General features: G+C 53.4%; 59 protein-coding genes and 2 pseudogenes (2 of these 61 running past the window's edge). 45 read left to right on the top strand and 16 right to left on the bottom strand.

The genetic code is table 11. From position 1 onward, the window contains the following. The 6 genes and pseudogenes from rfaD to EPYR_RS00475 all read left to right on the top strand — a co-directional run. Positions 1-258, top strand: partial view of an ADP-glyceromanno-heptose 6-epimerase gene (gene rfaD / locus EPYR_RS00500; RefSeq protein ID WP_012666483.1) — the final stretch only. Its footprint begins 675 nt before the window's first position; only the last 258 of its 933 coding nucleotides appear in the window; the start codon falls outside the window, past its left edge; its stop codon occupies positions 256-258. Between the two features lie 14 nt (positions 259-272). Beyond that, complete coding sequence (gene rfaF / locus EPYR_RS00495; protein WP_012666482.1) at positions 273-1,319, top strand: ADP-heptose--LPS heptosyltransferase RfaF; 1,047 nt, start codon at positions 273-275, stop codon at positions 1,317-1,319. After that, a complete protein-coding gene (gene rfaC / locus EPYR_RS00490; protein ID WP_012666481.1) occupies positions 1,320-2,285 on the top strand; it encodes a lipopolysaccharide heptosyltransferase RfaC in 966 nt (321 codons plus the stop codon). After that, on the top strand, positions 2,282-3,448 hold the full coding sequence (locus tag EPYR_RS00485) for a glycosyltransferase (protein WP_012666480.1): 1,167 nt from the start codon (positions 2,282-2,284) through the stop codon (positions 3,446-3,448). The genes rfaC and EPYR_RS00485 overlap by 4 nt, the downstream gene beginning before the upstream one ends. Before the next feature lie 20 nt (positions 3,449-3,468). Continuing rightward, positions 3,469-4,713: an O-antigen ligase family protein gene (locus EPYR_RS00480; RefSeq protein WP_012666479.1), complete on the top strand. Its 1,245-nt coding sequence runs from the start codon at positions 3,469-3,471 to the stop codon at positions 4,711-4,713. Next, positions 4,707-5,688 (top strand): annotated as a pseudogene (locus EPYR_RS00475) (glycosyltransferase family 2 protein). The gene EPYR_RS00480 and the pseudogene EPYR_RS00475 overlap by 7 nt, the downstream one beginning before the upstream one ends. Positions 5,689-5,700: 12 nt before the next feature. Here EPYR_RS00475 and EPYR_RS00470 read toward each other — a convergent pair. Together EPYR_RS00470 and EPYR_RS00465 are read right to left on the bottom strand one after the other, a co-directional pair. Further along, positions 5,701-6,804 carry a glycosyltransferase family 9 protein gene (locus EPYR_RS00470; protein WP_012666477.1) on the bottom strand — a complete coding sequence of 368 codons (1,104 nt, stop codon included), beginning with the start codon at positions 6,802-6,804 and terminating at the stop codon, positions 5,701-5,703. 1 nt (position 6,805) lies between these two features. Further along, a complete protein-coding gene (locus EPYR_RS00465) occupies positions 6,806-7,762 on the bottom strand; it encodes a polysaccharide deacetylase family protein (protein ID WP_012666476.1) in 957 nt (318 codons plus the stop codon). A 160-nt stretch (positions 7,763-7,922) separates the two neighbouring features. Here EPYR_RS00465 and rfaQ point away from each other — a divergent pair, with 160 nt between their 5' ends. The 3 genes from rfaQ to EPYR_RS00450 are packed head-to-tail and all read left to right on the top strand — an operon-like array spanning position 7,923 to position 11,221. Then, the gene (gene rfaQ / locus EPYR_RS00460; protein WP_012666475.1) at positions 7,923-8,996 is read left to right on the top strand and encodes a putative lipopolysaccharide heptosyltransferase III; all 1,074 of its coding nucleotides are present in this window, start codon (positions 7,923-7,925) and stop codon (positions 8,994-8,996) included. Further along, positions 8,993-10,120 (top strand): glycosyltransferase family 4 protein, encoded by a 1,128-nt coding sequence (locus EPYR_RS00455; RefSeq protein WP_012666474.1) that lies wholly within the window; start codon positions 8,993-8,995, stop codon positions 10,118-10,120. The genes rfaQ and EPYR_RS00455 overlap by 4 nt, the downstream gene beginning before the upstream one ends. Positions 10,121-10,123: 3 nt before the next feature. Beyond that, the gene (locus tag EPYR_RS00450) at positions 10,124-11,221 is read left to right on the top strand and encodes a glycosyltransferase (protein WP_012666473.1); all 1,098 of its coding nucleotides are present in this window, start codon (positions 10,124-10,126) and stop codon (positions 11,219-11,221) included. On the opposite strand, the gene EPYR_RS00445 is transcribed toward EPYR_RS00450, so the two are convergent. Further along, on the bottom strand, positions 11,218-12,231 hold the full coding sequence (locus EPYR_RS00445; RefSeq protein ID WP_012666472.1) for a glycosyltransferase family 9 protein: 1,014 nt from the start codon (positions 12,229-12,231) through the stop codon (positions 11,218-11,220). The genes EPYR_RS00450 and EPYR_RS00445 overlap by 4 nt on opposite strands. Positions 12,232-12,600: 369 nt before the next feature. On the opposite strand from EPYR_RS00445, the gene waaA reads away from it, so the two are divergent. The 3 genes from waaA to coaD are packed head-to-tail and all read left to right on the top strand — an operon-like array spanning position 12,601 to position 15,125. After that, positions 12,601-13,875 carry a lipid IV(A) 3-deoxy-D-manno-octulosonic acid transferase gene (gene waaA / locus EPYR_RS00440; RefSeq protein ID WP_012666471.1) on the top strand — a complete coding sequence of 425 codons (1,275 nt, stop codon included), beginning with the start codon at positions 12,601-12,603 and terminating at the stop codon, positions 13,873-13,875. Beyond that, entirely contained in the window at positions 13,876-14,652 is a 777-nt protein-coding gene (locus EPYR_RS00435; RefSeq protein WP_012666470.1) for a glycosyltransferase family 2 protein, read from the top strand. It abuts the gene before it with no gap. Continuing rightward, positions 14,649-15,125 carry a pantetheine-phosphate adenylyltransferase gene (gene coaD / locus EPYR_RS00430; RefSeq protein WP_012666469.1) on the top strand — a complete coding sequence of 159 codons (477 nt, stop codon included), beginning with the start codon at positions 14,649-14,651 and terminating at the stop codon, positions 15,123-15,125. The genes EPYR_RS00435 and coaD overlap by 4 nt, the downstream gene beginning before the upstream one ends. 9 nt (positions 15,126-15,134) lie before the next feature. Here coaD and mutM read toward each other — a convergent pair whose 3' ends face one another. From mutM to radC, 4 genes are all read right to left on the bottom strand, one after another. Beyond that, entirely contained in the window at positions 15,135-15,944 is an 810-nt protein-coding gene (mutM, locus tag EPYR_RS00425) for a bifunctional DNA-formamidopyrimidine glycosylase/DNA-(apurinic or apyrimidinic site) lyase (RefSeq protein WP_012666468.1), read from the bottom strand. Between the two features lie 107 nt (positions 15,945-16,051). Then, positions 16,052-16,219 carry a 50S ribosomal protein L33 gene (rpmG, locus tag EPYR_RS00420; protein ID WP_001051798.1) on the bottom strand — a complete coding sequence of 56 codons (168 nt, stop codon included), beginning with the start codon at positions 16,217-16,219 and terminating at the stop codon, positions 16,052-16,054. A 16-nt stretch (positions 16,220-16,235) separates the two neighbouring features. Beyond that, positions 16,236-16,472 carry a 50S ribosomal protein L28 gene (gene rpmB, locus EPYR_RS00415; protein ID WP_004154798.1) on the bottom strand — a complete coding sequence of 79 codons (237 nt, stop codon included), beginning with the start codon at positions 16,470-16,472 and terminating at the stop codon, positions 16,236-16,238. 294 nt (positions 16,473-16,766) lie between these two features. Continuing rightward, positions 16,767-17,438 carry a RadC family protein gene (radC, locus tag EPYR_RS00410; RefSeq protein ID WP_012666467.1) on the bottom strand — a complete coding sequence of 224 codons (672 nt, stop codon included), beginning with the start codon at positions 17,436-17,438 and terminating at the stop codon, positions 16,767-16,769. 197 nt (positions 17,439-17,635) lie between these two features. Between radC and coaBC the strand changes: the two genes are divergently transcribed. The 3 genes from coaBC (at position 17,636) to slmA (ending at position 19,994) form a co-directional block, all read left to right on the top strand. Continuing rightward, positions 17,636-18,847: a bifunctional phosphopantothenoylcysteine decarboxylase/phosphopantothenate--cysteine ligase CoaBC gene (coaBC, locus tag EPYR_RS00405; RefSeq protein WP_187298277.1), complete on the top strand. Its 1,212-nt coding sequence runs from the start codon at positions 17,636-17,638 to the stop codon at positions 18,845-18,847. Further along, the gene (dut, locus tag EPYR_RS00400; protein WP_041473961.1) at positions 18,825-19,283 is read left to right on the top strand and encodes a dUTP diphosphatase; all 459 of its coding nucleotides are present in this window, start codon (positions 18,825-18,827) and stop codon (positions 19,281-19,283) included. The genes coaBC and dut overlap by 23 nt, the downstream gene beginning before the upstream one ends. Positions 19,284-19,397: 114 nt before the next feature. Beyond that, positions 19,398-19,994, top strand: a complete 597-nt coding sequence (slmA, locus tag EPYR_RS00395) for a nucleoid occlusion factor SlmA (protein ID WP_012666464.1) — start codon at positions 19,398-19,400, stop codon at positions 19,992-19,994. Positions 19,995-20,066: 72 nt separating this feature from the next. Here slmA and pyrE read toward each other — a convergent pair whose 3' ends face one another. Next, complete coding sequence (gene pyrE, locus EPYR_RS00390) at positions 20,067-20,708, bottom strand: orotate phosphoribosyltransferase (protein ID WP_012666463.1); 642 nt, start codon at positions 20,706-20,708, stop codon at positions 20,067-20,069. Between the two features lie 56 nt (positions 20,709-20,764). Then, complete coding sequence (gene rph, locus EPYR_RS00385; protein ID WP_012666462.1) at positions 20,765-21,481, bottom strand: ribonuclease PH; 717 nt, start codon at positions 21,479-21,481, stop codon at positions 20,765-20,767. A 211-nt stretch (positions 21,482-21,692) separates the two neighbouring features. Here rph and EPYR_RS00380 point away from each other — a divergent pair, with 211 nt between their 5' ends. Further along, entirely contained in the window at positions 21,693-22,877 is a 1,185-nt protein-coding gene (locus EPYR_RS00380; RefSeq protein WP_012666461.1) for a NupC/NupG family nucleoside CNT transporter, read from the top strand. A 34-nt stretch (positions 22,878-22,911) separates the two neighbouring features. Here EPYR_RS00380 and EPYR_RS00375 read toward each other — a convergent pair whose 3' ends face one another. After that, the gene (locus EPYR_RS00375) at positions 22,912-23,340 is read right to left on the bottom strand and encodes a DUF3574 domain-containing protein (RefSeq protein ID WP_012666460.1); all 429 of its coding nucleotides are present in this window, start codon (positions 23,338-23,340) and stop codon (positions 22,912-22,914) included. A 150-nt stretch (positions 23,341-23,490) separates the two neighbouring features. Here EPYR_RS00375 and EPYR_RS00370 point away from each other — a divergent pair, with 150 nt between their 5' ends. After that, positions 23,491-24,354, top strand: coding sequence for a YicC/YloC family endoribonuclease (locus tag EPYR_RS00370; RefSeq protein WP_012666459.1), 864 nt, complete (start codon positions 23,491-23,493; stop codon positions 24,352-24,354). Between the two features lie 70 nt (positions 24,355-24,424). After that, positions 24,425-24,778: pseudogene (locus EPYR_RS21465) on the top strand (Arm DNA-binding domain-containing protein); the annotation flags it as partial. Here the strand turns inward: EPYR_RS21465 and EPYR_RS00360 are convergent. Then, the gene (locus EPYR_RS00360; RefSeq protein ID WP_012666458.1) at positions 24,778-25,818 is read right to left on the bottom strand and encodes an IS630 family transposase; all 1,041 of its coding nucleotides are present in this window, start codon (positions 25,816-25,818) and stop codon (positions 24,778-24,780) included. The pseudogene EPYR_RS21465 and the gene EPYR_RS00360 overlap by 1 nt on opposite strands. 85 nt (positions 25,819-25,903) lie before the next feature. On the opposite strand from EPYR_RS00360, the gene EPYR_RS00355 reads away from it, so the two are divergent. From EPYR_RS00355 to EPYR_RS00280, 16 genes are all read left to right on the top strand, one after another. Then, positions 25,904-26,959, top strand: coding sequence for a tyrosine-type recombinase/integrase (locus tag EPYR_RS00355; RefSeq protein ID WP_081442220.1), 1,056 nt, complete (start codon positions 25,904-25,906; stop codon positions 26,957-26,959). 128 nt (positions 26,960-27,087) lie between these two features. Continuing rightward, positions 27,088-27,699, top strand: coding sequence for a hypothetical protein (locus tag EPYR_RS00350; RefSeq protein WP_049782781.1), 612 nt, complete (start codon positions 27,088-27,090; stop codon positions 27,697-27,699). Positions 27,700-28,076: 377 nt separating this feature from the next. Beyond that, positions 28,077-28,301 carry a helix-turn-helix transcriptional regulator gene (locus tag EPYR_RS00345; RefSeq protein WP_012666455.1) on the top strand — a complete coding sequence of 75 codons (225 nt, stop codon included), beginning with the start codon at positions 28,077-28,079 and terminating at the stop codon, positions 28,299-28,301. Further along, positions 28,301-28,717 (top strand): hypothetical protein, encoded by a 417-nt coding sequence (locus EPYR_RS00340; protein WP_012666454.1) that lies wholly within the window; start codon positions 28,301-28,303, stop codon positions 28,715-28,717. Before EPYR_RS00345 ends, EPYR_RS00340 begins: the two co-directional genes overlap by 1 nt. A gap of 15 nt (positions 28,718-28,732) precedes the next feature. Beyond that, positions 28,733-29,320 carry a BRO-N domain-containing protein gene (locus EPYR_RS00335; RefSeq protein WP_012666453.1) on the top strand — a complete coding sequence of 196 codons (588 nt, stop codon included), beginning with the start codon at positions 28,733-28,735 and terminating at the stop codon, positions 29,318-29,320. Beyond that, positions 29,320-29,493 carry a DUF4222 domain-containing protein gene (locus EPYR_RS18710; protein WP_012442141.1) on the top strand — a complete coding sequence of 58 codons (174 nt, stop codon included), beginning with the start codon at positions 29,320-29,322 and terminating at the stop codon, positions 29,491-29,493. Before EPYR_RS00335 ends, EPYR_RS18710 begins: the two co-directional genes overlap by 1 nt. Further along, a complete protein-coding gene (locus EPYR_RS21460) occupies positions 29,484-30,431 on the top strand; it encodes a host cell division inhibitor Icd-like protein (RefSeq protein WP_012666452.1) in 948 nt (315 codons plus the stop codon). The genes EPYR_RS18710 and EPYR_RS21460 overlap by 10 nt, the downstream gene beginning before the upstream one ends. Further along, positions 30,424-30,669 (top strand): hypothetical protein, encoded by a 246-nt coding sequence (locus EPYR_RS00320; protein ID WP_012666451.1) that lies wholly within the window; start codon positions 30,424-30,426, stop codon positions 30,667-30,669. The genes EPYR_RS21460 and EPYR_RS00320 overlap by 8 nt, the downstream gene beginning before the upstream one ends. Beyond that, positions 30,666-30,842 carry a hypothetical protein gene (locus EPYR_RS20565; protein ID WP_014538418.1) on the top strand — a complete coding sequence of 59 codons (177 nt, stop codon included), beginning with the start codon at positions 30,666-30,668 and terminating at the stop codon, positions 30,840-30,842. The genes EPYR_RS00320 and EPYR_RS20565 overlap by 4 nt, the downstream gene beginning before the upstream one ends. Continuing rightward, positions 30,839-31,048, top strand: coding sequence for a hypothetical protein (locus EPYR_RS00315; protein WP_012666450.1), 210 nt, complete (start codon positions 30,839-30,841; stop codon positions 31,046-31,048). The genes EPYR_RS20565 and EPYR_RS00315 overlap by 4 nt, the downstream gene beginning before the upstream one ends. Continuing rightward, positions 31,045-31,656, top strand: coding sequence for a hypothetical protein (locus EPYR_RS00310; RefSeq protein ID WP_012666449.1), 612 nt, complete (start codon positions 31,045-31,047; stop codon positions 31,654-31,656). The genes EPYR_RS00315 and EPYR_RS00310 overlap by 4 nt, the downstream gene beginning before the upstream one ends. 9 nt (positions 31,657-31,665) lie before the next feature. Continuing rightward, positions 31,666-34,494 (top strand): TOPRIM and DUF927 domain-containing protein, encoded by a 2,829-nt coding sequence (locus tag EPYR_RS00305; protein WP_012666448.1) that lies wholly within the window; start codon positions 31,666-31,668, stop codon positions 34,492-34,494. Between the two features lie 679 nt (positions 34,495-35,173). Next, on the top strand, positions 35,174-35,503 hold the full coding sequence (locus tag EPYR_RS00295; RefSeq protein WP_012666445.1) for a hypothetical protein: 330 nt from the start codon (positions 35,174-35,176) through the stop codon (positions 35,501-35,503). Between the two features lie 9 nt (positions 35,504-35,512). After that, complete coding sequence (locus EPYR_RS00290) at positions 35,513-37,837, top strand: phage tail length tape measure family protein (protein ID WP_012666444.1); 2,325 nt, start codon at positions 35,513-35,515, stop codon at positions 37,835-37,837. Between the two features lie 51 nt (positions 37,838-37,888). Continuing rightward, a complete protein-coding gene (locus EPYR_RS00285; RefSeq protein ID WP_012666443.1) occupies positions 37,889-38,479 on the top strand; it encodes a hypothetical protein in 591 nt (196 codons plus the stop codon). Between the two features lie 148 nt (positions 38,480-38,627). After that, positions 38,628-38,816, top strand: a complete 189-nt coding sequence (locus tag EPYR_RS00280) for a hypothetical protein (protein WP_012666442.1) — start codon at positions 38,628-38,630, stop codon at positions 38,814-38,816. A 77-nt stretch (positions 38,817-38,893) separates the two neighbouring features. On the opposite strand, the gene EPYR_RS00275 is transcribed toward EPYR_RS00280, so the two are convergent. Both EPYR_RS00275 and EPYR_RS00270 read right to left on the bottom strand, forming a co-directional pair. Continuing rightward, positions 38,894-39,325, bottom strand: a complete 432-nt coding sequence (locus EPYR_RS00275; RefSeq protein WP_012666441.1) for a hypothetical protein — start codon at positions 39,323-39,325, stop codon at positions 38,894-38,896. Positions 39,326-39,390: 65 nt separating this feature from the next. Next, a complete protein-coding gene (locus EPYR_RS00270; RefSeq protein WP_012666440.1) occupies positions 39,391-39,765 on the bottom strand; it encodes a hypothetical protein in 375 nt (124 codons plus the stop codon). A gap of 443 nt (positions 39,766-40,208) precedes the next feature. On the opposite strand from EPYR_RS00270, the gene EPYR_RS00265 reads away from it, so the two are divergent. After that, positions 40,209-40,547, top strand: coding sequence for a zinc ribbon domain-containing protein YjdM (locus EPYR_RS00265; protein WP_012666439.1), 339 nt, complete (start codon positions 40,209-40,211; stop codon positions 40,545-40,547). Positions 40,548-40,709: 162 nt separating this feature from the next. Next, entirely contained in the window at positions 40,710-42,074 is a 1,365-nt protein-coding gene (locus tag EPYR_RS00260; RefSeq protein ID WP_012666438.1) for an MFS transporter, read from the top strand. Positions 42,075-42,425: 351 nt separating this feature from the next. Here the strand turns inward: EPYR_RS00260 and EPYR_RS00255 are convergent, their stop codons facing one another. Beyond that, positions 42,426-43,070, bottom strand: coding sequence for a response regulator (locus EPYR_RS00255; protein ID WP_012666437.1), 645 nt, complete (start codon positions 43,068-43,070; stop codon positions 42,426-42,428). Positions 43,071-43,536: 466 nt separating this feature from the next. On the opposite strand from EPYR_RS00255, the gene EPYR_RS00250 reads away from it, so the two are divergent. Continuing rightward, a complete protein-coding gene (locus EPYR_RS00250) occupies positions 43,537-44,154 on the top strand; it encodes a trimeric intracellular cation channel family protein (protein ID WP_012666436.1) in 618 nt (205 codons plus the stop codon). Here EPYR_RS00250 and ligB read toward each other — a convergent pair whose 3' ends face one another. Continuing rightward, positions 44,155-45,837 carry an NAD-dependent DNA ligase LigB gene (ligB, locus tag EPYR_RS00245; RefSeq protein WP_012666435.1) on the bottom strand — a complete coding sequence of 561 codons (1,683 nt, stop codon included), beginning with the start codon at positions 45,835-45,837 and terminating at the stop codon, positions 44,155-44,157. It abuts the gene before it with no gap. Positions 45,838-46,096: 259 nt separating this feature from the next. On the opposite strand from ligB, the gene gmk reads away from it, so the two are divergent. The 8 genes from gmk to rluF all read left to right on the top strand — a co-directional run bounded on the left by gmk (position 46,097) and on the right by rluF (position 56,466). Then, positions 46,097-46,720, top strand: coding sequence for a guanylate kinase (gene gmk, locus EPYR_RS00240; RefSeq protein ID WP_012666434.1), 624 nt, complete (start codon positions 46,097-46,099; stop codon positions 46,718-46,720). Positions 46,721-46,776: 56 nt separating this feature from the next. After that, positions 46,777-47,052: a DNA-directed RNA polymerase subunit omega gene (rpoZ, locus tag EPYR_RS00235; RefSeq protein WP_004154766.1), complete on the top strand. Its 276-nt coding sequence runs from the start codon at positions 46,777-46,779 to the stop codon at positions 47,050-47,052. Between the two features lie 19 nt (positions 47,053-47,071). Continuing rightward, entirely contained in the window at positions 47,072-49,195 is a 2,124-nt protein-coding gene (gene spoT / locus EPYR_RS00230; protein WP_012666433.1) for a bifunctional GTP diphosphokinase/guanosine-3',5'-bis pyrophosphate 3'-pyrophosphohydrolase, read from the top strand. A 96-nt stretch (positions 49,196-49,291) separates the two neighbouring features. After that, positions 49,292-49,987, top strand: a complete 696-nt coding sequence (trmH, locus tag EPYR_RS00225) for a tRNA (guanosine(18)-2'-O)-methyltransferase TrmH (RefSeq protein ID WP_012666432.1) — start codon at positions 49,292-49,294, stop codon at positions 49,985-49,987. Beyond that, positions 49,987-52,068, top strand: coding sequence for an ATP-dependent DNA helicase RecG (gene recG / locus EPYR_RS00220; RefSeq protein WP_012666431.1), 2,082 nt, complete (start codon positions 49,987-49,989; stop codon positions 52,066-52,068). The genes trmH and recG overlap by 1 nt, the downstream gene beginning before the upstream one ends. A 242-nt stretch (positions 52,069-52,310) precedes the next feature. Then, positions 52,311-53,699: a nucleobase:cation symporter-2 family protein gene (locus EPYR_RS00215; RefSeq protein WP_012666430.1), complete on the top strand. Its 1,389-nt coding sequence runs from the start codon at positions 52,311-52,313 to the stop codon at positions 53,697-53,699. A gap of 122 nt (positions 53,700-53,821) precedes the next feature. After that, positions 53,822-55,504 (top strand): AsmA family protein, encoded by a 1,683-nt coding sequence (locus EPYR_RS00210; protein ID WP_014538414.1) that lies wholly within the window; start codon positions 53,822-53,824, stop codon positions 55,502-55,504. Between the two features lie 83 nt (positions 55,505-55,587). Next, positions 55,588-56,466 carry a 23S rRNA pseudouridine(2604) synthase RluF gene (gene rluF, locus EPYR_RS00205; protein ID WP_012666428.1) on the top strand — a complete coding sequence of 293 codons (879 nt, stop codon included), beginning with the start codon at positions 55,588-55,590 and terminating at the stop codon, positions 56,464-56,466. Positions 56,467-56,473: 7 nt separating this feature from the next. Here the strand turns inward: rluF and fabY are convergent, their stop codons facing one another. Further along, positions 56,474-56,574, bottom strand: the 3' portion of a protein-coding gene (gene fabY / locus EPYR_RS00200; protein WP_014538413.1) for a fatty acid biosynthesis protein FabY. It continues 838 nt past the right edge of the window; 101 of the gene's 939 nt are visible here — the last part of the coding sequence; its start codon lies off the right edge, out of view — the gene reads right to left on this strand; its stop codon occupies positions 56,474-56,476.

The following is a 56,574-nucleotide window of genomic DNA, read 5'->3' as shown; positions in this document are numbered from 1 at the left end:
GAAAATGCCGTCTCCGGTATCTTTAACTGCGGTACAGGTCGTGCTGAATCCTTCCAGGAAGTCGCCGATGCCGCGTTGAAGTACCATCAGAGCGGTGAAATCGAATACATCCCTTTCCCGGAAAAACTGAAAGGTCGTTATCAGGAATTCACGCTGGCCGATCAGACCAAACTGCGTGCAGCCGGCTACGATAAGCCCTTCAAAACCGTTGCGGAAGGTGTCGCGGACTATATGGCGTGGCTTAACCGTAAAGCGTAAGGGACGGTTCGCAGATGAAAATTCTGGTTATCGGCCCTTCCTGGGTCGGCGATATGATGATGTCGCACAGCCTGTACCGCACCCTGAAAGCCGAAAATCCTGCAGCGACCATCGATGTCATGGCACCCGCGTGGTGCCGTCCATTACTGTCACGCATGCCGGAAGTTAACCAGGCATTGCCGATGCCGCTGGGTCATGGTGCGCTACAAATTGCTGAACGCCGTCGCCTGGGTAAGGCGTTGCGGGCGACAGGCTATGACCGTGCAATCGTGCTGCCTGGCTCGTTTAAATCTGCGCTTGTGCCCTTTTTTGCCGCCATTCCACGCCGTACCGGCTGGCGCGGCGAGATGCGCTACGGGCTGTTGAATGATCTGCGCGTATTGGATAAAAATGCCTTTCCACTGATGGTGCAGCGCTATGTGGCGTTGGGCTATGACAAAGCCAGCATCCGCAGCGCAAACGATCTGCCGCAGCCGCTGCTGCGCCCTGAGCTTAAGGTACAGGACGCAGAAAAACAGGCCACCATCAGGGTCTTTAAACTGGATAGCCAGCGGCCGATAATCGGCTTCTGTCCCGGCGCGGAATTCGGCCCGGCCAAACGCTGGCCGCATTATCACTACGCCACGCTGGCGCAACAGCTTATCGACCAGGGTTATCAGGTTGTGCTGTTTGGTTCTGCCAAAGACCGTGACACCGGGCAGCACATTCTGGCGAGCCTGTCGGAAGACTCACGTCAGCATTGCCGCAATCTTGCCGGAGAAACCCGGCTTGAACAGGCCGTCATTCTGCTGGCCTGCTGTCACGCCGTCGTTAGCAATGACTCCGGGCTGATGCATATTGCTGCCGCGCTGGAACGCCCGCTGATTGCACTGTATGGTCCAAGTAGCCCGGATTTTACCCCGCCGCTGTCTGAGAAAGCGCGGGTCATTCGTTTGATTACCGGCTATCACAAACTGCGCAAAGGGGACGCCGATGAAGGCTATCACCAGAGCCTGGTCGATATTACGCCAGAACGGGTCATGGCCGAACTGGACATGCTTCACCCCACGTCAGGAGTTTGAATGCGGGTTCTGATGATTAAAACCTCCTCGATGGGGGACGTACTGCACTCTCTGCCCGCGCTGACTGACGCAATGCACGCTATTCCTGCTATTCGTTTTGATTGGGTGGTGGAGGAAGGCTTTGCCCAGATCCCCTGCTGGCACCCGGCGGTTGACCGCGTGCTGCCGGTGGCGATACGCCGCTGGCGCAAACACTGGTTTGGCAGCCAGGTGCGCGAAGAGCGCGTAAGGTTTAAACGTGAACTGCAAGCGTGTGAATATGATGCCATCATCGATGCTCAGGGTTTGATCAAGAGCGCTGCACTGGTTACCCGCTTGGCAAGAGGCATAAAACATGGTGCCGATAGTCGTAGCGCCCGGGAACCCTTTGCCAGCTGGTGGTACGACAAACGCTATGAAATCAGCAAACAACAACATGCGGTACAGCGTACCCGCGAGCTGTTCGCCAAAAGTCTGAATTATCCGCTACCTGCAACAACGGGTGACTATGCTATCGCTCAGCACTTTACCCAGGCGTTGCCTGAGGATGCCGGGCAGTATCTGGTTTTCCTGCATGCCACCACCCGCGATAACAAACACTGGCCGGAGAGCCACTGGCGTGAGCTGATCGCTTTGGTACAGCCAGCAGGTCTGCACATTAAATTGCCGTGGGGAGCCGAACATGAATACCAGCGCGCGCTGCGATTAGCAGAGGGTTTTGACTTTGTTGAGGTGCTGCCCAGACTGACGCTGGAGCAGGTCGCACGTACGCTGGCCGGTGCACGCGCCGTGGTGTCAGTCGATACCGGGCTAAGCCACCTTACCGCCGCACTTGACCGCCCCAATATTACCCTGTACGGCCCCACCGACCCGGGGCTAATTGGTGGCTATGGCAAAAATCAACAGGCGTTAATTTCACCTGACAAAAACATGGCAACACTTACCGCTGAGACAGTTCAGACAGCGCTGCAGCAGGTTATCGCATGAAAAAACTCCATATTATCAATTTGGCAAAAATGGGCGGTGTCGAGCGCCTGTTTCTGCAATACATCAATGAAACCACTGATGGCAGCAATGCGGTAATCTGTGTAAGCAATGATATTGGTGAAGAAATTGAGCGCCAAATGCCGCAGCAACAGGTGACCTTCGCTACGCGGTTATTCAATAAGTTATCGCTACGCTGTCCACAATTTTTGCGTAAGTATCTGCTGCAATGGAAAATATTCAGAGCCAATGCCGATGTCATCATTGTCTGGGATCTGATCCCCGGACTGTCTGCCAAACCTAAACGGGGCAAACTGCTCTACTACGATCACGGCTGTTCGTGGCGCTATGCGCGTAACGCAAAAACGCTACGTTTTTTTTCCATGCTGGACGGCGTAATTTCAGCTTCACATGCTTCGAAAAGAGTCATGGAATTGCGTTTCAACCTGCCTTGCCCTAACCCGGTAGTACTTAACCGTATTAAAACCCCGGTCGGCATAAGTCATCAACCAAGAGCACTCCATACACCGCTGCGACTCGGTACGGCATCGCGTTTAGTCAGCCTGAAGGGGATCAGCGTGTCATTGCTGACGCTGCATGAATTAATCCGCCGTGGTCATGACGTTATGATGGAAATCGCCGGAAAGGGTCCTGACAAAGAGGCCTTTGAAACTCTGGTGCAAAAACTGCAGTTGAGCGATCGCGTCACGTTCAGTGGTTTTCAGCATAATGTATCTGATTTCTTTAACCGCATTGATATTTACATGAGCACTCCAATCACTGAGCCTTTCGGCTTGTCTTGTATGGAGGCGCTCTATTACGGCGTCCCGGTGATTTTCCCGCTTGTCGATGGTCAGCCAGAAGCAGTAAGCGATGGCGTATGCGGATTGGGGATCTCACCAAAGGTGTCGGTCATGGAACATCACAAACTTTCAGGGTTACACGTTGATTTTCCCTATGACGTTTACGATCCGGTGCATGACAAGATGGCTCCACCGAAGCTGCTGTCTCATATTGAGTGCGCTGATGCAGTAGAAAAGTTGATGGTGGAAGAGACATATCGCCATTTAAGCCTTAACGCGCAGAATGACTCCATACAATCATTAAGCTTTGATGTGTTTAAGAAAGAGTTTGACAACACACTCAATCTTTTTACCGGACAGTAATTTTTAGGATTGCCGTTATTATGTTGACAGAGAAAAGTCCGCACCCCGCATTGAGTTACCTGATTTATACATGTTGTGCGATTGCTTTTGCTACCGTTCCTTTCGGTCTGAAATTCGGCAAGGATATCTTTTATGTTGCCAGTTATATTTCATTTATCGCAATTGTTTTAAACATAAGATATTACACACTGGATAAACTTAAGCTTGTTGTCTCGTTGTTATTTCTTGCTTTCGGTTTGGGAACGATATTTTGGCTTGTAGCATTTAAGCAACCGGGGCCATATATCGATATATATCGATCTTATATGTCGACTGCACGCTTAGTTATCGCCATGTCGGTGATTAGTCTGGTCGCGCTGAACGAGCGTATTGCCATGCAGAAAATAACGCTTGGGGTGAGTATAGCCGTTGGGCTGTTGGTTAACACATACGCGCTCTATCAAAGATTTTGGCTGCTTCAGTCCAGAATCGAGCTAAACTTTGACCGCACAACCATAGTCGCCTATCTGCTTACAGCCATTAGCCTGGTGATGATGCAGTCGATCCTGATGCATAAAATCCGCTACCGCCTGGGGTTTTATATCGCCGCGTTTATGCTTAGTTATTCCGCCATTATTCTCACCGGCACCCGGGCGGCAATGATAGCTTACCCGATCCTTATTCTGCTTACGGTAATGGTGACAAAAAACATTATTACCGTACGTCATAAGATCACTATAATCCTGTTGATCCCTGTACTCCTTACCTCAACCAGTTTAATTTTTAAAGACCTGGTGATGAGCAGAATACATGATTTTGAAAAAAATATTGTAGCCATCAATGATATTAATTCAGAGAATTCGGTGTTCTCTCGCGTATGGATGCAGGTGGTCGCCATCCGCACGGGTAGCGAGGCGCCACTTGGTCAATCTGCAGAACACCGTGCCAGTGAGGCCGTGAAAATCATTCAGGCAGATCCACAACTCTTTAATGCCAAACGCTACCTGACCGTGCATATGCATAATGAAATCCTTGAAACCTGGTCACTGAAAGGGATCTGGGGAGTCGTTCTGTTATTAGCATTTTATGGCAGCCTGATAGTACTCGCTTTCAGGCTACCGCGTAATGCGATGCTGTTTGGATTGGCTGTGGCGATGGTCATCTATGGACTGAGTGATGTTATTTTCTTCAGTACCGAGGCGACTGCAATCTTCTTATTAGCGATTATCGCCAGTATCCTGTCGACGAAAAAAAATCAAACTGTGACGGAGCAGGCCGTATGTTAACCTCCCCCCCGTTACTCAGCGTCATTGTGCCATTTTTTAATAATGAAGCGTTTCTTATCCCCTGCCTTGAATCTTTATTCAGCCAAATCGGCAATGATATAGAAGTCATTTTAATCAATGACGGCTCGTCAGATAATTCTGCGCACCTGGCGTCACAATGTCTTGCACGCTACCCTGAAGCCAGGGTTCGCTATATTGCGCAACAGAATTCCGGCATTGCCAGTACACGCAATGTCGGCATGCAACACGCCAGCGGGCGCTATATGACTTTTCTTGACGGGGACGATGTGTTAAGCCCGCACTATGTCGACATACTGAAACCCGTTTTACTTTCTGGTCAGTATGATCTTATCGATTTTGATTATCAGCGATTTATTCATAATCCGCCTGAAATCCATAAACAAGAGGGCGTTCGCATCCATGAATATGACTTTGAAAAAAAGGGCATAAGCTGTCTTGAACCCCTTTTTACCCAATCGATGTGGCATCTTTGGAACAGGGTTTATAAACGTGAACTGTTAGATAAGGAACGTTTTGAATCAGGGCGTCGCTACGAGGATGTTATTTTTACACCGTTCATTTACTTTAAAAGTGAAAGGATGGCTCATCTCGATCATACGCTTTACTTCTATCGCGACAACTCTCAGGGAATTACCCGGAATGTGAAACCTGCAGATATTGAAGATATGCTTTTTGCGATAAAGAAAATGGAGCACTACGCCGCAAAAAAGACGGAAAATAGCGCACTAAAAAACCTGGCGGCAAGGATGATCGTTAACTGTTTTGGTGAAGTAAAGAGTCTCACCAAAGCAGCCTATGGTTATTACCACTATAATAAACAGACCATTGCCACATTGCAGCAGGCAGCGCGCCTTTGCGCTGGCTCCTCGGTGCCGGCAAAAAANGATCTGGCAAATGCGCTACCCTCAGGTGGATATGTTATTGTCCAGAATCCGCCTGTTTTGCAAAAAATAGTGCGGTAAGCCGTCAGGATGCCCTTGGAAGCAGTCCTAAAAGCCTCACGGCCTCGTCGTATACGCGTTGAGGCTGAATCACGCCAACGGGGCTTTCTGCTTCCAATGGCAGGGTAAACCCGCTGCGGGAAGCGTGAATAATACAATGAAGGTCATTATCCTGGATCGGCCCAGTGGTACGTGGATCGGCGGTCACAAACAGGCTAATGGTTTTGGCTTTCAATGCCACTGCAAGATGTAACGGCCCTGTATCACCGGTAACCAGGACATCAAAACCGTCAATAAGCGTAATCAGTTGCTGTAATCCTGTTTTACCAACGCGGTCGTCTATAAAGCTGCGGGTTTGCTCATTCACCTGAGCCATAAATTGCCGGGCTTTATTTTCATCGCCACCACCGCCAATCAGCACTATCTGCACATTATCATGCTGTGCAACCAGCTGCTGCGCGAGTTTGACGTAGTGTGAAACGGGCCAGCAGCGAGATTCAGTAGAAGCACCCAGCTGGAAGCCAATCGTTGTTTTATGAGGATCTCTGATGGCCGCCTGATAAGGAGCGGGAATGAACATGGTGGGATCGTCGCTACGGCATCCCAGAACGGAAATTAACTCAAGTTTACGACGGATGAAATGACCGTAGTAGTGGAAAATATAGTTAGTCAGCCATTGCTCAAGCCCGCTGATCCCCGAACTGTAGTTATCTCTTATCACATATTTGGCGCCGGCCATTATGGCGCTGATAACATCATACGGCAGGTGTGAGTGCAGAATAATCGCCAGGTCGGGCTGATGCTCACGTAAAGACTTCAGCAATGGCATAAGAGTTTTTATTTTACTGTTCCAGTAAACGACACGGTTATAGTCTTTACCTCCCTCCACCAGCTCACGATTTTTTTCATGAACCACCAAAGTGATATGTGCATCTGGATATCTTTCACGTACGGCACGGATCGCTGGCGTATTAAACATGAAGTCGCCAAGTGCGGTGGTGGAATAGATAACAATATTATCGAACGAGAGGGCAGCGTCGAAGTTCTCCTTGTTTTCCAGGCGTCCGTGTTTAACGGTATAATTACTCAGAAACCAATTTGTGAGATTAATCTTCCATTTCTTCGACATGTTAGCTCACTTTTTCCTGATAATATTCTGACAATGTCATACCCACTGTTCTTATATGCAGCCAGTCGAATAGCTGCTCCAGATCGTTATACAGCACTTCAATGTCGGCTCCGGTCTTAAATGTCGGGCTGCCGCCGGGCATAAATTCGGAGGAGTGCAGCATAAATTCAACATAATCGCTGCCGTTTGCCAGCGTTTTCTCCGCAACCTGGATCATCTGCGCCAGGTTCCTCCGCATCGGGCGTAACCAGTGCACTGAAGGGCTACGCTGCTTACCACGCAGGCGATCGTAGACCGTTTTCACCTGATTCATTAACGGTGGATGCTTGTATTGAATGCTCATCGGCACTTCAAGCAGCGCAGAGTTCCCCGCCTTAGCAATATCCTGTTCATTAATAAAATAGGCGCGATCGGGGAAATGCTGATAATTCGTGCCGCCGTTACCTTCCGGGTTTCCGGGGGAAAACTGCCAGTTCACGCGCGGGGTAACAGAACAATCCACCTGGTAACCTTGCTCAATCAGTAACCGGGCATAAAAGGCATTAAATGCCCAGCGCCCCGCCCGATGGCTGCGCATTTTTACCTGTAAAGTATCTTCCAGCAGGCGAGTCATATAAATGACCTTTTCCCTGATGTTATCTTCCGGGTATTCAATCAGATAGGGTTTATGCCGCCAGTCATCTCCAGTGAGGTCATACAGCGGTGGACTGTTCCAGGCATGCAGATGCATACCTATCTCACCGCTGTTACGGGCGATAACATCGCGAGCGAACTCAACATACGCCGGGTCAACGGCCATCTCGTAGTTGGTCAGCCAGGTGGGTTTGAACGTATATTTCTCGCAGAGTTGCTGAAAACGCGGCAAAAAATGGGTGTTTTCCGTCATGATCCGATCATGATTTTGCCAAAGGTTATCGCCTTCGGTATCGATGGTGATGATAAACGCGGGCTTACCCATTTTCCTTCCTGCACGGTGGCTTAGATGCGGGTTATGTTACGTAGCGAACGCCGATTGCGCAAAATTATTCTGCCAGCCATTAAGGCTACTGATGCGGTGCTGGCCACGCTAAGACGACTGCTTTAGAATCAGTGACTGGCTTACTGAACAGCGATATAGCATGAAACATTCGGACCTGCCGCTTTCTCCCCACCAGCCTGAACGCATCCTGGTGATTAAATTCCGCCACCACGGCGATATGCTACTCACCACCCCGGTGATCCGCTCGTTGAAAGCGGCCTGGCCTGAAGCTAAAATCGACGTACTGCTGTATGAAGAAACCCGTGCCATGCTCGCCTGTCATCCGGATATTCACCAGATTTATGCGATCGACCGTACATGGAAGAAAAAGGGGTTACGTTTTCAGCTCGGCCAGGAGTGGCGGCTGCTAAAAACCCTGAAACATCAACGGTATGACGTGGTGGTTAACCTGGCGGATCAGTGGCGAAGTGCCATCATTACGCGTTTTACTGCCGCTCCGGTTCGGCTGGGCTTCAATTTCCCCAAACGCCAGGGCCTGCTCTGGCAGCGGTGCCATACGCATCTGGTTGCCACCGACCAACATCAGAATATGCATACCGTCGAACAAAATCTCTCGCTGCTTCTCCCTCTGAATCTCGCCACTCTCGACAACACGGTAGGAATGCATTATTCGCAGGCGGATGACCAGGCCGTTCGCCAGCGGCTAAACGGCACAGAGAAATACATTGTGGTGCAGCCGACCTCGCGCTGGTTTTTTAAATGCTGGAGCGAAGAGAAATTCGCCACCGTGTTACAGTCACTGTGTGATGACGGACATACCATCGTGCTGACCTCTGGTCCCGATACGAAAGAGCTTGGCATGGTTAAAAACATCATCAGCCGCTTATCGTCAGACGACAAGGTGATTTCACTGGCAGGCCAGCTGACGCTGAATCAGCTGGCGGCGCTGATTGACGAAGCCCGGCTGTTTATCGGCGTTGATTCGGTTCCGATGCATATGGCTGCGGCATTAAGAACGCCCTGCATAGCGCTGTTTGGCCCGTCCAAACTGGTGTTCTGGCGGCCGTGGCAGGTAAACGGCGAGGTTATCTGGGCGGGAGATTTCGCACCGCTGCCGGACCCGGACAGCGTCGATACCCAAACCTCAGAGCGTTATCTTGATGCGATCCCGACAGAAACCGTACTGGACGCGGCCAGGAGATTATTAGCATGAAACCCATTCGGCTGGCGATAGTCCGGCAGAAATACCGTCCAGACGGCGGCGCTGAGCGCTTTATCGCCCGCGCGCTGGAAGCCCTGGATCAGCAGGCGCTCGACCTGAACGTGATTACCCGTCAATGGCAAGGCGAACGTCAAGATAACTGGCATTTGCACCTGTGCAACCCGATAAAATGGGGGCGCATAAGCCGCGAGCGCGGCTTTGCCAGCGCTGCGCGCGCAGTCTGGCAGCGAGAAAAATTCGACATTGTCCAGAGCCACGAGCGTATTGTCGGTTGCGATATCTATCGAGCCGGAGACGGTGTTCACCAGCGCTGGCTGGAACAGCGCTGCCGCCTGCTCCCTGCCTGGCGCCAGAAGCTGCTGCTGGCTAACCGTTACCATAGCTATGTGATGGAGGCCGAGCGGGCTATGTATCAGGCTCCTGAACTGAAAGCGGTGATCTGCAACGCGCACATGGTCAGGCAGGAGATCATCGAGCGGTTCGGCGTTGCCAGCGACAAAATTCACGTCATCTACAACGCGATTAATACCACTCAGTTTGTTCCGGTGGATAAGCAGCAGCGTATACAGATAAGAAAGCAGCTCTCCCTGCCGCCTGCCGCCAGCCTGCTTATCTATGTCGGTTCCGGTTTTGAACGTAAAGGACTGGCAGCGGCGATCCGCGCGCTGGCAGGCACCAACCGCTATCTGGTGGTGGTAGGTAAAGACAAAGCGGAACAGCAATATCGGGCGTTGGCCAGCGAACTCGGCTGCGCCGAGCGGGTCATTTTTGCCGGCATGCAGGCCGATACGCGTCCCTGGTATCAGGCAGCAGACGGCCTGCTGCTGCCGACGCTGTACGATCCCTTCCCTAATGTTGTCCTGGAGGCGATGGCCTGCGGTTTACCGGTGATTACCTCCACCACCTGTGGCGGCAGCGAGTTTATTCGTCCCGGCGAAAATGGCTATATCTGCGATGCGCTGGATATCGCTGCACTGCGTGACGCCATTATGGCGCTCCCCGAACAGGCCAGCGGCAGTCAGATGGCCTTACATGCCCGCGAGCAGGTAATGGGGTCAACCCCTCAACGCCTGTCGCAACAGCTGATTTCCCTTTATCAACAGATTCTGGATTAACCCATGCGCATCTTGATGATTATCGACGGATTACCCGGCGGTGGAGCCGAGAAAGTGGTGCTGACACTGTGTGAAGGCATGCAGCGAATGGGGCATCAGGTCAGCCTGTTTTCACTGCGTGATGTCTGCAATTATGCGCTACCTGAAGGTGTGGACTATCAGGTAGTGGAAAGCCATAGCCGCTTACCCTGGCGCAAACTCACCGAGCTGTCGCGTCGCGCTGCCGCGCTGGATCGTGCCGTTGAGTTAAGCGAAAAACAGGGCGGTGATTACGATCTTATTTTCTCCCATCTGCACAAAACCGACCGCATCGTTGCCCGTGCTAAACACCTGCCTGCGCAGAAGGTCTGGTTCTGCATCCACGGTATTCTGTCCACCTCCTATCTTGGACACCGCCACGGTCTGGATCGCTGGCTGAAGCAGCGCAAAATCGCCCGCGTCTATCAGGGAAAAAATATGGTGGCGGTTTCTCAAGCCGTTGCGGAAGATTTGACAGTAAACCTGCCCGTCTTACCGGGTCGGCTGGCGGTGATTAATAATCCGTTTGATATTGAGAACATCCTTGCTCAGGCGGCGCAACCTTTCGAACTGCCGGGTGAACCTTACCTGATCCACGTTGGTCGCTTTCACCCGCACAAACGTCACGACCGCCTGCTGCAGGCCTACGCGGAATCAGGCATCGCGGCCAAATTAGTGCTGGCGGGAACCGGAGATAAGCAGCAGATCGATGCAGTCAAACAGCAGGCAGAACAGCTGGGAATTGCTGAAAGGGTCATCTTCGCCGGCTTCCAGAGCAACCCTTATCCCCTGATTAAACATGCGGCGATATTAGTGCTCAGCTCGGATAGCGAAGGTTTCGGTAACGTGCTGGTTGAAGCCTTACTCTGCGGAACGCCGGTAGTCAGTACGCGCTGTCCTGGTGGGCCAGAAGAAATACTGCAACGAGCCGGGATGGGCAATGCGCTGGCGGAGTTAAATAGCCATTCGCTGGCGGAGAAGATGGCCGAAATCTACCATTCTCCGCCTGAAATCGATCGACAGCAGCTAATGAGCTATGACCTGCAGCCCATCTGCCAGCAGTATTTAACCCTTAACGGCTAAAGACGGCTCAGACACTGCCAGACTTCGTCCGCGCTGACGTCAACACAGTCACCGGATGGGGTCTGCAAGATATCATACTGACCGGACCACGGATGCCAGACTTTTCGGTCAGTATCACCAAACAGCACCACCTGCTTCTTATTTACCGCAGCGGCCAGGTGCATTTGCCCGCCGTCACTGCACAATACCCGATCGCAACATTCAAAGGCGGCGACCAGTTCGCGTACCGACGAGGTGGGATAGAGCGATACGCGCGCGCTATGACACGCAGCGAGCACCTGCTCAGCCCGATGCTGGTCGCCAATATCATCCGGAGCCAGCGTACCCTGCGGTGACCAGAATATCAGCACGCTGCCGTGGCTATTTTGCTGCAGATAGCGGTGGATAATATCGACATAGCGCTCCAGCGGCCAACGACGTTTTGCACTACGGCTACTGATATGAACCCCAAGCCCCGGACGCTCGCCGGGATGCAGTTTATCGATACGGCAGAGAGCCTGCTGCCGTTCCTGCTCAGTCAGCCAGATCCGCACCCCGGGGATCGGGATCTGTTTGTCAGAGAGAGCGGAAAGGTAGCTGAAAGTCAGTTCCACCTGATGCTTCCCGCGAAAATCAGTACGGCTAAACGGCACGGTAATCGCCCGGTCCCCGCTATCCGCGCCGATGATATGCTTCGCTCCCGCCATTTTTGCCAGGCGCACGCTATACTTACAGGGTTGTGGATTAGCCAGAATCGCCGCATCAAAACGGATACGTCGTAACTGCAGAAACATCCGGAGGCGTTCCAGGTGGACGCACAGCTTCGCCCGTTTTCCGGCGGCGTGCTTGGCCTTGCGGTAAATAAAGGTATGCTCAATGTACGGGTTGTTTTTCACCACATCCTGGGACACGCTATTGATCAACAGATAGATTTTTGCATCAGGAAAAGTGGTTTTAACGCCCTCGATCAACGGCGTGGTACAAACCAGATCGCCAATGTTGTCACGACGTATAATCAAAATATTTTTCATTACTGTACGGGTCTCAATGCTTTCTCGCCTGCTATGAACGGCTCAACAAAACGGGCTAACGGTCAGTTTGAAAGCGCATGTCGCGCGTCTTCCACAGGGGAGAGTGTATTTTTGCTCTACCCTGTGACAGCACAAATAACCAAATTGCACAGCGAAAGCAAAAAAACTTTTTAGGCCTGTGTTGCGCCCGCCTGTTCAGATTGCAACGGCGGTGATGGTACTGCTCGCTGCGGTTGCTGGCGCGGTAATAAGGTGAGTCAGACTCTGTAAGATGAAGTAGGGTGAGCCGGACACACTTATCTGCTAACATGCCGTCATATTTTTCGGCTATCTCCGGACGCAAGTCTCTGCTCACCTGAAATCACTGTGATGACGACCATTTATACCGTTTTGCTGTACCTCTTTCAGCCTTTTATCTGGCTTCGCCTCTGGCTACGCGGCCGCAAAGCGCCTGCCTACCGCAGACGCTGGGCTGAACGTTATGGCTTCTGCGCGGGTAAGGTCAAACCGGATGGTATTCTGCTGCATTCCGTTTCGGTGGGTGAGACGCTGGCTGCCATCCCTCTGGTGCGGGCTTTGCGCCATCGCTATCCCGATCTGCCGATTGTGGTCACAACGATGACGCCAACCGGTTCAGAGCGCGCCAGTTCCGCATTTGGTAAAGATGTTCACCACGTTTATCTGCCATACGACTTGCCCGGCGCCATGAGCCGTTTCTTTAATACGGTACGCCCACGGCTGGTGATCATTATGGAAACCGAGCTTTGGCCCAATATGATTACCCTGTTAAATGCGCGCAAAATCCCGCTGGTGATTGCCAATGCCCGCCTGTCTGAGCGTTCCGCCAGGGGTTATCAAAAAATCGGTAAGTTTATGAAGCGTCTGCTGCAGCGCATCACGCTGATCGCCGCGCAGAATGAAGAAGACGGGGAACGGTTTATTGGCCTGGGCGTGAAACGCTCCCAGCTGGCAGTTACCGGCAGCCTTAAATTTGATATTTCGGTGACGCCAGAGCTGGCAGCCCGCGCCGTGACGCTGCGCCGCCAGTGGGCGCCGCACCGCCCGGTATGGATTGCCACCAGTACGCATGAGGGGGAAGAGAGCATTATTCTGGGCGCGCACCGTAAGCTGCTTGAGCGCTTCCCTAATCTGCTACTGATCCTGGTGCCGCGCCACCCTGAACGTTTCGAAACCGCACGCCTGTTAACTCAAAAGAATGGTTTAAGCTACACGCTGCGCAGTAGCGGCGAGATCCCCTCCGGCAGCACCCGGGTGGTGATTGGCGATACCATGGGTGAGCTGATGTTGCTCTACGGCATTGCCGACCTGGCCTTTGTCGGCGGGAGCCTGGTCGAACGGGGCGGCCATAACCCATTAGAACCTGCCGCCCACGCTATCCCGGTATTAATGGGACCGCACACCTTCAATTTCAAAGATATATGCGCCCGGCTGCAACAGGCTGATGGACTGATCACCGTCACTGATGCCGATTCGCTGAATAAAGAAATTGATACGCTGCTAACCGATGAAGACTATCGCCTTTATTATGGCCGCCATGCGGTGGACGTGCTGCATCAGAACCAGGGCGCGCTGGGGCGACTGCTCAAGTTACTCGAACCTCACCTGCCACAGCGGAATCATTAAATGCGTACACGACAAAAACTGTCGGTGGTGACGATTGCCAAAGATGCGGCAGAGTTACTGCCAGAATGCCTGGAGTCGGTCAGTTGGGCAGATGAGATTATTGTACTTGATTCCGGCAGCAGCGACGCCACCCCGCAAATAGCTGCGCGTCATGGGGCAAAAGTTTACCATTCCAGCGAATGGCGCGGCTACGGCAAGCAGCGCCAGCTGGCGCAGAGCTATGCCAGCCACCCAATGATTTTGATGATCGACAGCGATGAGCGCGTAACCCCAGAATTGAAGCAGTCAATCGAGAAGGTACTGCAACAGCCGCCGACAGAAGTCGTATACAGCCTTGCGCGCTGCAATCTGTTTCTCGGCCGATTTATGCGCCACAGCGGCTGGTATCCGGACCGCGTTATCCGTCTTTACCCACGGCAATTCCGCTACAACGATAACCTGGTCCACGAGTCGCTGGAAACGGCACAGGCAAAAACAGAACGGCTGCGCGGCGACCTGCTGCATCTCACCTGCAGAGATTTCTCCGCCTTCCAGTGGAAACAGTTTGCCTATGCCGAAGCCTGGGCAAAACAGCGCCATCAGCAGGGTAAGCGTTGCGGTATTGCGGCCATATTCGGCCACACTGCCGGGGCATTTATCAAGACGCTGCTCCTGCGCGCCGGCTTTCTGGATGGCAAACAGGGCTGGCTGTTGGCGGTGGTTAACGCCCAATATACCTTCAACAAATACACCGCCCTGTGGGCTCTCAATCATGCATCGAGGAACGGCAGACTATGAGCACAAAAGCCATCTATCCCGGCACCTTTGATCCGATGACCAACGGACATCTTGACATCGTGACACGCGCTGCACGGATGTTCGATCGCATAGTACTGGCGATCGCCGCAAGCCCGAGCAAAAAACCGATGTTCTCCCTTGAGGAGCGAGTCGCGCTGGCAAGCGAAGTGGTTGCGCATTTACCGAATGTTGACGTTGTGGGATTCAGTGATTTGCTGGCCAACTTCGCCAAAGCACAGCAGGCTAATGTGCTGGTGCGCGGCCTGCGGGCGGTGTCTGATTTTGAGTATGAAATGCAGCTGGCACAGATGAACCGCCACCTGTTGCCGACGCTGGAAAGCGTGTTTCTGATGCCTTCAGAGCAATATGCCTTTATTTCTTCTTCCCTGATGAAAGAAGTGGCGCGCCACGGCGGTGATGTAGAGAGTTTCCTGCCGACGGCGGTTTACCAGGCGCTTAAAGCGAGGTTCTGACCTCGCGACCTATTTCTGGCAGCGGCGGCAGAAAAAAGTGCTACGCTGCGCATGCTTACTGCTCTCTACCGGCATAGCGCAGACGCGGCAAGGCTCCCCTGTCCGGCCATATACCTGCAGCTCCTGAGCGAAATAACCCGGCTTGCCGTCACTTTGTAAAAAGTCGCGCAATGTGGTCCCGCCCTGCTCAATCGAACGTAACAATACGGCTTTAATGGTGCTGACCAATAGTCCGGCTTCCTGCTCGCTAAGCGCCATCGCCGGACGATCGGGCAGGATCCCAGCCACAAATAGCGATTCGCTGGCATAGATATTACCCACGCCCACCACGACTTTATTATCCATTAGCCAGGGTTTAATAGCCGTGCGTTTACCCCTGGATTTTTCAAACAGATACCGTGCGGAAAAACTATCGCTCAGCGGCTCAGGCCCCAGATGAGATAACACCGAACTGCCATTCAGGTCGGCGCACCACAGCCAGGCACCAAAACGGCGCGGATCGGTGTAGCGCAGCACTTTGCCGTTACTCATTACCAGGTCGACATGATCATGTTTTGCCGCCGGCAAATCTTCTGGCAGAACACGCAGGCTGCCCGACATCCCCAGATGAATGATAATCCATCCGGTGGGAAGCTCCAGCAACAGGTACTTTGCCCGGCGCTGGACGCTGAGCACGGGCTGATCGCTTAGCGCATGGATTTCCTGAGAAACCGGCCAGCGCAGACGAGCGTTACGCACCACCGCGTGCAGAATGGTCGCTCCCACAAGATGCGGTTCAATTCCGCGTCGGCTGGTTTCTACCTCTGGTAACTCTGGCATATCCTCGCCTCCGTTGCTGTCTCGTTACACCTGGATCGGTGCTGTATCACTATACCGCAAACAAAAAAACCCGGCCGAAGCCGGGTTTTTCCATCCACCGAGATTAATTACTTAATCTTAGCTTCTTTATAGATCACATGCTGGCGGACAACGGGATCAAATTTCTTCAGTTCCAGTTTTTCCGGCTTAGTACGCTTGTTCTTCGTGGTGGTATAGAAGTGACCTGTACCAGCAGAAGAAACCAGCTTGATCTTCTCACGAATACCTTTAGCCATGTTTCAGTTCCTTACCTTAGTACTTCTCACCGCGGGTACGCAGATCGGCCAGGACCGTCTCAATACCCTTCTTATCGATTACACGCATGCCTTTGGCAGATACGCGTAGTGTAACGAAGCGCTTTTCGCTCTCAACCCAAAAACGGTGAGAGTGCAGGTTCGGCAGGAAACGGCGTTTCGTCGCGTTCATTGCGTGGGAACGGTTGTTACCCGTTACCGGACGCTTGCCAGTTACTTGGCAGACTCGTGACATGTCTATTCTCCAAAAATCAAATCAGCTCGAGCTTTAAAAATAAGGTTCTGGCCGCCTCGTCAGGCTTATAGCCCATCCAGGCGAGTTCTATGTGAACCCGCTGAGCAGGCCCAAATGCCAAACCCGAGATTCTCAAAGGTGGCGTAGTATACGCCCTGAAGAGCGAGTGCTCAAGTCCCGAACAGATAAAGATCCCTATGGATCGCGTACAATCGTTCTTTTGCGCGGAAAATGCGCGGATTCGAACCTGTTAAATGAGATTGAAAGGCTAAATGACTTTAGCCGCGCCTTATTTTACATCCAGCCCCGTTCGGCAAAAGAGACATATTCGCCGCGTCCGATCACCATATGGTCAAGCACCCGGATATTCATTAAGGAGCAGGCGTGCACAATTTGTTGTGTTATATCACGATCGGCCCGGCTTGGCTCAGCCAACCCCGAAGGGTGATTGTGCGCCAGTATCAGCGCCGCTGCATTACGTTTTAACGCTTCACGCACGATTTCTCGTGGATGAACCTCCACGCTGTTAAGCGTGCCGCTGAACATCTCGCTGGTGTGAATTACCCGATGCTGGTTATCAAAGAAGATCACCTGGAAAATTTCTCGTTCCCGATGTGCCAGCGAACCGTTTAAAAAATCCAGCATCTGCTCAACACTGCTGACCACCTGATTCTCCAGCGCTTCCTGACAGCTAAAACAACGTCGGGCCAGTTCCGCCACCGCATTCAGCTGGGCATATTTCGCCATGCCGACTCCGTGAATAGCCTCAAACCGATCGTGCGGGGCGTTCATCAGGCGGTGTAACGAGCCAAACTCCCTCAGTAATTGCTGTGCCAGCGTCATTACATGTACGCCGCGCACGCCGGTACGCAGGAAAATAGCTAATAACTCTGTATCGCTCAGCGATGATGCACCGCACTTCAACAGTTTTTCACGCGGGGGCAGCCCCAGCCAGTTTTCTTCCATTTGCGCTTCTCCTTCCTGAACGAGGGAAAGCATGGCATTATATACAGTGCTTTTCTATGATGATCCGTTGAATTTACGAGACGACTCGCAAAGCTGGCATGGTACAAAATAAACCCCCTGACCGGCTGTGATAAAATGGGCAGATTGCGGCATAAGAAGATATCAGCAGGTTTAACCAGAAGGCGTACAGCAAAATGATGGAACTGACCGGAAAACGAATAGTCCTGGGCGTTAGCGGCGGTATTGCGGCATACAAAACGCCAGAGCTGGTACGTCGGCTGCGCGATCGCGGCGCCGACGTACGGGTAGTGATGACGGACGCCGCAAAAGCGTTTATCACCCCGTTAAGCCTGCAGGCGGTTTCAGGTTATCCGGTGTCTGATAGCCTGCTCGATCCGGCTGCCGAAGCGGCGATGGGCCACATCGAACTGGGAAAATGGGCCGATCTGGTCATTCTTGCTCCCGCTACGGCTGACCTGATTGCCCGCGTGGCGGCCGGAATGGCGAATGACCTGCTGACCACCATTTGCCTGGCAACGGCGGCCCCGCTTGCCATCGTGCCCGCGATGAATCAGCAGATGTACCGCGCCCTACCCACGCAACACAACTTGCAGCTGCTGGCCCAGCGCGGCGTGATGATTTGGGGGCCGGGCAGCGGCAGCCAGGCCTGTGGCGATATCGGGCCAGGCCGCATGCTCGACCCGCTGGTCATTGTTGACCACACAGCAGCATGGGCGGCACCCGCCAACGATCTGCAACATCTCAATATTATGATTACCGCTGGCCCAACCCGGGAAGCACTGGATCCGGTCCGTTTCATCAGCAACCATAGCTCTGGGAAAATGGGCTTTGCCATTGCCGCCGCCGCTGCAAAACGCGGTGCGACCGTGACGCTGGTTGCCGGCCCGGTCGCGTTACCCACTCCGCAAGGGGTCAATCGACTTGACGTCACTACGGCGCTGGAAATGCAGCAAGCGGTGATGGGCCTGGCGGCCTGCCAGCAGATATTTATCGGCTGCGCTGCCGTGGCGGATTACCGTGCAGCCTCGGTTGCAGAGGAAAAAATTAAAAAAAAGGGGGATGAAATCACCCTGAAGATGATAAAAAACCCGGATATTGTCGCCGGGGTTGCGGCCATGCAGCAAAACCGCCCTTATGTTGTAGGATTTGCCGCAGAAACCCGGAATGTGGAAGAATACGCACAACAAAAACGGGCGCGCAAGAATCTGGACTTGATCTGCGCCAACGACGTTGCCAAAAGCGGGCAGGGTTTCAACAGTGATACCAATGCCCTTCACCTTTTTTGGCATGAAGGAGAAAAAATCTTACCGCTCAGCGATAAGCCACTCCTTGGCCAACTTTTATTGGAAGAGATTGTCACCCGATATGATGAAAAAAATCGACGTTAAGGTGCTGGATGCCCGGGTAGGGACCGATTTCCCTTTACCGACTTACGCCACTTCCGGCTCTGCCGGGTTGGATCTGCGTGCATGCCTGGATGAAGCAATGGTACTACCGCCCGGCGACACGACTTTAATCCCAACGGGCCTGGCCATTCATATTGCTGACCCACAGCTGGCAGCCGTCATCCTGCCGCGCTCCGGGCTTGGCCACAAACATGGCGTGGTGCTCGGTAATCTGGTGGGGTTAATCGACTCTGATTATCAGGGACAGCTGATGGTATCCGTATGGAACCGTGGACGGGACTCCTTTACTATCGAGCCAGGCGAGCGTATCGCGCAAATGGTCTTCGTACCGGTAGTACAGGCAGAGTTCAATCTGGTGAATGACTTTGATGCCAGCGCAAGAGGTGAAGGTGGTTTCGGCCACTCCGGTCGCCAGTAACGCTACGGCTCCCGCCACGACAATAACCTGTTTTTTTCTCCCGTGAGCGATAACTCACAGGCGTTGCGTGGGCTTTTGCCCGTTTATGGTGATGTTTCAGGGGTCTTTTGAAAGATGGTTGAAAAAAAGAGTGCGAAAAGGAATCGTCGCGAAGAAATCTTGCAGGCACTGGCGCAAATGCTGGAGTCCAGTGATGGCAGCCAACGTATTACCACTGCCAAGCTGGCGGCGAATGTTGGGGTCTCTGAGGCGGCACTTTATCGGCATTTTCCCAGCAAAACCAAAATGTTTGACAGCCTGATCGAGTTTATTGAAGACAGCCTGATTACGCGCATCAATCTGATTTTGAAAGACGAAAAAGAAACGATGCCGCGCCTGCGCCTGATGACTCAGTTGATTTTGGGCTTTGGTGAACGGAATCCCGGTCTGACACGTATTCTGACCGGCCATGCGCTGATGTTCGAACAGGATCGCCTGCAGGGGCGAATTAACCAGCTGTTTGAACGCATTGAGATGCAGTTGCGTCAGGTGATGCGCGAGAAAAAAATGCGTGAGGGTGAAGGCTTTATTACCGACGAGGCGCTGCTGGCAACTCAGCTCCTGGCATTCTGTGAAGGGTTACTGTCGCGGTTTGTGCGTTCCGAATTCCGCTATCGCCCTACCGTTGACTTTGATGCGCGCTGGCCGTTAATGGCCGCTCAATTAATCTGACGTTGATCCTGCGGCCCCGTCGCATGACGGGGGCTGACTCTTTTTTTGTCAGCCCACCAACGCTTTATCGCATCAAATACCGAACTCGCTGCGATAGGCGCGCACGGCCGCCAGGCGATCGGCCAATTCAGGTTTTTCTTCCAGATAGGCAATTAATTCGTTCAGCGTGATGATCGAAATCACCTTGCAGCCATAATCACGTTCAACTTCCTGAATGGCTGAAATCTCACCGCGTCCGCGTTCCTGACGGTCGAGGGATATCAGTACGCCGGCCAGTGTCGCCTGATGCGCGGCAATAATTTCCATCGATTCGCGAATGGCGGTTCCGGCAGTGATCACGTCATCCACCAGCATGATTTTACCTTGCAGCGCGCTGCCAACCAGCGTGCCGCCCTCGCCATGATCCTTGGCTTCTTTACGGTTAAAACAGTAAGGCACATCGCGATCGTGATGATCTGCCAGCGCCACCACGGTGGTTGTGGCAATGGGGATGCCTTTGTAAGCAGGCCCAAAGACCAAATCAAAATCAATGCCCGAATCCACCAGCGCCTGGGCGTAGAAACGACCCAGTAAAGCGAGGTCGCGTCCGGTATTGAACAGGCCCGCGTTGAAGAAATAAGGGCTTTTACGCCCCGATTTCAGCGTGAACTCACCAAACTTCAGCACCTGCTTGTTGATGGCGAATTCGATAAATTGGCGCTGCCAGGCTTTCATGTCGTGTTCCTCAATATTCAGGCAAAAAAAAGGCAACCCGGGGGTCGCCTGAAGAATCAGTTGGTTAACGCGGCTTTTTGCGCAGCAACCAGCGTATCAATACCACCTCGCGCCAGTTCCAGCAGCTTCAGCAACTCTTCGTGGCTGAACGGTTCGCCCTCTGCGGTACCCTGCACCTCAATCATGCGGCCATCTTCCGTCATTACCACGTTCATATCTGTTTCGGCGGCAGAATCTTCGACATACTCCAGATCGCACAGCGCTTCACCGTTGACGATGCCCACAGAAATCGCCGCCACCATGCCTTTCATCGGGTTGGCCTTCAGTTTGCCGATAGAAACCAGATGGTTTAGCGCATCAGCCAGCGCCACACAGGCACCGGTGATAGAAGCTGTGCGGGTACCGCCGTCGGCCTGCAACACATCACAGTCAAGCGTAATGGTGAATTCACCCAGCGCTTTCAGGTCAATGGCCGCACGTAATGAACGGGCGATCAGGCGCTGGATCTCCAGCGTGCGCCCACCCTGCTTGCCTTTCGCCGCCTCGCGCGCGTTACGGCTGTGGGTGGCGCGTGGCAGCATGCCATATTCGGCGGTGACCCAACCCTGCCCCTGACCTTTCAGAAAACGCGGCACGCCCTCTTCGATCGTGGCGGTGCACAGTACTTTGGTATCACCGAATTCAACCAGCACCGAGCCCTCTGCATGTTTGGTGTAATGGCGGGTCAATGTGACAGGGCGCACCTGCTGTGCGCTACGGCCTGATGGACGCATAGTTAATCTCCGGCTAGCAAAACATAATTGGCTGCGTATTATAAGGATTTCGCAGATGATTGCCTATCGCAGACTAAGCTGAAAGCAATTCGTTATGCGCCTGAAGACTATTTAAAGGATAAAACAGTCAGAGTCTGACTGGCGGGATGTAAACCGTGGCGAAATATGGCTAAATGCCTCTCTTTATCGATTCCTGATGCTGGATCTGCGTATGATTTCTGTTTTCCATTTTATTCTGGCTTTGACCGTTATCGGCTTGCTGGCGTTACTGGCCAGTTCTGACCGCAAGAAAATCCGCCCGCGCGTATTGCTGCAACTGGTGGTTATTGAAGCGGCGCTCGCCTGGTTCTTCCTGCATGCCTCCGCCGGACTGAAAGCGGTGACTGCATTCTCCGGCTTCTTTGAAGTGCTGCTGAAGTATGCCGCACAGGGCACTGATTTCGTATTTGGCGGCATGAGCTCGCAGGGGCTGGCGTTTATCTTCCTCGGCGTACTCTGTCCTATCGTGTTTATTTCTGCCCTTATCGGCATCTTACAGCACGTAAAAATTCTGCCGGTGCTGATCAAAGTGATTGGCACCTTACTGTCAAAAGTAAACGGAATGGGCAAACTGGAGTCGTTTAACGCCGTCAGTACCCTGATCCTCGGACAGTCGGAAAACTTCATCGCTTACAAAGGCATCCTGGCCGATATTTCTCCGCGCCGCCTCTACTCAATGGCCGCAGCGGCAATGTCTACCGTGTCGCTGTCAATCGTCGGGGCTTATATGTCGATGATTGAACCGCGCTACGTGGTGGCCGCGCTGATCCTCAATATGTTCAGCACGTTTATTGTTCTGTCGATCATCAACCCGACGCCTGCCGGTGACGAGCCTGAAATTCGCCTTGAAAAGCTGCATGAAGATCAAAGCTTCTTTGAGATGCTCGGCGAGTACATTCTGGCCGGTTTTAAAGTGGCAATGATTATTCTGGCAATGCTGATCGGGTTTATTGCGCTGATTGCGGCGGTGAATGCCGTGTTCTCAACCCTTTTCGGCATCAGTTTCCAGCAGATCCTCGGCTACGTCTTCTGGCCGTTTGCCTGGCTGATTGGCATCCCGGTGGCCGATGTCTTGCCTGCTGCCAGTATTATGGCCACCAAGCTGGTAACAAACGAGTTTGTCGCGATGATTGAACTGAAGAAAATCGCCACAGAACTGTCGCCACGCGGCCTGGGCATTCTGTCAGTCTTCCTGGTTTCTTTCGCTAACTTTGCCTCAATCGGCATTGTTGCCGGGGCAATTAAAGGGTTGAACGAGCAGCAGGGCAATGTGGTATCACGTTTCGGCCTGAAGCTGATTTATGGTTCCACGCTGGTTAGCCTGCTGTCAGCCGCTTTCGCCGGACTGGTTCTTTAACGATGCCACCCGGCGCGTACGCGCCGGGCCATCTTCAGAAAGCGACACAGACCGGGTTATCCACCCGCATCACCGCATCTTGAGCAAAACGCTGTTTATATAACGCACGTAGCGCTTCAATCCCCTGTTCACTGGTTTGATTCGCCGCATGGATCAGCAGTAATGCTTTGCTGTTTTCCCGCGCCAGCTGGCCATCATTGCCCATCCACTGGCCCTTCGCGGCAAGCACCGTAAGCCCATTTTTAAAGCGCGGCGTCACCTGCTCGTCAACAAAAGATTGCCACTCAGTTTCGTTAATCGCCGTACCCTGCGGGCGATTAAGGCCAAAATAGAGTGTGGTTTGCGTCATGGCATCCCCCGTGCCACAGGCTACCCACGGGGATGAGATAAGCGGGTTTGTCGGGGACCGACAGCCCGACAGAGCCAGTAGCAGAATGGTAGAAAGCATTATGCGCGAGGTCATCGATACTCCTGGTTTTAAGGTATTACGGCCAGTATCTTAAGCCCTGAGTGATTAAACGTCAGCCAAAACGCCGTCATTTAAGCGAATGCCTGTTAAGCCAGCGCCTGCATCGCTATAATCTGCCTATCTTTCCCTGAAACGGTACGCAATATGATCCGCAGTATGACCGCCTACGCCCGGCGCGAAACCAAAGGCGAATGGGGCAGCGCAGCCTGGGAGCTGCGTTCCGTCAACCAGCGCTATCTTGAAACCTATATCCGCCTGCCGGAACAGTTCCGTGGCCTGGAGCCGGTGGTACGCGAACGTATTCGCAACCGTCTGACGCGCGGTAAAATCGAAGTTAACCTGCGTTTCGACGCCGACCCGCGCGCGCAGAGCGCGCTGGTGCTGAACGAAAAGCTGGCGGTTCAGCTGGTGCAGGCGGCCAACTGGGTGAAGATGCAAAGCGACGAGGGGGAAATTAACCCGGTCGATATTTTACGCTGGCCTGGCGTGATGTCCGCAGAGGAACAGGATCTGGACGCCATTTCCGCCCAGCTGCTGACCGCGCTGGATACCGCCATCGATGAGTTTATTATCGCTCGCGAAAGTGAAGGTGCAGCGCTTAAAACTCTGATCGAGCAGCGCCTGCAAGGCGTTAGCGCCGAAGTAATCAAAGTGCGTGCGCATATGCCGGACGTGCTGAAATGGCAGCGTGAACGCCTGGTCAGCCGCCTGGAAGAGGCTCAGGTACAGCTGGAAAACAACCGTCTGGAACAGGAACTGGTGATGCTGGCCCAGCGCGTTGACGTGGCGGAGGAGCTGGACCGCCTGGAAGCGCACGTAAAAGAGACCTACAACATCCTGAAGAAGAAGGAAGCCGTCGGCCGCCGCCTCGACTTTATGATGCAGGAGTTCAACCGGGAGTCGAACACCTTAGGTTCTAAATCGATCAATGCCGAAATTACCGCATCAGCCATCGAACTGAAGGTGCTGATTGAGCAGATGAGAGAACAGATTCAGAATATCGAGTAACGATTTATTGGCTATCAGCACACAGCAGAAAACCAGACAGCCCGCCGCACAGCGGGCTTTTTTTGTTGTCATGGGCTATCATAAAGCCGCAACAAAGCGCATAGTTAAGGTGTACCCAAAGGTGTACCCAATCAGTTTTCTGTACATTGCTTTGGGTACACCCCTTATTCAAAGTTTGGATATTCGCAAAATGCCAAAACTCACAGACATGCAGATCCGCGCCTGGATAAAAGCCGGAGAACGCTTTGAAGGACGCGCAGACGGTGGCGGGCTATATCTCCGATACAGGCAGGTAGACCAATCTCCAAGCTGGCGATTCCGCTATAAATTTTCTGGCAAGCAGCGCGCTATGGTTATTGGTTCCTATGCAGAGTTATCACTATCAAAGGCCAGAGAGACAGCCAAAGAACTAAATAGCTGCGTCTAATAGCGCTCCACTTTTGCCAGTCCGTGTTTACCGCCCGGGAACGGGCTGACCGTTTTCATAAAGTGGCGTACTTTTTTCAACAGTTGCCACATTGACCGGCACTGATGATTGCGTGTAATGGTATCGTGCAGCGCCTGCCACAGGCGCTCAACATGATTGACCCACGGCGAGTAAACCGGCTGGTAAATCACCCTGAACTTTGGATTCTGTTTCAGCCAGCTCAGCGTTTCACGGCTTTTGTGGATGATATAGTTATCGACAATCAGCGTGATCGTTTTTGCCCGGCGGTAACTCGCTTTCAGGTGCTTAAGCAGGCTGATAAACAGCACCGAACTTTTGCTGTTACCGCCAACGTAACTGACTTTGCCCGTTCCGCTGTGCAGCGCACCCGCCAGGTAATATTTTTCATTTTGACCCGGTGTTACCACGCGTCTTTGCTGCCCGCGCAGTTGCCAGTCAGCACCGATTTTTGGATTGAGGTGGATATCCACTTCATCTTCATAAAATACCGGATGCTCTGCGCTGCATTTGTCCAACGCCTGGCGGATCACCGCCATCTTTTCATCTTTGTGCGGGTCACGGATCCGCAGGGTTGGCGCAGCTCTGCGCCACACCAGCCCGGCAGCGGGCAACCAGCGACGGACGGTTCCTGCATGCAACCGGCAGCCGGTTATGTCTTTAATTTTTATAGCCAACAATTCCGTACTCCAGCGTGAACGCTGATAACCAAAATCGCCGGGAGAGTGCTTTATCAGTTCACGTAACAGAGTGCAGATATGCTCAAATGGCCATCGGCGGGAGCGCCCTGCGGGCAACGATTTCAGACCTTCAACACCGGACAACGTAAACCAGTTAATCCAGCGCCCGACGGATGAACGGGCGCAACAGAGCGTTCTGGCGACGTGGCTGACACGGTTTCCCCGGTGCAACATCAGTATGGCCGTCAGCCTGCGGGCATGATTTTTATCGCGCGTTTTATGGATAGCTTTTCGCATCAGGCGTCGTTCTTCACGGGAAATGGGTGCTATGATCGGCATTGCTCAGTCCGGTTGGTGATTTGTTTTGATTTGGCGATTGATCAGATCGCACAATCCGGGCTGAGTTCCCTCAAAGTGATCTACTATTCCGCGCAGCTATTTAGNCGCCCGCGTTGCGCTCGGTTATGACGTTGCAGGAGAGAAACAGCAGCGTAAAGCCGAAGCGCTGGCGAAGATGGAAGCAGATAAAAATGCCATGCGCGTGTCTGACCTCGCCGCCGAATACTTTACCCGGCAAATACTGCCACGCTGGAAACACCCGGATATACTGCGCCGCCGCATTGATAAGGACATAAACCCCCGCATAGGAAGCATGAAGGTGGAGGACGTAAAGCCACGCCATATTGACGATATGCTAAAAGCCATCGTAGACCGTGGAGCGCCTACCATAGCAACGGATGTTTTACGATGGACGCGCCGCATATTCGACTACGGCATAAAACGCCACGCTTTAGAGATTAACCCTTGTTCAGCCTTTGAAGTGGCAGACGCAGGCGGTAAGGAAGTGAGCCGCGAACGCTGGTTAACCCGCGATGAGTTAATCCGGCTGTTTTCAGCCATGCGCACAGCCAAAGGGTTTAGCCGCCAGAATGAAATTACTTTTAAGCTGCTACTGACGCTATGCGTTAGAAAGATGGAGCTATGTGCGGCGCGGTGGGAAGAATTCGACCTGAACGGCGCTGTATGGCACTTGCCAGAAGAACGCAGCAAAAACGGCGATGCTATCAACATCCCCCTACCCCCGCCCGCTGTTAAATGGCTGGAAGAATTACACACCTTTTCCTGTAACAGTAAATGGGTTCTGCCAGCACGAAAGATGCAAAACAGGATGATCCCCCATATTCAGGAAAGTACCCTACCCGTGGCGCTGTCAAAAGTAAGGGCAGAACTGCCTGATGTACCTAATTTCACCATACATGACTTTAGGCGCACCGCTCGCACTCACCTTGCAGCGCTGGGCATAGATCCGGTAGTGGCAGAGCGTTGTTTAAACCACCGTATCAAGGGCGTCGAGGGTATCTATAACAGGCATCAATATTTTGACGAACGCAAAGCAGCGTTAACGCAGTGGGCTGATTTACTGGTAGCGCTGGAACGTGGCGAGGAATACAACGTAACGCCGTTGAGAAAGGCAAAGTAACCAGCCAGTAACCGCGATTAGTAACCAGAATTAACGAACTGACCGGATCTAGCCTGACGGGGCGAAAAGCGGCAAACCTTACCGCCTGATCTGGTCATCTTTTTAAGGTGACGTTTATAGGTGACGTTATGAGCAACTTATTCAAACTAAAAAAATGGCTAGCAGTCGAAGATACTGCAAAGAGGTTGTCTAAATCAATGGGTGAGTCCGTATCTCCATCTGACTGCTTGCAACTCGCCCTAGATGGCCATTTGACCATCTCTGTTTTACTCGATGGTGACCGCTATGGAGTTTTAGCAAAAGAGGTCATCACGACGAAAAGGGAATTTCTTAAGGCAGGAATAATACAAACTACCCCAGACGGGGCTTACATTAATGTTTTGGGTAGTGAAAATTTTTTTTCTAACAGTGAGTTAGATGCTGATTTTTACCGTGTTGAAAGAGAGGGTAGTATTCGCAGGCTTAAATCTGGGGATTTGTATGATCTCCCTATGATTGGAGCCGAGTTACTTGATGTACTTCATGAGTTCGAATCTGAAAGGGGAAAGGTACCTAGAGAATTTCATAACATAGAAGGGGCGTTTTTAAGCACATCAATCGGAACTTTTAACATTATGGAGAGTTTTAACGAGTTTGTTTTTAACGCTAACAATGATGGTGAGATTGTTTATTTCGATAAGGAAAAAGGCATTCCAGTTGACTTCGATAACTACCATGATTTTTTTTACCCTTGCCGATAGCCTGGGGAAGGTCGAGTTTGTTTTTAGAACAAAGAATATTGAAAAATTTGAGAACGGCTTATTAAATGACAGCGATAATAACTTAAGCCTAAATGAAAGCTTGCAAATCATAGGCACACTACTAGATACACTCAAAAATGCTGACATAAAATCCAAGAGATGGACACAAGACTCACTGAAGTCTGAGATGGTTGAAAGGAATAGTTCATTGAAACAAAGAAAGATTGATGATTACTTTTCAGAAGCAAATAAGATTTTAAAATCAAACAAATAAGTTCGTAACGAAAACTTGATTTTCGGTGCGATGACAGTGCTATTAATTTAAAGAATCATACCCCTAACGCCGCACAGCGCGGTATAAGAAAGTTAGGGGACATATGACCACACATAGCACAACCACCGCCCACAAAGCAGCATTGCCACAAACAGGCTACATCCGCCGTTATCTTTTAGCGGATGCGCTGGGCGTTCACGTTGCCACCGTTGACCGCTGGGTAAAAGCTAAAGCCATGCCCGCACCTGTGAAGCTGGGAGAAAAGATCACCGCCTTTGATGCGGTGGAGATTAACAACTGGCTGGCAGCACGGCGGGAGGCGGCATAATGAAAAAAACCCGCAGCGTGGCGGGCATCATCGAACAGGTTAGCGCCAACGATAATACCCCTACTGCCACCATCAAGCCAGCACCGAAAAAGCACCGCGCCCGCATATATATGATGCGCACCGGGGTTAACGGATTTACCGAAAATGAAATACTCCGCTATTGCCGCTTATCGTCTGGCAGAAATTATGCCAGCGAATTAGAACGCAGCCTTGATATTCACCTTGAGCGTATCGACGAGAAAAACCCTGACGGCATCGGATCACATTTCCGTTATCGCTTCACATGCCGCGCTGACGTCATGCGCGTTATTCAACTGGTAAACCACAATGCCGCCGCTGGTGGCTATCGTAGGCTATCACAGCAGGAAATTAACGACATTCTGACCTTATACCCGGACGCATTCACCGCCGCTTAATCGGAGCTAAAAAACATGACATTTCAAAATATGGCTAATTGCCGTGACGGGCATCCCCACGCCAAAAATCAGGGCATGGATATATTCAGGGCTACCGCGCAGGATATTACCGTTATCCGTTTTGACGGCGTACAGGTGCGGATAGTGAATATCAACGGCGAACCGTGGTTTATGGTTAAAGATATTTGCGCTGCGCTGGAAATGGCGGATCACTTAGTCGCATTACGCCGCCTTGATGGTGACGAAAAGGGGGAGTGTTTAACACCTACCCCCGGAGGTAATCAGGTAATGCGTACGGTACGCGAATCTGGTTTTTATAAACTGATAACCCGCAGCCGGAAGGCCAGCACCCCCGGCACATTTGCACACCGTTTCAGTAATTGGATATTCCGCGAGGTGATCCCGTCTATCCGTAAAACGGGCGCATACGGCGTACCGTTCGCTTTTCTTAACGATCACAGCAAGCGCAAAGCAACCTACACAACAAAGGCCAGTAAGCGCGGTAAAGCCCTGCAATCCTGCAAGACAGAGAAAGCGAACTTAGCCGCAGAAGAAAAGGCGCTATGGCTTAAATACCAGCCTGATTTACTGGGGGTTCACTAATGACCACCCGCACCCAACAGCGCCAGTTTAAGGACTCACACGGGCGCACCGTCACACTGCGCGGCATGAGCGGCGGGAACGTGGTTTTTATGCGCCCCGGCTACCCGCACCCGTGCCAGCAGCCGCTAGAGAAATTTAAAGCGGAGTTTATCGAGGTGACGCCATGCGAGTGACTCAAGCCGCCGTCCAGAAAGAAGCCTTCCCACTGGCTGGCCTGTTAGTAAATGTTATGGTTCAGAGCCTGAAAGAACCCGTAATTTCACGCCCGATCACCGGAAGTGAAAACCTGACAAAACCTAATGCCGTGGAATATTTTTCTACCATCAATCGCACAGGGGGAAATCTCTGCCTGAATGATGCGCGGGAAGAATTTTCGGGCACGTCAGGGAGTTTCGTGACCAGTACGCGAGGCGAATTTAAGGACACGTTAGGACATTTTGCGACCACTGCGCACAAGGGAAGCCTTGAGTTTTGCGAGTCCATAAAAAAGGGCAGCACTGCGAATGCCACCCTTTGCCACGATGCCGGAAATAATCAGGCTTTAGGCTCTATGCCTTCTTTCCGCAGTCTTTCGCGGCAGGAGTCTTTAACCCATGAGCTGAAATTACCTTGCCCGGCAACAACGTTTATTTGCTCTAAAAGCGAATCCTCAAAGCGTATGTGCTTCATGGTGCTTCCTTTGCGATCAAACGCTTTTTTCTCTTTTTCGTCTTGCATTGGTAGTTACCAGTATTATAATGGCAATACAGATGGTAACTACCACAACAGGGTAAAGCAATATCAATCTGTAAAAACAACGATGCCCCGAAGTGCGCCAACACTAACAGGGCATCTCACAACCGCCGATAGACTGATTATCGAGGAAGCTGTAATGGATATTACCACACACCCGCAAGGGTGGGAGTCGTTCGGCCTGAATTCAGGCCACCAGCACCGCCATTTTGTCTGGATTATCGCCGCCGTTCGCCGTGATAACCCGGCATTGTCACCCGTCATCCACCATATCGCCGCCGAAAACGAGCGCGAAGCCCGCCGCACTCTGGCAAAAGATAACGTCTGCTTTTTTGCCGGGCGGCTGAACATCGCCACTACAGGGGTGAGCCATGCGTAACGCACCCGCCATTACTGCGCCATCCCCGGCTGAAAGGCTGGAGAATGTGCGCCACGATGCCGCCATGACCGCCCGCTATGCCGCAGAGCTAAAGGCGCTGTTTGATTGCCATCTTGACGCACGGTTACGCGAGGCCAACCCCAAAGCCGGGGCGCGGTTCTGGACGCTTATCCACGAACTTTACAGCGCCGCAGGGCGTACACAGATGCGGCTTGACCGAATGGAGATACCCCAATGATCCGCGCTGATACCCATGCCAAAAATGATGCGCTGGACGCACTGGAAAAAATCAAAATCCTGACAGAGGCCGCGCTTTTTCTGACACACAACGACACCGAAAGGGACGCCCAAAGCGAACTTATCGGCGTTATTAATGATCTGGCAATTCGCGTACTGGAGGCCAGCCGATGAAAACTATGCCGTTGTGTGACGCTATTTGCCGGGTAGAACAGGCGCAGGGAGTGTTATCCGTCTGGATGGAGATGGGGATATTTAATCGCACACTATCACCGCGCATGGTTGGCGCACTGATTACCCTGCTGGAAGGCGTGCCGGAGGCAATGAACGCTGCCAATAGCGAGTTGGTCGATTACATGAAGCGGGAGGGCAAAGCATGAGCAAGGCCGTAACACTGACCGCAACGGGCGTTTACCGCACTGAAGCCACCCGGCACGGGGTCAGTATCACCCGTCGCAACGAGGCCGGACAGTATGAGCATATGGCGCTAATCGACTACCCCGATATGCTGCGCAAGCTGGAGGCCGGAGACTTTGACGGCGTGCGCGATATACCGGACATACTCCGCGCAATGGCTGACGGCGCGGCGCTGGGCTACCACACGCCCACGGCAGAGCAGGAGCTTATTGTCTGGCGGCACTGTGTGGCGCTGACCTTCATCAGCGAGCAGCTGCGTAAAAATGGCGCGGTGGAGGTGGAAAACGAACGGGGAGGCACGGACAGCGGCGTTATCTACTGCGGGCAATACGGCTGTATGGCGGTCTACCCCGCCCCTGAGCGTTTCGCTATGGCAAACAACATTGAGAGCGCATTAATAGAGCGCTACGGCAGGGAACAGGGCGAGCGAAATGCCGTGCTGATGTATCAGGCCATGCTTGAGGGCGGCGGGCTGTCCGATATGGGCCGGGAGCTGCTGGCTGATTTGCATGATGGCTTTATCCGCATGTTGCAGGATGAAGGCTTACCGCCCGCACCCGTGGCGCACTGAGGGGGAATGATGCGAAATATTGACTTAATCCGCGAAGTGACCGCCGCCGCCGCAGGGCGCTGGCCCGGCGTGCTGGCTATGACGGGTATCACCGTTCCCCACTCACCCCGGCAGCATTCCGAATGCCCGGCGTGCGGCGGTACGGATCGCTTTCGCTTTGACGATGGCGGGCGCGGTTCCCATATCTGCAATCAGTGCGGGGCGGGTGACGGGCTTGACCTTGTGGCAAAGGTGAACGACTGCGACACCACCGAAGCGGCGCGGCTGGTGGCTGATGCGCTGGGTATTGATTACCGGGCGGCAGAAACCGACAGCGAGGCAGCCAGCCAGAGGCGGGCGCAGGCGGCAACAGAACGCCAGCAGCGGGAGCAGGAGCGCCAGCGGCAGGCCGCAGCAGACGAGGCGGCACGGCGGGCAAACTTTTCCCGTCACTATCAGACGCTGGCAGAGCAGGCGCAGCCGGGCGAAAGCGAATATCTGATAACAAAAGGACTGAATGGCTTCACCTTCCCGATGCTTTCTGACGGGCGGCTGTTACTGGCGCTGGCAAACCTGTCCGGCACGGTCACCGCCGCGCAGACCATTACCGCCGCTGGTGTCAAAAAGCTGGTGGCGGGTTCGGCAAAGCGTGGCGCATATCACGCCGTCAACGCACCAGAAGCACCGCAGAGCATAGTGATTGCCGAAGGGCTGGCAACCGCACTAACGGCGCACCTGATACGCCCTGACGCGCTGGCGGTGGCGGCGGTGGATGCGGGCAACCTGCTGCCCGTAGCGGAGGCAATGCGCCAGCAGCACCCGCAGGCGAAAATCATTATTGCCGCCGATAACGACCACCAGCAAGGAGGCTCCGAAAATGGAGCCTCCAACACCGGGAAAGAGGCAGCGGAGAAAGCCGCCCTGTCCGTGGCGGGATGGGTATCAATCCCCCCTACAGACCATAAGGCAGACTGGAATGACCACCACCAGCAAAACGGACTGGAGGCCGCTACAGCCGCTTTTAACGATTCGCTGTACCAGCCGCAGGGGGAAAGCATGACGGACGAGCAGAGCGGCGCAGAGGACGGCAATAACACGGCACGGGATTCAGCCAGCCACACTAAGGTTAAGCTAAGGAAACCGGGAGGGTTGGATAGCGATAAAGACCCGCTCAAGCCGCGCACTGAAAGCCGCAGTGACGGCGTTTTCTGGATAACCCCGAAGGTGGACAATGAGAGCGGCGAGATTATCAACAATGAATCGTGGCTGTGTTCCCCGCTGGAGGTTATCGGCATCGGACGCGACGACAAAGACCAGTTTTTAATCATCAAATGGTTCCCGGCGGGAGCCAGCGCCAGCACCACGCAGGCCATCCCCCTTGCCGATATCGGAGAGCGCGAAGGCTGGCGCGTCCTGAAGGCCGGAGGGGTGAACATCACCACCAAGCCCGCAATGCGGGCCACCCTTGCCGACTGGCTACAGCGCAGCGGTTCCCGTGAGCTATGGCGCGTGGCGCAGGCTACGGGCTGGCAGTGTGGCGCGTACATTATGCCGGACGGTGAGATTATCGGTTCCCCCGATATGCCCGTACTGTTTAACGGCAGGAGTTCAGCCGCAGCGGGCTACACCTGCAAGGGAACGGCGGCAGAATGGCGGGACAGCGTGGCAAGGCTGGCGGGCGGCAACTGGTCAATGATGACGGGGATCGGCGCGGCGCTGGCGGCCCCGCTAATCGGACTGGCGGGCGCTGACGGGTTCGGCCTTCACTTTTACGAGCAGTCGAGCGCGGGCAAGACCACCACGGCAAACGCCGCCGCCAGCCTGTACGGTAATCCTGACCTGCTGCGCCTGACGTGGTACGGCACGGCGCTGGGGCTGGCAAACGAGGCCGCCGCCCACAATGACGCGCTGATGCCGCTGGATGAAGTCGGACAGGGAGCCGATCCGCGCAGCGTGGCGCAGTCCGCTTATGCGTTGTTTAACGGCGTGGGGAAATTGCAGGGCGCGAAGGAAGGCGGCAACCGGGATTTAAAGCGCTGGCGCACCGTGGCAATCAGCACCGGGGAAATGGACCTGGAAACCTTTATCGCCAGCACCGGACAGAAGATAAAGGCCGGGCAGCTGGTGCGCCTGCTGAATATCCCGCTAAGCAAGGCGGCAGAGTTCCACGAGCACCAGAGCGGCAAACAGCACGCTGACGCGCTGAAAGATGCCTTTATGCGCCACCACGGCGCGGCAGGCCGGGCGTGGGTTAAATGGCTGGCAGACCACCAGCAGCAGGCCGTTAACGCCGTGAGGGAGGCTGAAAGCCGCTGGCGCTCACTTATCCCGGCTGACTACGGGGAGCAGGTACACCGGGTAGCCGCACGGTTCGCCATTCTGGAAGCCGCGCTGATACTGGGCGGCGTGGTCACCGGATGGGATGCGCAAACGTGCCGGGATGCGGTACAGCACAGCTATAACGCATGGGTAAGGGAGTTCGGCACCGGGAACAAGGAGCACCAGCAGATAATCGCCCAGGCTGAAGCATTTCTTAACGCCCACGGCCTGAGCCGTTACGCCCCGTTCCCGTATGACCCGGCAGCGCTGCCAATCCGCGACCTTGCAGGCTACCGGACAAAAGGCGGGCATGAGCACGACCCGATAACCTTCTATACCTTCCCCGCCGCCTTTGAGGGGGAGATAGCGAGAGGCTTTAACGCGAAACAGTTTGCGGAGGTGCTGAAAAGCGCCGGGATGCTCACCCCGCCCAGCAGTGACAGAGGTTATCAGAGGAAGTCACCGCGCATCGACGGACGGCAGTACCGGGTTTACGTGCTCAACTATTTACCGGACGAGGAGAGCCAGCCAGAGGAATAATTTTTTCTCACATACGTAGTTAAGGTGTTGGTTCAGTTGGTTCAATTTGTAAAGATTGTTGTTTTATAAGGTTTTTATTTCTGAATCTGAACCAACACTGAACCAACAAAAGCCTGTTTTGAACCAACAACGGACAAAGAGGAACTTTCTCATGGCTGGCAGTGAACCAACAAAACGCCCCGCTGAACCAACAAAAAAAGCGCCGTGTTGGTTCAGTAATCGGGTTAAAAGCCCTTTAAAAACAGGCGTCTTTACAAACTGAACCAACTGAACCAACTGAACCAACTGAACCAACACCCTTTTACTTATATAGAGAGAAAAAACACCCCTCATACATTAAGAAAACGACATTAGCAAAACTGATAATCGTTTAAGTTTGAAGGTCAGAGCGTACGCCCGGCGTTAAAGCCTACATTATTGCAATAAATGAAATGATACTGGTGATTGTTGCGATAAATGGAATTACAATAACTGTACACATAAACAACACTGGGTTTATAGACATGAAAAAAGCCAGCACGTTGCGCCCCGTACTGCTGACGGCCTCACAGATGGAGGCCATCCGCAGCATTCAGGAATCAGAGCGCAAAAACTCACGGTTCGGCACTGCGCCAACGGTTCACGACATAGCGCGCGGACTAATTTCAAGGGCTTTAGAAAATGCAGGGGTTCCCGTGTAATGGAACAGTTACAACGGTTAGCGGAAGTAATAGCCGGGACGTACCTTGAAGGGTTAATCAGGGACAGCGGTTCTGACAGGGTTGAACACAATGGCGTATCCGGCAAGGTGTCGTCACCCCTGCTTGCCTCTGGCCTGATTGATAATGTTATTTCAGCGGCGCGGGATTTATGTATCGCAGAAGACTATCAGCGGGAAGCCTACAAAATGCTGATGGAAATGATTTCTTTTGATGGCCCTCAATATCAACTAACGCAGCATGGCAGGGCAGTAATAGACACAATGAACAGCCTTGCACTTGCCAAAAAATGCAAATTACCAACCCATTAAGGTAGATACATGTCAGATGTAAAGGCAGGAGGTATTTATTACGAGGTAGGAGCAGACCTTGAGCCATTATTAAAAGGTGTGGATAAGGCCGGACAAGCTCTTAATGGCATGGGGAAAGAGGCTGGCAATTCAGCGGCAGGATTTTCCCGACTTGAGACTCAGGCAAAAAAAAGCGCCATTGCGGTTAATGAAGCTGCGTCCAGTGCCAACAGATTACGCACAATTTCCGGGCAAATGGGATATCAGTTGCAGGACGTGGCTGTACAGCTTCAAATGGGGCAAAGCGCACTTATGGTCTTTGCTCAACAAGGATCACAAATGGCGGGCGCGTTCGGCCCGTCCGGCGCGGTCGTGGGGGCTGTTATTGCCGTGGCCGGGGCGATTGGTTCGGCCCTTATCCCGGCGCTGTTTAGTGGAAAGACTACCGCAGAAGATTTGCAGAAAACCCTTTCCGAGCTGGACAAGGTGATTACGTTTTCCCAAAGTGGCGTTGCGGCGCTGTCCGATAAATATGCCCTGCTGGCGAAAACTAACGGAGCCTTAGCAGAAGCCGTCAGAGAAAATGCGCTATCGAAACTGGAGCAGGACGCAGCCAAAGCCGGAGAAGCAATAAAGGGCGTTATTGCCGCTCAGCAGTCCTTTATGCCCTCACTCAACGGCGGGGCATCCAGCGTTATTTTGATGGGTAATGCGATGGCAGCGCTGAATATCACCACGGCTGATTATCAGCAGGCCAGCAGTGCAGGAATGGCGTTTCAGTCTCAGGCCATGACTATTGGTAACACCGTGGGAATGTTGGCATCAAATTTTGGCATAACTAACCAACAGGCATACACGCTTGCACAGCGAATGATTGAAGTGGCCAACACCCCGACCCCGCAGGCCGTGAGCCAGCTAAACGGTTACCTTAAAGACTTGCACGGAACGACTGATAAAGGTTCGGCTGCGCTCCTCGATTTTAAGACCAGCATCACAGATGCGGGCGCAGCGGTCTCTGATATCAGGGCGAGACTTGAAGAATTCCGGGCATCAATGAGCGGCGCTATCGCCACGGCGCAACAGCAGCAGACCTTTGAGGGGCTGATAGCTAACTTAAAGCAGCAGGAGATTGGTTATAAGCAGGGCGCAGCAGCCGCTAAAGCGTATGCGATAGAACATGCCAACCTGACAGAGACTCAGAAAAAAGAGGTTCTGGCGCAGAATGCCGCTACAGAATCAGCAAGGCAGGCGGCAGAAGATCGAAGAAAGGCGGATAACGGTAGCAAGGCAGGTGATTCTGCGGTTACCGGTCTTGCCCGCCTGTCACAGCAGTATGACGTTGCGAGACTGAAAGCACAGGGAATGAACAAAGAGGCCGCACAGCTTGCCGCCGTCCAGTCATTAGGTGCGGAAGCTACGGACAGGGAAGCACGGGCAGCATCTAATCTGGCAGGTAAAATCTTTGACCTGACAAACGCCGAGGAAAAGCGCCGACAAGCGCGGCAGGGCCAAAAATTTGCCGGGCAGGAGATAGCCGCAGCCCAGACCCAGAAAGACCCGCTAACCGGGCAGTCGAAAGACCCACTGGCGCAAATCAACCTTCAGGAGCAGCAGAAACTTGACGCACTTGCTCAGTATCAGGCAATCGATAAGCAGAATATACAGATTTATGAGGATGCAAAAACAGCCATACAGCAGCAGGCCGCGAACGCCCGTAAGCAAATAGCTATTGATGAGGCTAATACTCAATCTCAGGCCATATCATCAATTATAGGGTCGGTGTCACAAGGATTTGATGGGCTGGCTAATCTCGCAGCAGGCGCAGCAGGTAAAAGCAGCGGCGCATATCAAGCCATGTTTGCCCTAAGCAAGGGGTTTGCTGTGGCTCAGTCTGCGCTAAACCTCCAGCTCGCGCTATCTCAGGTATTGGCAAACCCAGCAGATCTAACCCCCGCACAGAAGTTTGCAAGCTATGCTGCTGTAGCCAGTGCTGGCGCATCGTTGCTTTCAACTATCGGCAGCATTTCTTACGGTGGTGGGCGCAAGAACGGCGGGCCAGTGTCTGAAGGAACTATGTATCAGGTGGGCGAAGGTGGCAAGCCGGAGATATATCAAGCCAGCACCGGGAAGCAGTACATGATACCGGGCGACAACGGCAAGGTTATCAGCAATAAGGATATGCAGGGCGGCGGGGGCGGCGGCGTTGTTATGAATGTTGCTTTTAACATCCAGACCACGAACGGAATTGACGAAGCAACGCAGAAGCAGATAGTAAAGCAGATGGAGAATGTAGCAATGTTTGTAGCCAAAAGAGAAAGCACGCGCCCCCGTGGAATATTGCAGCGGAGAAAATAAAGCGGCGATAAACGCATATTATTTCGCATTCAAAATGCCGGAGTGGAAACCATGCGCGAACAAACCCGAAGCTATACCACGGCACAACCCCGCCTGACGCTGGCACACCTGAAGGCTATCCGGCAGAGGTTCAGTAAGGGGGCGAAGGCGCTACAGCTGGCAACCCGTGCCGGAGAAATGCGCTTTCACCTGGACGGCAGTAGCTACACGGCAACCATCGGCGGGAGGGTATTACCGATGAGAACCACCAGCACACGGGCGGGCTATGGCGTGCGGCACTGGTACTTATGCCCTTACTGCCATAACCGTGCGGCAGTGCTGTTTATCGGTAAGCGTGATTTAGCCTGTAGAAAGTGCTGGGGGCTTCACTACGCCAGCCAGAGCGAAGACCGGTTAGCCAGAATGCGGCGCAGCCTGTTTAAGCAGCGGGCGGCGATATGGGGCAACTATGCGCCCGCGCAAAGCCTGTTTAACGACTGCGCCCTTTTTCCCAAGCCTGCTGGCATGAGGTGGGAAACGTTCAGCCGGAAGGTTCTACACCTGCAACGGAGCGAACAGGCGTACTACAGGGCATTCAGTCCGGTAGTCGAGAAGATGACCGGGATGATTGAGCGCAGGACAGGCGCGGCGGGGGCAGGTTAAACGTTCAGGGCTTCCCGCNGTCAGTACCGCCGCCTTACCTTTTTTCGCACCGCCGCAGGTTAGAAACCTTTTTTTGGGCGTGGAAGGTTATATCGCGCACTACATATCAACAGATTACTGTAAATAACCTACAGCGAAGGGTAACCCCATGACAGACCGCCAGACGCTTGAGTTAGCCGTATTACAGATGGCCCGTCAGAGCGGGGAGCCGCTGGACAGGCACACCCTGTACACCGTGAGAAACGGTATCAGAAACGCACTGGCAGCGAGTGAGCGCCACCGCCAGAGAATGAGCGCCCCGGCCTACCAGTGGAAGAAGCCAGCGCCGCGCAGGTGATACGGGAAAATCCCGCATGTTAATACCGGGAACCCCGGCTTTATAGTTTTGCGACAAGTACGGGGCGCGGTCAGTATTCAGGCACTTAGCGCCGCTGCTATCCGGGATGAATTACCGCCCTGACGCTTCCACGCGCTGTAAATGTCCTTATCCCACGCCTTACCCGCCTTAGTCTGATATCCGGCCTCGTTAAGCCGTTCAGCAATGATACGCCCGTTGTCGAAGCCTTCCCGGATAGTGGCGGCAACAATCTGAATCGCCGCAGCCTCATTGTACGGGCACGGCGGGATGCCCTGCTTACCCACTGCCAGCGCAGCCGCTGCTATTTCCATGCGTTCCACCAGCGCCAGCAAACGACTATCGGCGTTATTGTCCGGCTGGTTCAGCTTGTGGCGCACGGCATCAATCAGCCAGGCGGTTTTATCAGAACCGGACTCACTGACCGCAGAGATAAAGGCATTAGCCAGTTCAGCAGGCACACGAAAGGTAACGGACAGGGATTTATTCACTACAACCACCAGCGGTAAGGGTTAAACGGCTATTTTACCATCGTAAGACAACGTAAGACAGACGGTTAGTTATCAACCCTCACCGCTTCCCCGTCTATAGCCTCACCCTTGCCGCCTTCATCGCGTACCACCAGACAGGAGCCGGGCAGGCCATACCGGGAGCAGTTACACCAGATACCTTTACCGTCACCGCTTTGTGTCGTGTCCTGTCTGCGCTCAAAGCTGGTNACCTTCTCTAACAGGCCATCTTTCACCATCGCTTCAAGCGTGCGCCGGGTAGATTCCAGATGATGCCGGGTATCGAAGGAGTCCAGCCCGCAAACCAGATAGGCCAGCCCGGACACGTCAAACGGCGGCGATCCAATCTCACCCGTCACCCATTCGAGGTTATCCGGCTGGTAGTAGCTCAATATCTCTTTTTTACGCGCTGTCATTCTCATGGCTGGCGGCATTCCTTAATGTATGAGGCATCTATCATANAATAAGAAACAGGCGGGTAGAATTACGGTAAGGATAAAAAACGAGCAGAAAGGCTGGCACCTTAAAAAACGATGTACACAAGGGTGTACACAATGAAATTACACATTACATAAAAACCAGCAGCCACAAGGCATAGACACACCTACTCAACAAACAGATTCAATCAAATAACGATTTACTGGCTATCACCAAATAGCAAAAAACCCAGACAGCCCGCCGCACGGTGGGCTTTTTTACGTGGATGTCTGCCCGCGACAAGGGAAAACGGTTTCGTGGCATCATCAGATCACCAACGAAAACTGGAAAAATTTACCCGTCACGGTTTTCTTAAATAATAGGCACCAGAACCTTCACAGGGTAAACTATCCCCTTACTTTATTAAGGCTTTAGTTAAGGATCTCCAATGCAAACTTTACCTCCCTGCCCGAAATGTCACTCCGAGTACAGCTGGCAGGATGGCCATATGCTCAACTGCCCGGAATGTGGCCATGTCTGGGCTGAAGGTGCCGATGCCGCTGCTGAAGATAGCCTGGTCGTGAAAGACGCCAATGGTAACCTGCTGGCGGATGGTGACAGCGTGACGGTGATTAAAGATCTGAAAGTCAAAGGCAGCTCTACACCACTGAAGATCGGTACCAAAGTCAAAAGCATTCGTCTGGTAGAAGGCGATCACAATATCGATTGCAAAATTGACGGATTCGGCCCAATGAAGTTGAAATCCGAATTTGTGAAAAAAAACTGATCGCCTCCAGTAGCCACAGCGCTACTGGTTTTCCGCATTGCACCCAAGCTGCGCTGTGCAGGGCGTTTGCCACGCCAGCTGTAGCTGCTAGTATCACAGAACATGGCATCATGCTTAAGGGCGTGCGGCGCTCAATGAACCGGCTCAATAACTGGAGGCTAAGTGAATAAGACGTTAGGTGTGTTCTTCCCGCTTTATACTACTACGCTGTTAATGCTTCTCGGCTCCGGGTTGCTCACTACCTACGTTTCCCTGCGTCTGACCTCAGCCCATGTTTCGGGCGCCCTGATCGGGGCAATCATCGCCGCAAATTACATTGGTCTGGTGATTGGCGGCAAAGTCGGTCACTTTCTGATTGCCCGCGTTGGTCATATCCGTGCCTATGTTTCCTGCGCCGGGATTATTACTGCCGCCGTACTGGGTCACGGCCTGACCGGATATATCCCTGCGTGGATCGGTCTGCGGCTTATCATCGGCCTGTGTATGATGTGCCAGTATATGGTGCTGGAAAGCTGGCTGAACGACCAGTCCGAGTCCGGCCAGCGTGGAAAAGTGTTTGGCTGCTATATGGTTGCAACCTATCTCGGGATGTCGCTTGGCCAGGTTGTGTTGATGCTGCAAACCGATCTCGGCCTCAGCACGCTGCTATTAATTGCGCTCTGTTTTGCTCTGTGCTTGGTGCCCATTGCACTCACCACTCGCACCCACGCACGCCAGCTCTCACCAGCACCTATGGAGTTACGCCACTTTATAGGATCGATTCCGAAAGTGCTGGCAACCACGCTGGCAATTGGTATGGCTGTAGGCTCTTTCTATGGTCTGGCACCGGTCTACACCAGCCAGCAACAGCTGACCACCGGGCAAACCGGCCTGTTTATGGCTATTGCTATTTTCGCCGGGCTGGTTGCACAGTTTCCACTCAGCTGGCTGTCTGACCGTTACAATCGTACCCGCCTGTTGCGCCTGAACGCGATAATGCTTGCCGTTGCCGCACTTCCGTTGGCGCTACTGCCACAGCTCGGTTTTCCACTGTTGTTGGCCCTCGGATTTATCGTCAGTATGTTGCTGTTCTCGCTCTACCCGCTGGCCGTTGCGCTGGCCAACGATCTGGTCGAGCCAGAACGACGCGTCTCGCTGGCTGCCTGCCTGCTGATGGCGTTCGGCGTAGGTGCCAGTATTGGCCCATTAATGGTCGGGCTGCTGCTTGAGCCACTTGGTGGTAACACGCTGTATGCGTTTTTTGCCCTGTGCGGCCTGCTGATTGTTGCTATGAGCCGGACGGTGAAAAAAGATGAGGCCCAGTTTGTTGAAGATGCGCCGGTTCCTCATATCGCGATGCCGGACAGTCTGATGAGTTCGCCCCTTTCACCAGCCCTTAATCCGGCGTTTGATGAGCAGATGATTGAGGAAACCATGCCATCACTCGATATCGAGCCGGAGGCAGAGCAAGAAGTGGAAGTCACGACTCTGCAAGGGGCAGACCCCGATGAAGAAACCGGTCTTAAAAAAGCGTGGGAAAAATTGTAGCCCCATCAGTGTTTTGTCATCCTTGCTGACGTTGGACGATAAGGCTTTCTGCCTCTGGCGCATGAGCCGGATGTTAGCCGCGTGAAAGACACGACGCTTTTTCTTGCAAGGGAGCAGGCTGAAATGCCTGCAGCCAGGCTTTATCGTATTTAGCCCGGTGCCATAGCGACAGGACCGCATCAACTCCCTCTAAGAATACAGGTTGCCGAAATGAACAGAGAAAATAACAGAAATATGAGTTTGAAATCCGCCTGCTTGATCGCCTGAAGATGACATTAACCCCAACGACTCCTTTTTAATGGCGTACACATTCAAATTAATCGGGAGATTTCTTCTGACTGAAGGGAACATTCATATCAAGCCTTGCGCATAGGCATAGCGTATTAATTCAACGTTAGAAGAGACGCCAAGGCGCCGCATAGCATTATACTTTTGCGTGGAGACCGTGCTGATTGTTCTGTTCTGTCGCCGTGCTATCTCTGAAAGAGTGTACCCTGATGAAAACAGCCTAATCACTTCTAGCTCTTTAGGAGTAAGTCCATTTCCTTTTTCACCACTTTTCGACAAATAACTTTTGATGTTACTCAGGGAAGATGAGAAATAATAACCACTTTGGTTCATGACATGATGACATGCAATTACCGTATCCTCTACCGGGTCCGATTTACTCACGATGGCCTTAACCCCGTAATCGCATGTTTTTCTGAGTATGGCTATGTTCTTTTGTGATGTCAGTAAAACGATTTTCACCAGCGGAAAACGGCCACTTAAGGCGCGTATTTTGGCAAAACCATCTATTGCTGAGCGTTTCGAACTCAACGAGAAATCAGTGATGACAATATCTGTCTGTGCCGATGCCAGAACAGCCAATAAGTCCTTACCACATCCTGTTTCTGTAGCGATGGTAAACTTATCATTATTTGAAAAAAGCATTTTCAGTGAATGGATGATATGTGGATGGTCATCAGAAACCGCCACCGTGAATCTGCTATACATACAGCCTCCAGATGCTTCATCATGACTAGCCTGAAGAAATACACAACGAGTTAAATATAATAATTCCGTCCAGCATCAAATGGCAAGCAGTTTGCAATAAATATAAAATCAACCAAAATGAAGTGCAGAAAAAAGGAATTAATGGAATAAACAATAAAACTAACAAAATCAAATCCTGATAACTCCAGTTAAATTAATAAAATTGATAATATTTACGGCGGTATTCAACCTGCTCATTAAGCAATTCCCCTCAATAATATTAATAACTGTCCTATTTCATATCGCTATCGAACCGGGTAATGCCCATCATTGCTAAAATGATAAGTCACCATTTATTCAGGCCCGGCGAATACATTTTTCTGGTAACCCGCGCTTGTATACAACAATTGTACCGATACCACAAAATTTCAGTCGCCGTTCTTAGCGGAACCCCTTAGGATGCAGACTGATTTTTATGGAGTTAGCTATGTTACTCACTGTCCTTTACATCATCGGTATCACGGCGGAAGCCATGACCGGAGCACTGGCCGCAGGACGTCGTAAGATGGACATGTTTGGCGTAATCATCATTGCTTCCGTTACAGCAATAGGCGGTGGCTCAGTGCGCGACATACTGCTGGGGCATTACCCGCTCGGTTGGGTGAAACACCCCGAATACATCATGATTGTTGCCGCCGCCGCCGTCATCACGACTTTCACAGCACCAGTGATGCCGCACCTCCGCAAGGTTTTTCTGATACTGGATGCACTAGGGCTCGCCGTATTTTCTATTATTGGTGCTCAGGTGGCGCTGGATATGGGGTATGCAGGGATTATTGCTGCGATCGGCGCGGTAGTTACCGGAGTGTTTGGTGGCGTACTGCGCGATATGTTTTGTAATCAAATCCCTCTGGTTTTCCAGAAAGAGATATATGCAGGTATCGCATTCGCTTCTGGCTGGGTTTACATCCTGCTGCTGAAAACCGCCCTGCCGCAGGAAACGGTTATCATCATCACCCTACTGACTGGGTTTATAGCCCGGCTACTGGCATTGCGCTTCAAACTGGGATTACCCGTGTTTAACTATCCGCACAACGACCATTAATTATCTTCCCTGCAAAGACAGAGCCACGGATGCTTCTAATACATCTATAAGTTGGCGTACTTCCTGCTGCCGGAGGTATGAGAAGATTTTCCGGGCCAGGGTTTGGCCTACTCCGGGCAACTGTTGCCAATCCTGTAGGCTATGTGACAGCAACTGTTGCCAGTTATCGTCCGTCAGCGTATTCATGGCCCGTTCCGGTATCGGCACGCCTAATGCTTTAACCCAGCGTTTAAAAGGGAGTTGGCGACTCAACCTGAACTGTTGCCAGAAAAAATGCGCCCTTTGTTCTCCGATGCCCGGCACGGCTTTTAACTGTTCCTCCGACAGAGCCAGCCAAGAGAATATATGCGTCATGCTGCCCGCTTGAATCAACTGCTGCCAGGTTTGCCGACCCGCGCCGCTAAGGTTAAGCACCGGCTTACTGCTAAGCCACTCCAGCCTTGCCAGAAACTGTTGACGGCATTGCGGAGTCAGGCGAAAACAGCTCAGGCTGTTAAAATGTGTGGCATCGGGAAGAGGGGGAAGGACGCGTTCTTTTACCCGCCATATAACCTTATCCATACGTGGAACGCCCAGCCCAGCCAGGCTGATACTCACCAGGTCTCCTGCTATCACATCGGTTTGTTTCCAATGTTCAATCGAACCTATGTTGACCCGGCTAACCCGTTTATCATCAAGCTGCACCGGCAGCAGATTCAAGACGGCATTAATACGGCCGGTACGACCGATGGCAAACTCAACTGACCGTACTTCGCTTGTCACTTCCGGTGGAGGATATTTCCAGGCAATAGCCCAGTCGCCCAGCTCAGGCAGCCAGTCAGTGCCTTGCCTTGTCGGAATGCTGTGAACAACAATGCCATCAGTGGCAAACGGTAAGGCCTGGTGAAACCAGCGTTCACGCCAGCCCTCAACCTCATCCACATTTTCTACCCGGTGGGTCCAGTTACTGATGTCAGGGAATCCCAGGGCGCGGATCCCCGTCAGGCGCTGGGCAATTGAGTTTGGTCCATCCGGCCATGCCCAAACAAATATTCCAACACGTTGCAGCATTGTCGAGGGAGCTTTCGCCATCAGCGCCCCCGCAACGATAGATCGCGCACTTTTCCCCCCATCGGTGGCCTGCTGATGATCGGTCATCTTGAGATACAGCTCCCCCTGAAAAACCTGCACTGCCGGGAAGCGTGGAATGGATTTTGGAATCGCGGGGATCTGACGGGCTTTTGCCGTCCAGTCCTCCCCCTTAACGCCATCTCCCCGGCTGATCATCTGCACCAGCCGGCCATCACGGTAGAGTAACGTCACTGCCACGCCATCCACCTTCGGTTGAATCCACAACCCGTCACGCTTTTCCATCCAGCGCGCCACGGCTGCTTTATCTGAAAGCTTTTTAACGCCCGTATGGGAGACAGGATGCAAAACTTTACCGTCAGTTTTGAGCAATGGCTGACGCAAATCGCTGGCAGGAGAAAAACAGCGCTGCCACTGTTGCAGTTTGCCGTGCAGGGTATCGTAGCGCTCATCAGGGATCTGGGATTCTCCACGCCGATAATAGGCGTCATCCCACTTTTTTAGCTGCGCCTCAAGTGCACTAATTTCTGCGTCAGCGCGTGAGGCAGACCAAACCGGGCACTGTGCCTGTACCAGGGTACTGAACATCCACACGACCAGAATGGCACATTTCATTTCTGCTTCTCCTGCACGTCATAACAATGGCAGGCAGTAAAGCGCAGCATATAAGGGTTAGCGAGAGGCAAAAGAGCATTTCTGAAGGCGGCTTCAGCACTTTTTATGCAAACCATGCCCGGCAGGCAAATATTTGTGTGGCGTTATCCAATTTCTGATAAATAAACCTGTCACAAGCCCTAAACGCTGCATGACGCGCTGCACCTGTGTATACTGTGCAGGAAGTAGACTCCGCTTTATTGGCATATCAAGAATAATCATGGCTCAAGGCACACTTTTTATTGTTTCCGCCCCCAGCGGTGCGGGTAAATCCAGCCTGATTCAGGCGCTGTTAAAAACGCAGCCGCTGTACGATACTCAGGTTTCCATCTCACACACCACGCGTGGGATAAGACCGGGTGAAAAACACGCTGAACACTATTATTTTGTCAACCACGACGAGTTCCGGGGCATGATTCGCGAAGAGGCTTTTCTTGAACATGCCGAAGTGTACGGAAACTATTACGGCACGTCACGTAAAGCCATTGAACAAGTTCTGGCAACCGGTGTTGATGTGTTCCTGGATATCGACTGGCAGGGTGCTAAACAGATACGGCAGAAAATGCCGGCAGCACGCAGTATCTTCGTACTTCCGCCGTCGAAGGACGAACTGGACCGTCGCCTGCGTGGCCGAGGTCAGGACAGCGAAGAAGTTATCACCAAACGTATGGCTCAGGCCGTTGCCGAAATGAGCCATTACGCAGAGTACGACTATCTGATCGTGAACGATGATTTCGACCTGGCACTGTCAGATCTGAAAACCATTATTCGCGCTGAGCGTCTGCGGATGGGCCGTCAAAAGGCCCGTCATGATGCTTTAATCAGCAAACTATTGGCAGACTGAGGACAACTCAGTATGATGCCCAGTCATTTCGTCACCACCCGTGGAGTATCACACTTATGGCACGCGTAACCGTACAGGACGCAGTAGAAAAAATTGGTAACCGTTTTGACCTGGTTCTGGTGGCAGCTCGTCGCGCACGTCAGATGCAGGTTGGTGGTAAAGATCCACTGGTTCCTGAAGAAAACGATAAATCTACCGTTATTGCACTGCGTGAAATCGAAGAAGGTCTGATCACCAATCAGATCCTCGACGTGCGCGATCGTCAGGAACAGCATGAGCAGGAAGCCGCAGAATTGCAGGCTGTTACCGCCATCGCTGAAGGCCGTCGTTAATTCTTTGTGAAGGCCAGCCTTGTATCTGTTTGAAAGCCTCAATCAGCTGATTGAAAAATACTTGCCTGAGGAGCAAATAAAGCGCCTCAAGCAAGCTTATCTTGTCGCCCGTGATGCTCACGAGGGACAGACACGCTCCAGCGGTGAGCCTTATATCACCCATCCGGTTGCGGTGGCGTGCATCCTCGCCGAGATGAAACTCGACCATGAAACGCTTATGGCGGCTCTGCTGCACGACGTTATCGAAGACACTCCCGCCACCTATCAGGATATGGAACAGCTGTTTGGTCAGACTGTTGCTGAACTGGTAGAAGGGGTTTCTAAACTTGATAAGCTGAAGTTCCGTGACAAAAAAGAAGCCCAGGCTGAAAACTTCCGCAAGATGATCATGGCAATGGTGCAGGACATTCGCGTCATTCTGATCAAGCTGGCTGACCGCACGCACAATATGCGTACTCTGGGCGCCCTGCGTCCGGATAAAAAACGCCGTATCGCCCTGGAAACGCTGGAGATTTACAGCCCACTGGCACACCGCCTGGGTATTCACCACCTGAAAACCGAGCTGGAAGAGCTGGGCTTTGAAGCCCTTTATCCGAACCGCTATCGTGTGATTAAGGAAGTGGTGAAAGCCGCGCGTGGCAACCGCAAAGAGATGATCCAGAAAATTCTCTCAGAAATAGACGGTCGTCTTGAAGAAGCCGGAATTACCCGCCGCGTCAGCGGTCGTGAGAAACATCTCTATTCGATCTACTGCAAAATGCATCTGAAAGAACAGCGCTTCCATTCGATTATGGATATTTACGCTTTTCGGGTGATTGTGCGTGATGTTGATACCTGCTACCGCGTGCTCGGCCAAATGCACAACCTGTATAAACCGCGTCCGGGCCGCGTGAAAGACTATATTGCCATTCCCAAAGCCAACGGCTATCAGTCGTTGCATACTTCCATGATCGGTCCACACGGTGTGCCGGTAGAAGTACAGATCCGTACTGAAGATATGGATCAAATGGCAGAAATGGGGGTGGCTGCGCACTGGGCTTATAAAGAACAGGGTGAGAGCGGGACCACGGCACAAATCCGTGCCCAGCGCTGGTTACAAAGCCTGCTGGAATTGCAGCAAAGCGCCGGCAGCTCGTTTGAATTTATTGAAAGTGTCAAATCCGATCTGTTTCCGGATGAAATTTACGTGTTCACCCCGGAAGGGCGCATCGTCGAACTGCCAGCTGGCGCCACGCCGGTGGACTTCGCCTATGCGGTTCATACCGACATTGGCCATGCCTGTGTCGGTGCACGCGTCGACCGCCAGCCCTACCCGCTGTCACAGGCGCTGACCAGCGGTCAGACGGTAGAAATCATTACCGCTCCGGGCGCGCGGCCGAACGCAGCTTGGCTGAACTTCGTCGTCAGTTCGAAAGCTCGCGCCAAGATCCGGCAGTTGCTGAAAAACCTCAAGCGTGATGACTCTGTTAGCCTCGGCCGACGCCTGCTTAACCATGCCCTGGGCGGCAGCCGTAAACTGGCCGAGATCCCGCCGACCAACGTGCAGCACGAACTTGAGCGCATGAAGCTGGCATCGCTTGACGACCTGCTGGCTGAAATTGGCCTTGGCAATGCCATGAGCGTGGTGGTGGCAAAAAATCTGCAACAAAATGAGCCAAGCGCTCCGGCAACCGGCCCTGCTCCCGCCGGTAGCTCACGCAGTAAGCTACCCATCAAGGGCGCAGACGGCGTCTTGATCACTTTCGCGAAATGCTGTCGCCCGATCCCCGGCGACCCGATTGTGGCGCACGTCAGTCCTGGCAAAGGCTTGGTGGTGCACCATGAATCCTGCCGTAATATTCGTGGCTACCAGAAAGAGCCAGAGAAATACATGGCGGTCGAGTGGGATAAGGTAACGGAGCAGGAATTTGTTGCCGAAATCAAGGTCGATATGTTTAACCATCAGGGTGCACTGGCCAATCTGACAGCGGCGATCAACACCGCTGGCTCTAATATTCAGAGCCTGAACACTGAAGAAAAAGATGGCCGGGTTTACTGCGCCTTTATCCGTCTGACCGCTCGCGACCGCGTTCATCTGGCTAATATCATGCGTAAAATCCGTGTGATGCCGGATGTGATTAAAGTGCACCGTAACCGCAATTAAGGAATGAGGCAGGGGCGCCCTTGTCTTAGCCATCCCCGCGACAGCCGGTCACTCAGTCGCTAGCGTCATTATTCATTTTAGGGAGCCTGTTTTCGCATGAATGCACAACGTTATGCCCGCATCCGCGCAATGCTTGCCGCCCGTCAGCACGATTTAACGGTCTGCATGGAGCAGGTACACAAGCCTCATAACGTTTCTGCGGTGATCCGTACCGCCGATGCCGTCGGTGTGCATGAAGTTCACGCCGTCTGGCCGGGCAGCCGTATGCGTACCATGGTCTCCGCCGCCGCCGGTAGTAACAGCTGGGTTCAGGTGAAAACCCACCGCTCCATTGCCGAGGCCGTAGCCTGCCTGAAAGGCCAGAACATGCAGATTCTGGCCACCCATCTCTCTGATAAAGCGGTTGATTTCCGCGAAATCGACTACACCCGCCCGACCTGTATTCTGATGGGGCAGGAAAAAACCGGCATTACCCGCGAAGCGCTCGACCTGGCCGATGGCGACATTATTATTCCGATGATCGGCATGGTGCAGTCACTGAATGTTTCCGTTGCCTCAGCCCTGATCCTCTATGAAGCCCAGCGCCAGCGGCAAAATGCCGGCATGTATCTGCGTGAAGAAAGCACGCTGGAATACAGCGAACAGCAGCGTCTGTTGTTCGAAGGCGGCTATCCGGTGCTGGCTCGCGTTGCGAAACATAAAGGGTTGCCCTACCCTGAAATTAACGATCGCGGTGAGGTAGTTGCCGACCCTGAATGGTGGGCAACCATGCAATCTAAGGCACGTAAATAATGCAGGGCCGCCTGCTGGATGCAGTGCCGCTCAACACGCTATCCGGCGTGGGAGCGAGCCAGGCGACAAAGCTGGCAAAACTCGGTTTGGTAACGGTACAGGATCTGCTGCTGCATCTGCCGCTGCGCTACGAAGATCGTACCCAGCTTTACGCGATCAACAACCTGCTGCCGGGCATTTACGCCACGGTTGAAGGGGAAGTGCTGCACAGCGATATCTCATTTGGCCGCCGCCGTATGCTGACCTGCCAGATAGGTGATGGCACCGGCACGCTGACGCTGCGTTTTTTTAACTTCAATGCCGGGATGAAAAACAGCCTTGCGGTGGGTCGACGCGTAACTGCTTACGGCGAGATAAAACGTGGTCAGCGTGGTGCCGAGATCATTCATCCTGAATACAAGGTTCAGGGAGAACATAGCGTCACCGGGTTGCAGGAGACGTTGACGCCGGTCTATTCCACCACTGAAGGCGTACGCCAGGCAACATTACGCAATCTGACCGATCAGGCATTAACCCTGCTCGATACCTGTGCCATTGCCGAGCTGCTGCCGCCGCAGTTAAGCGGGGGATTAATCAGCCTGCCCGATGCCCTGCGCACCCTGCATCGCCCGCCGCCCGATATAGCTCTGGCCGATCTCAACAGCGGAACGCATCCGGCGCAGCGCCGTCTGATTATGGAAGAACTGCTGGCGCATAACCTCAGCATGCTTGCGGTACGCGCCGGCGCCCAGCGTTATCACGCATTGCCGATGTCGCCCCGCCATGAGTTAAGCGATCGGCTGCTTACCGCGCTGCCTTTCCGCCCTACCGCCGCACAGCAGAGGGTGGTACGCGAAATTGAAAACGATCTGGCCCATGATTATCCGATGATGCGCCTGGTGCAGGGCGATGTGGGTTCCGGTAAAACGCTGGTCGCGGCGCTGACGGCGTTAAACGTTATTGCCTGGGGCAAGCAGGTCGCGCTGATGGCACCGACCGAACTACTGGCCGAGCAGCATGCCAATAATTTCCGCCAGTGGTTCGCGCCGCTGGGGCTGGAAGTCGGCTGGCTGGCTGGGAAGCAGAAGGGTAAGGCTCGCCTGGCGCAGCAGGAGGCGATTGCCAGCGGCCAGGTATCGATGATTGTCGGTACCCACGCTATTTTCCAGCAGCAGGTACAGTTTAACGGTCTGGCACTGGTGATTATTGATGAGCAGCACCGTTTTGGCGTCCACCAGCGTCTGGCGCTATGGGAAAAAGGCGAGGAGCAGGGGTTTCATTCTCATCAGCTGATTATGACCGCCACGCCGATCCCACGCACGCTGGCAATGACCGCCTACGCCGACCTTGATACATCCACTATCGACGAGCTGCCTCCGGGACGTACCCCGGTGACCACCGTGGCCATCCCTGATACGCGGCGTGCGGATATCATTACCCGCGTAAAAGACGCCTGCGGCAGTGAAGGCCGCCAGGCTTACTGGGTGTGCACGCTGATCGAAGAGTCCGAACTGCTGGAGGCTCAGGCAGCCCAGGCCACCTGGGAAGAGCTGCAACTGGCGCTGCCGGAACTGACTATCGGGCTGGTACACGGCCGCATGAAGCCAGCTGAAAAGCAGGCGGTGATGCAGGCTTTTAAGCAGGGTGAAATCCACCTGCTGATCGCTACCACGGTGATTGAGGTCGGGGTTGATGTGCCGAATGCCAGCCTGATGATTATCGAGAATCCCGAACGCCTTGGACTGGCACAGCTGCATCAGCTACGCGGGCGCGTGGGTCGTGGCGCGGTGGCTTCCCATTGTGTGCTGCTGTACAAGTCTCCATTGAGTAAAACGGCGCAGAAGCGCCTGCAGGTGCTGCGCGACAGCAACGACGGCTTTGTGATCGCCCAGTGTGACCTGGAAATCCGTGGTCCAGGTGAACTGCTGGGCACGCGTCAGACCGGCAATGCCGAATTCCGGGTGGCCGACCTGCTGCGCGACCAGGCGCTAATCCCGGAGGTTCAGCGCGTGGCGCGCCATATCCACCAGCACTATCCCGAACAGGCCGTGGCGCTGATTGAACGCTGGCTGCCGGAAACCGAGCGTTATACCAATGCTTAATTTGCATCGTCACTGACTCATCCCTCTTATTACGACATCCGCTGGCTGAGTCGGCGGCGGGATGTCGCCTGCCTGTTCGTTAAATCTCTTTCCCGGTTATCATTGGCCGAGCCTGGTGCCAACGTCTGAACTTGTCTTGCGTACCGGCTACCAACCCTATGCAGGCCGGCAAGTAGCAAACGATTGCTTTTACGCTAAAGAAGACTAAAATCGCCTCTTTATTGCCGTTGGGAAGCCTGTGAATGACCGTTGAAACCCGGGATGTCGCCGCCGCACCGCACTCTGTCACTGCGGGTAAAAGCGAGCTGATTTATCGTCTTGGAGACCGCCCGCCGCTGCCTCAAACCCTGTTTGCCGCCTGCCAGCATCTGCTGGCGATGTTTGTCGCCGTGATCACGCCCGCGCTTCTTATCTGTCAGGCACTCGGGTTGCCCGCACAGGATACGCAGCACGTCATCAGCATGTCCCTGTTTGCCTCCGGCGTGGCGTCGATCCTGCAGATTAAAACCTGGGGGCCGGTGGGTTCCGGGCTGCTGTCGATTCAGGGCACCAGTTTTAACTTTGTCACGCCGCTGATTATGGGCGGGCTGGCGCTGAAAAATGGCGGAGCCGACGTACCGACCATGATGGCCGCGCTGTTTGGCACGCTAATGCTGGCCTCTTGTACCGAGATGGCGCTGTCCCGGGTGCTGCACCTCGCCCGTCGCGTTATCACCCCACTGGTTTCCGGTATTGTGGTGATGATCATCGGTCTGTCGCTGATTCAGGTTGGACTGACCTCCATCGGCGGTGGCTTTGCCGCAATGAGCGATCACACTTTCGGCGCACCGAAAAACCTGCTGCTGGCGGGGGCAGTGCTGGCGGTGATTATTGTGCTCAACCGCCAGCGTAACCCGTACCTGCGCGTCGCCTCACTGGTGATTGCCATGGCAACAGGTTATCTGTTGGCCTGGGTGATGGGAATGCTGCCGGAAAATACCGCACCATCCAACAGCGCGCTAATCACCATCCCGACGCCATTTTATTACGGGCTGGGCATCGACTGGAACCTGTTAATCCCGCTGATGCTGGTATTTATGGTGACCTCGCTGGAAACCATTGGCGATATCACCGCCACCTCTGACGTTTCCGAGCAGCCGGTCAGCGGCCCGCTGTATATGAAGCGGCTGAAAGGCGGCGTACTGGCTAATGGGCTGAACTCCTGTGTCTCTGCACTGTTTAATACTTTTCCCAACTCCTGTTTTGGTCAGAATAACGGCGTGATCCAGCTCACCGGCGTTGCCAGCCGCTACGTGGGTTTTGTTGTAGCGCTGATGCTGATTGCGCTGGGGCTGTTCCCGGCGGTGAGTGGTTTTGTGCAGCATATTCCTGAGCCGGTTCTCGGCGGGGCGACCATTGTGATGTTCGGTACTATCGCCGCTTCAGGCGTACGCATCGTCTCGCGTGAGCCGCTGAACCGTCGGGCGATGATGATCATCGCACTGTCGCTGGCTGTCGGCCTCGGTGTTTCCCAGCAGCCGCTGATTTTGCAGTTTGCGCCGGACTGGCTGAAAACGTTGCTCTCTTCCGGCATCGCCGCCGGCGGTATCACCGCCATTATTCTGAATCTGGTGTTTCCCCTCGAAAAATAAGCCTATTCCTGGCATAACTGACGGGCGGGCGAATAATTTTCGTCCGCCCGTCGTTGCAGGTTGAGCTACAGCGATAAATCGGGCATAACAAGCCATTACCAGAATTCATAGGGATGGATACGATGAAGTTTCTCGGCAACGTTTTGCTCACGCTGTTACTGCTCCTGTTGGTGGTGGCTCTGGGCCTTTATCTGCTACTGCAAACCCATTGGGGGGCGGGATGGATTAGCCGCCAGATCGGGGAAAACAGCGACTATCAGCTGTCGTTCAGTAAAGTGGAGCATAAATTCTCCAGTCCCGGTCATCTGATCCTGAATGACGTCTCCTTTGCCCGCAAAGGCCAACCCGCCTCACTGGTAGCACAACACGTCGACCTTGGGCTGGGGATGAAACAGTTCAGCCATCCGCTGCACTTTGCCAGTATCCAGCTCGACAGAGGTACGTTAAATCTTAGTACTCATCGCCCCCCTTTCTCATTGCAGGCTGACCGACTTCAGCTTAGCCAGATGGCGCTAATCCGCAATCTGGCTAACTGGCCGTTACAGGCACAACGTGTCGACGGCGGTATTACGCCGTGGAAACCTGAAAAGGATGATGTGCTGGGCCAAAACGCCAGTTTCCAGCTTAGCGCCGGTGCGCTGACGCTGGACGGCATCCCGGCCGCTAACGTACTGATTCAGGGCAGCATCAAAGATCGGCAGTTAGTACTGAGTAATTTGGGTGCCGATATGGCATTGGGATCGGTCACCGCCAGCGCCCGGCGTGATGCACAGGGAAGCTGGCAGGTAGCAAGCCTGCACCTTAACCGCATCCGCCTGCAAAGTGATAAGTCCCTGGGTGAATTTCTGCAACCCTTGCGCTCGCTGCCGCCAGTGCATATTGCACGTATGGACGTGACGGATGCGCGGCTGGAAGGGAAAGACTGGGCGGTCACCGATCTCGATCTGGTACTGAAAGACCTGGCGCTGCGCGATGGCGACTGGCAAAGCGATAATGGCACGCTGGTGCTGAACGCCAACACGGTTGTCAACGGCAGCATGCAGCTTGACGACCCGATCGCCCGGATGACCTTCTCGGCACAGGGTATAGCCCTGAACCAGTTCAGTACCCGCTGGGTAAACGGCCTGGTGCGTACTCAGGGTAACTGGACGCGCAACGATAAGAAGCTAACGCTGGATGAACTGGTGGTGGCAGGACTGGAGTACACCCTGCCTCTCAACTGGCGCGAGCGCTGGATGCAGGCACTGCCTTCATGGCTGGATAGCGTGCAGGTTAGCAAACTCAGCGCCAGCCATAATCTGATTATCGATGTCAGCCCGGACTTTCCGTTTCAGATGACGGCGCTGGACGGCACGGGCAGCAACCTGCTGATGGCGCGCCATGGTCAATGGGGCATCTGGTCAGGAGATCTGAGCGTTAACGCCGCCGAAGCCACCTTTAATCGCGTCGATCTGCGCCATCCATCGCTGGCTCTGACGGCCACCGACAGCAGCATCAATGTGACAGAAATGAGTGCTTCCAGCGCTGAAGGGATGCTGGAGGGGCAGGCAACAGTGGGTCAGCAGCCTCTGCGCTCGCTGTCGCTGACCCTGCGCGGCCGCCAGGTCGCACCCAATCTGCTACATGACTGGGGATGGCCACAGGTGCCGCTGACGGACGCCGCCAATATGCAGTTAAACATTCAGGGCAGCCTGCAGGCCGGAAAGGCGCTAAAACCCGGCGTCAACGGCACGCTTGACGTCACCGCTGGCGGTCGCTCGGTTCGGCAGACCATGACAGCAGGTCAGGTTGTCAGCGCGCAGTAGCTCGTCGAACGGGGCGTAATCCACCACGCCCTGCTTCGCAAGCTTGCATCGGTAAGGTATAGTCCGTTTTTTTCGGAGGAACTATGCTGACCAACCCATCTATTCGTCTTAACAAATACATCGGCGAGAGCGGTATCTGCTCGCGTCGGGATGCCGACCGTTACATCGAACAGGGCAACGTTTTTATCAACGGCAAACGTGCTTCTGTGGGCGATCGGGTATTTGCCGGAGACGTGGTGAAAGTGAACGGTCAGCTTATAGAGCCGCGTAATGAAGAAGATTTGGTGGTTATCGCCCTGAATAAACCGGTGGGTATTATCAGCACTACGGAAGAAGGTGAGCGCGATAACATCGTTGATTTTGTTAATCACAGCAAGCGCGTTTTCCCTATCGGACGTCTGGATAAAGACTCACAGGGGCTGATTTTCCTCACCAACCACGGCGATCTGGTGAACAAAATCCTGCGCGCCGGCAACGATCATGAGAAAGAATACCTGGTGACCGTGAATAAGCCGGTCACCGAGGAGTTTATTCGCGGCCTCGGTGCCGGTGTTCCGATGCTGGGCACGGTGACCAAAAAATGCAAAGTTAAGAAAGAGTCGACGTTTGTTTTTCGCATCACGCTGGTGCAGGGGCTTAATCGCCAGATCCGCCGTATGAGCGAGCACTTTGGTTATGAAGTCAGCAAACTTGAGCGTACGCGCATCATGAACGTCAGTCTGAAGGGGCTACCGCCGGGGGAGTGGCGTGATTTAACTGATGATGAGCTGATCGAGCTGTTTAAACTGATTGAGAACTCATCGTCCGAGGACGGCACAGCGAAAAAAACCAAACCAAAGGCCACCACCGCTAAAAAACCTGCCGCCAGTGGTGCAAAAGGCGGCGCGAAGGCGACCGGCAACGCTAACCCCGCACCGCGTAAACGTTTTGCCCAGCCCGGGCGTAAAAAGAAAGGGCGCTGAAACAGCCTTAAACACCGCAGCCCCCCTCTTCCAGCGGCCCGTCAGGATCGGCGGGCAGCACGATGTAAACCCCTTCAAATACCGCGCCGCACTCTTCGTTGCCAAACA

This window comes from Erwinia pyrifoliae DSM 12163 (genome assembly GCF_000026985.1).
GTDB lineage: Bacteria > Pseudomonadota > Gammaproteobacteria > Enterobacterales > Enterobacteriaceae > Erwinia > Erwinia pyrifoliae.
Note: the sequence above shows the minus strand (reverse complement) of the source record. Positions and strands in the feature narration are given on the sequence as shown.

Bases quoted from the DNA above. Each gene is read 5' to 3' on its own strand.
- ligB (WP_012666435.1), bottom strand. From the start codon at position 45,837: ATGAAATGTGCCATTCTGGTCGTGTGGATGTTCAGTACCCTGGTACAG.
- recG (WP_012666431.1), top strand. From the start codon at position 49,987: ATGCAGGGCCGCCTGCTGGATGCAGTGCCGCTCAACACGCTATCCGGC.
- EPYR_RS00320 (WP_012666451.1), top strand. From the start codon at position 30,424: ATGCGTAACGCACCCGCCATTACTGCGCCATCCCCGGCTGAAAGGCTG.
- EPYR_RS00210 (WP_014538414.1), top strand. From the start codon at position 53,822: ATGAAGTTTCTCGGCAACGTTTTGCTCACGCTGTTACTGCTCCTGTTG.
- slmA (WP_012666464.1), top strand. From the start codon at position 19,398: ATGGTTGAAAAAAAGAGTGCGAAAAGGAATCGTCGCGAAGAAATCTTG.
- EPYR_RS00265 (WP_012666439.1), top strand. From the start codon at position 40,209: ATGCAAACTTTACCTCCCTGCCCGAAATGTCACTCCGAGTACAGCTGG.
- dut (WP_041473961.1), top strand. From the start codon at position 18,825: ATGATGAAAAAAATCGACGTTAAGGTGCTGGATGCCCGGGTAGGGACC.
- waaA (WP_012666471.1), top strand. From the start codon at position 12,601: ATGACGACCATTTATACCGTTTTGCTGTACCTCTTTCAGCCTTTTATC.
- EPYR_RS00280 (WP_012666442.1), top strand. From the start codon at position 38,628: ATGACAGACCGCCAGACGCTTGAGTTAGCCGTATTACAGATGGCCCGT.
- gmk (WP_012666434.1), top strand. From the start codon at position 46,097: ATGGCTCAAGGCACACTTTTTATTGTTTCCGCCCCCAGCGGTGCGGGT.
- EPYR_RS00340 (WP_012666454.1), top strand. From the start codon at position 28,301: ATGAAAAAAACCCGCAGCGTGGCGGGCATCATCGAACAGGTTAGCGCC.
- EPYR_RS00345 (WP_012666455.1), top strand. From the start codon at position 28,077: ATGACCACACATAGCACAACCACCGCCCACAAAGCAGCATTGCCACAA.
- rluF (WP_012666428.1), top strand. From the start codon at position 55,588: ATGCTGACCAACCCATCTATTCGTCTTAACAAATACATCGGCGAGAGC.
- EPYR_RS00450 (WP_012666473.1), top strand. From the start codon at position 10,124: ATGCGCATCTTGATGATTATCGACGGATTACCCGGCGGTGGAGCCGAG.
- EPYR_RS00350 (WP_049782781.1), top strand. From the start codon at position 27,088: ATGAGCAACTTATTCAAACTAAAAAAATGGCTAGCAGTCGAAGATACT.
- coaBC (WP_187298277.1), top strand. From the start codon at position 17,636: ATGGAACTGACCGGAAAACGAATAGTCCTGGGCGTTAGCGGCGGTATT.
- EPYR_RS00470 (WP_012666477.1), bottom strand. From the start codon at position 6,804: ATGTCGAAGAAATGGAAGATTAATCTCACAAATTGGTTTCTGAGTAAT.
- EPYR_RS00435 (WP_012666470.1), top strand. From the start codon at position 13,876: ATGCGTACACGACAAAAACTGTCGGTGGTGACGATTGCCAAAGATGCG.
- mutM (WP_012666468.1), bottom strand. From the start codon at position 15,944: ATGCCAGAGTTACCAGAGGTAGAAACCAGCCGACGCGGAATTGAACCG.
- EPYR_RS00485 (WP_012666480.1), top strand. From the start codon at position 2,282: ATGAAAAAACTCCATATTATCAATTTGGCAAAAATGGGCGGTGTCGAG.
- EPYR_RS00250 (WP_012666436.1), top strand. From the start codon at position 43,537: ATGTTACTCACTGTCCTTTACATCATCGGTATCACGGCGGAAGCCATG.
- EPYR_RS00290 (WP_012666444.1), top strand. From the start codon at position 35,513: ATGTCAGATGTAAAGGCAGGAGGTATTTATTACGAGGTAGGAGCAGAC.
- EPYR_RS00360 (WP_012666458.1), bottom strand. From the start codon at position 25,818: ATGCCGATCATAGCACCCATTTCCCGTGAAGAACGACGCCTGATGCGA.
- EPYR_RS00480 (WP_012666479.1), top strand. From the start codon at position 3,469: ATGTTGACAGAGAAAAGTCCGCACCCCGCATTGAGTTACCTGATTTAT.
- pyrE (WP_012666463.1), bottom strand. From the start codon at position 20,708: ATGAAAGCCTGGCAGCGCCAATTTATCGAATTCGCCATCAACAAGCAG.
- rpmG (WP_001051798.1), bottom strand. From the start codon at position 16,219: ATGGCTAAAGGTATTCGTGAGAAGATCAAGCTGGTTTCTTCTGCTGGT.
- EPYR_RS00370 (WP_012666459.1), top strand. From the start codon at position 23,491: ATGATCCGCAGTATGACCGCCTACGCCCGGCGCGAAACCAAAGGCGAA.
- EPYR_RS00380 (WP_012666461.1), top strand. From the start codon at position 21,693: ATGATTTCTGTTTTCCATTTTATTCTGGCTTTGACCGTTATCGGCTTG.
- EPYR_RS00445 (WP_012666472.1), bottom strand. From the start codon at position 12,231: ATGAAAAATATTTTGATTATACGTCGTGACAACATTGGCGATCTGGTT.
- EPYR_RS00255 (WP_012666437.1), bottom strand. From the start codon at position 43,070: ATGTATAGCAGATTCACGGTGGCGGTTTCTGATGACCATCCACATATC.
- EPYR_RS00295 (WP_012666445.1), top strand. From the start codon at position 35,174: ATGGAACAGTTACAACGGTTAGCGGAAGTAATAGCCGGGACGTACCTT.
- EPYR_RS00310 (WP_012666449.1), top strand. From the start codon at position 31,045: ATGAGCAAGGCCGTAACACTGACCGCAACGGGCGTTTACCGCACTGAA.
- EPYR_RS00455 (WP_012666474.1), top strand. From the start codon at position 8,993: ATGAAACCCATTCGGCTGGCGATAGTCCGGCAGAAATACCGTCCAGAC.
- rpmB (WP_004154798.1), bottom strand. From the start codon at position 16,472: ATGTCACGAGTCTGCCAAGTAACTGGCAAGCGTCCGGTAACGGGTAAC.
- rfaQ (WP_012666475.1), top strand. From the start codon at position 7,923: ATGAAACATTCGGACCTGCCGCTTTCTCCCCACCAGCCTGAACGCATC.
- rph (WP_012666462.1), bottom strand. From the start codon at position 21,481: ATGCGTCCATCAGGCCGTAGCGCACAGCAGGTGCGCCCTGTCACATTG.
- EPYR_RS20565 (WP_014538418.1), top strand. From the start codon at position 30,666: ATGATCCGCGCTGATACCCATGCCAAAAATGATGCGCTGGACGCACTG.
- EPYR_RS00465 (WP_012666476.1), bottom strand. From the start codon at position 7,762: ATGGGTAAGCCCGCGTTTATCATCACCATCGATACCGAAGGCGATAAC.
- EPYR_RS21460 (WP_012666452.1), top strand. From the start codon at position 29,484: ATGCGAGTGACTCAAGCCGCCGTCCAGAAAGAAGCCTTCCCACTGGCT.
- EPYR_RS00285 (WP_012666443.1), top strand. From the start codon at position 37,889: ATGCGCGAACAAACCCGAAGCTATACCACGGCACAACCCCGCCTGACG.
- EPYR_RS00315 (WP_012666450.1), top strand. From the start codon at position 30,839: ATGAAAACTATGCCGTTGTGTGACGCTATTTGCCGGGTAGAACAGGCG.
- EPYR_RS18710 (WP_012442141.1), top strand. From the start codon at position 29,320: ATGACCACCCGCACCCAACAGCGCCAGTTTAAGGACTCACACGGGCGC.
- radC (WP_012666467.1), bottom strand. From the start codon at position 17,438: ATGGAAGAAAACTGGCTGGGGCTGCCCCCGCGTGAAAAACTGTTGAAG.
- rfaF (WP_012666482.1), top strand. From the start codon at position 273: ATGAAAATTCTGGTTATCGGCCCTTCCTGGGTCGGCGATATGATGATG.
- EPYR_RS00335 (WP_012666453.1), top strand. From the start codon at position 28,733: ATGACATTTCAAAATATGGCTAATTGCCGTGACGGGCATCCCCACGCC.
- trmH (WP_012666432.1), top strand. From the start codon at position 49,292: ATGAATGCACAACGTTATGCCCGCATCCGCGCAATGCTTGCCGCCCGT.
- coaD (WP_012666469.1), top strand. From the start codon at position 14,649: ATGAGCACAAAAGCCATCTATCCCGGCACCTTTGATCCGATGACCAAC.
- EPYR_RS00215 (WP_012666430.1), top strand. From the start codon at position 52,311: ATGACCGTTGAAACCCGGGATGTCGCCGCCGCACCGCACTCTGTCACT.
- EPYR_RS00375 (WP_012666460.1), bottom strand. From the start codon at position 23,340: ATGACCTCGCGCATAATGCTTTCTACCATTCTGCTACTGGCTCTGTCG.
- EPYR_RS00305 (WP_012666448.1), top strand. From the start codon at position 31,666: ATGCGAAATATTGACTTAATCCGCGAAGTGACCGCCGCCGCCGCAGGG.
- rfaC (WP_012666481.1), top strand. From the start codon at position 1,320: ATGCGGGTTCTGATGATTAAAACCTCCTCGATGGGGGACGTACTGCAC.
- rpoZ (WP_004154766.1), top strand. From the start codon at position 46,777: ATGGCACGCGTAACCGTACAGGACGCAGTAGAAAAAATTGGTAACCGT.